This is a genomic window from Arthrobacter pascens, assembly GCF_030816475.1.
Lineage (GTDB): Bacteria > Actinomycetota > Actinomycetes > Actinomycetales > Micrococcaceae > Arthrobacter > Arthrobacter pascens_B.
On the sequence record NZ_JAUSXF010000001.1, the window covers coordinates 2,577,367 to 2,635,037 of the forward strand.

The following is a 57,671-nucleotide window of genomic DNA, read 5'->3' on the forward strand; positions in this document are numbered from 1 at the left end:
GAGCCGCCTGACGGTGGCGTCGAGTTCTTCAAGCTGGTGTTCCCACTGTTCGGACTGGCATCCGTAACGGTGGCCGGCCTTATCCAGTTCGTTGACGTAGAAGTACATCAGTGACGGCGAATTGGCTGCCATGGCTTCGGCTGCAGCGGCGGTGCGTGCATGGGCTGTCGTGGCGGAGATGAAGCGCCCGCCGCGCAGCGCCGCCCGGGTCATGGGCGAGTTGCCGAATTGCGGGAGGCTGACAGTGGTCACATCAACCCATGCGGCGGCCCGTTCGAGCACCGTGGGAAATGGCTGCCAGGCCAGGGGATCCACTCCGGCATCCCAGTTGCCCAGCATGTTGACCACCTTGTCCTGGTCCGGGTCCAGGACGTCGAAACCCACCAGGCCGTGCTGGCCGGGCACCAGTCCCGTGCCGAAACTTGCGAGCGCCGCCGCAGTTGTGGAGGGAAACGTGGAGTCGAGCCATACAGGGACCTCACCCTGCCCTGCCTGCATGACGGAGCGCAGGAACGGTGTATGGGCCGACTTCTGCTTCAGCAGGCTCCGGCCCAGCCCGTCTGCCACGACAACGCAGACACGAGAAGCCCTGGGAAGCCCAAGGGTGTTGACGAAGCCCTCCACTCCCAGGCTCGCCGCCGCGCTGGTCAGCACCTCGGCGATGGACCGCTGGCCGAAGGCAGGGGCCGGCGGCAGGTTCACCGTCAGCGGGTTTCTGTCAGGCGGCACTGCAGTGATGGTTTTTCCTTGCTCCGGCATTTAGCGCTGCTGGTGTCCGCGGCTCAGGCGGTTTCCGAACACGCCGGCGCGGGGGCGGGGCTGGAGCGTCTGCCCCGCATGCAGCACGGGAGCGGTCGATCCGGTGTTCACTGCGCGGAGGGCGCGGGCGAAGAGTTTGGCGTCCTGGACTGCCTGGAGGCCGTCCGCCTCGGCGCTGATGCGCAGGACGATGTCCTCCTGGGCAATGGTGCCGCTGTAGCCGTGGTCCGCCTCGCACTGAGGATCGCCGCAGCTGGCCGGTCCCATGTCCAGCCTTTGGCCGCCGGACCACGCGATGGCCAGGGTGAGCTCCCGGACGGGGTCGGAGGGTTTGTAATTCTGCGGCTGGGCGTACATGTAGCTGAGTACAACCGAGCGGATCTGGGCGACGGGCACCGACTCGGTGGAGATTTGGGCGACGATCTGTTCGCCCGCTTCGTCGAGCTGCTGGTCGTCCACGTGGGTGATCACCAGCATGTCCGACGTCAGGACCAGAACCGTAATGTGGCGACGCACTTCGGCCCGGTCAAAGTGTGTCTCCAGGTGCACCAGATGGGCGACGCAGTCGCGGCCATCCAGGGCATCGTCAACCACGTCGGCCACAAGCCGGGGGTAGAAGCCTGCCTGCTGCAGCGCGCCGTCCAGGCTCTGGCCCTGCGCGCTGTGGCTGTGTGAGCTGTGGAGGCGGACTGCCTGGCTGTCATTGCCGGGCGTTGGGGGCACCGGCGTGGGAGGCTGTGAGCTCATTCCCCCATTTTCACAGATCGGCCGGGGACATGCTAACTGCCGCTAGCCCAGCATGGCGCGCCTGGCACTGTCCGTGCGGTGTGCCGGGTTCCCGATCCGGACGTCCGCCGCGAGGATGGCCACGCCCCGGGTTCCGCACAGCACGGGGTTGAATTCCACCAGCGCTATCTCCGGATGGTTGTCCTTCATCCATGCCATCCTGCCGGCGAGCTCCTCCAGGGCGGCAACGTCCACGGCAGGCAGGCCCTGGTAGCCAAAGAGCTTCCGTGCGGCCCGCGGAGCGCGGATGAAGTCCTTGACGTCGGCCGCTGAGAGCGGCGGCACCCGGTGCGCCCAGTCGTCCAGCAGGTTGACGGCATCACCGGCCAGCCCGAATGAGACCACCGGCCCAAGAAGCGGATCCTCAATGGCCCGGAAGGTGCAGGCCTGCCCGACGGGCGCCATGGACTGCACTTCCAGGGACGGCGAACCGTATGGCGACAGCGCCCGCCGCATCTGGACGATGTTCCGGCGCAGGGAGTCAGGGTCCTCGATGTCCAGGCGCACGCCGCCAAGGTCGAGCCGGTGGCGGAGGGACGGTTCGGTGGTTTTCAACGCCACAGGCCAGCCCAGCCTGTCCGCGGCGTCAACTGCCTGCTCCGCAGTGTCGAAGCCCACGGATGGCAGCACGTTGATGCCATAGTGCCCCAGGAGCGACGCCGCGGCATCCGTATCCAGCTGCATGAGCTGCTCCCCGTGGACGTCGCGGAGCAGCCCGTCAAGCTGGACCCGCGCACGTTCGGGGTGGCAGCCGGCCGGTTCCGCAAAATGGCCCTGGTCACGCGCGAGCCACTCCGCATACCTGACGACCGCCGCGAGCGCGGCCACGGCCGCTCCGGCGTTGGAGAAACACGGGACCGGCTGGTCCTCGCCGACCATGCCCTCGACATAAACCGACGGGTCCAGGATGCCCGTGAAGGCTGCCACCACCGGTTTACCGGCTTCAGCGGAGCATTCCGCCAGGACTTCGGCGATCTTCTCCACTGTCAGGCCCCTGGCCGGAAGCAGCGCCGCCACCATGGCGTGGACGGTGTCCGACGCGAGCACTGCCCGGAGACTGGCGCGCAGGGCCGGCAGCGCGAGGGACATGCCGGCGTCGAGATCCACATCGGTGACCACCCGCTCAACCCCCAGGCCGTGCGCGGAGGCGCTGTCCGCCACCACCTTGCCGAGCGCCAGGGAATTACTGAAGACGGCCAGGTCCGGGCCCGCAGGCAGGGGCTGGCCTGACACGATCTGGGCCACGTCCGCCAGCTGTTCGACGGTCTCCACCCGGATCACGCCGGCCTGGCGCATCATGGCATCCAGGGCGCCGGCAGGCGCCTGCGTGGTCCGGACAGCGTGGCCCGGCGGCAGCCGCAGCCCCATCGACTCCGACTTGGCAACGATCACCGGTTTGGTGCGGGCAAGCCGCCGCGCGAGACGGGAAAACTTGCGGGGGTTCCCGATCGACTCCAGGTAGAGCCCCACCGCGGTGGTGTCGGCGTCGTCCTCCCAGAACTGCATCATGTCATTGCCCGATACATCTGCCCTGTTTCCGGCGGAGAGGAAGGTGGATAACCCCAGCCTGCGCCGGCTGGATGCGGCGTAGAGGGAAACGCCGATCGCCGCGGACTGGCTGAAAAGCCCCAGGCCCCCGCGCGGCGGCAACGTGGGCGCCATTGACGCGTTCAATGACACCTCGGGATGGGCGTTGAGGATGCCAAGTGAGGCCGGCCCGATGACCCGCATGCCGTTGGCACGCGCCTTCCGGACCAGGTCCCGCTGGCGCGCGAGGCCGCGTTCGCCGTCGTCCGCGAACCCTGCCGAGACGATCACCATTCCCTTTACTCCCGCCGCGGCGCAGTCGTCCGCCACGGTGGAAACTTCCTCGTACGGGACTGCAATGACGGCCAGCTGGACCGGCTCGGGAACGTCGGAGAGCCGGGCAAAGGACAGCATCCCCGCGAGCTCCAGGGCCTCCGGGTTGATGGCATAGACGGGACCCGGGAAGCCTCCTTCAACGATGTGCTCCAGCAGCTGGTAGCCGACGGTCCCCCAGCTGCGGCTGGCACCGATGACAGCCACGGACGACGGCGCCAGCAGGTCACGCACGCTCCTCGCCTCTGCGCGGTGCTCGCGCGATTCCATGACGGCGCGGGATTTCTCCGTGGGATCGATGTCGAACTCCAGGCTGACCACGCCGTCGTCGAAGTGGCGTTTGACGTCATACCCGGCGTCGGAGAACACCATGAGCATTTTCCGGTTCTCGGGCAGCACCTCGGCGCTGAACCGGCGGATCCCGTTTTCATGGGCGGCGGCGGCCAGGTGTTCCAGGAGGATCGAACCGAGGCCACGGCCCTGGTGGGCATCTGCGATGTTGAAGGCGACCTCCGCCTCTTCGGGATCATCAAGCCTGTCGTAACGGCCGATACCAATGATTTCACCGCCGATGGTGATCACGAAGGCCACCCGGTCCTTGTGGTCCACTTCGGTGAAGCGCTTGAGTTCCTTGCTGGACAGCCTGGCCTTGAACGCAAAGAAGCGCATGTAGATTGAATTCTGCGACTGTCCTGTGTGGAAGGCCTGGACGGCGTCAGCATCCGCGGGCCGGATCGGCCTCAGGTGGGCGGTTCCGCCGTCCCTGAGGACGACATCGGCCTCCCAATGTTCCGGATATAAGCTGTCCCCGGGCCGATCCACCATAGGCTTAGCCTAGTCAAAAACTCCCGCAGCACACCCCCAGCGCTGACACCAGTACCCCCAGAAGGATTTACCAGCCCCATGGCCCGCCGCCAAAGTCCAGCCCCCGCAGTGGATTCCAGCCAGGATTACACCGAGAACATCGTGGACATCGACGTCACGTCCGAGATGGAAGGCTCCTTCCTGGAGTATGCCTACTCGGTGATCTACTCCCGGGCGCTGCCAGATGCCCGGGACGGCCTCAAGCCGGTCCAGCGCCGCATTCTCTACATGATGAGCGAGATGGGCTTGCGCCCGGACCGCGGCCACGTCAAGAGTGCCCGGGTGGTGGGCGAGGTGATGGGCAAGCTCCACCCCCACGGAGACACGGCGATCTACGATGCCCTGGTCCGCATGGCCCAGGACTTTTCGCTGCGGCTGCCGCTCATTGACGGGCACGGCAACTTCGGATCGCTCGACGACGGCCCGGCGGCTCCCCGCTACACCGAGGCCCGCCTGGCGGCTGCCGCGCTGACGCTCACCGACCACCTTGACGAAGACGTGGTGGACTTTGTCCCGAACTACGACAACCAGCTGACCCAGCCCGATGTGCTCCCGGCAGCCTTCCCCAACCTGCTGGTCAACGGGGCCACGGGCATCGCCGTCGGAATGGCCACCAATATGGCCCCCCACAATCTGGTCGAGGTCATCTCCGCCGCCCGGCACCTGATTGCCCATCCGGACGCGACGCTCGATGACCTCATGCGGTTCGTTCCGGGACCCGACCTGCCCACAGGCGGACGCATTGTGGGGCTGGACGGGATCCGCGATGCCTATGCCACCGGACGCGGCTCGTTCAAGACCCGGGCGAAGGTGGAGGTCGAGCAGCTTTCGGCCCGCCGCACAGGCCTCGTGGTCACGGAACTGCCGTACATGGTGGGGCCGGAAAAGGTCATCGAGAAAATCAAGGACGCCGTCAACGGCAAAAAGCTGACAGGCATCAGCGACATCGTTGACCTGACCGACCGCAAGCACGGCCTGCGTCTGGTCATCGAACTCAAGAACGGGTTCAACCCTAATGCCGTGCTCCAGCAGCTCTACCGCTACTCCCCCATGGAAGACTCCTTCGGTATCAACAATGTGACGCTGGTGGACGGGCAGCCGCAGACCCTGGGGCTGGTGGAGCTGCTCTCCGTCTACGTGGGCCACAGGATCGACGTCGTGCGGCGCCGGACCGCCTTCCGGCTGGGCAGGAAGAAGGACCGCCTTCACCTCGTGGAGGGCCTCCTCATTGCCATCGTGGACATTGACGAGGTCATCCAGATCATCCGTTCCTCCGACGAAGCTGCCGCCGCCCGGGTTCGGCTGATGTCCATTTACGACCTCTCGGAGATCCAGGCGAACTACATCCTGGAACTCCGGCTCCGCCAGCTGACCAAGTACTCGCGGATCGAGCTGGAGAAGGAACAGGATGAGCTGCGCCGCGAGATCGCGGAGCTTGAGGCGATCCTTGGATCGGAGCAGCGGCTGCGCGAGCTCGTATCCGATGAGCTGGGCGAGATTGCCGAAAAGTACGGCACCCCGCGCCGTACCGTGCTGCTGGAATCGGAAGCTGTCTCTCCCACCGTGGCAGCTGCGCTGGCGGCGTCCAACGGCAAGGGCAAGGCCGCCCCGCTGGCGCTGGAGATCGCCGACGATCCCTGCTGGGCGATCCTGACGGCATCCGGCCAGGTGGCGCGCACCTCCAACCAGGAGGCCCTTGCCGAGTCCGGCCCCCGGTCAAAGCACGACGTCTTCCTGTCAGTGGTGAGGACCTCCGCGCGCGGGGAAATCGCCGGCGTCACGTCCCAGGGGCGCATGTTGCGCCTGCAGGTGATGGACATGCCGGTGCTGCCCCCGATGTCAGGTCTGCCCAACCTTGCCGGCGGCGTCCCGGCGAAGGATTTCATCACACTGCTGAAAGGCGAATCGCTCGTCGCGTTTGCCCCGCTTGATGAGGTCCTGGCCATCGGAACCGCGCAGGGTGTGGTCAAGCGCGTGCAACCCGACTATCCGCTGAACCGCGAGGACTGGGAAATCATCGCCCTCAAAGACAAGGACTCGGTGGTGGGCGTGGCCCCGGCCGGTTCCGAGGACACTGATCTGGTGTTTCTGACCCGGCAGGCGCAGCTGCTCAGGTTCGGCGCTGCCCAGGTCCGGCCGCAAGGCCGGACTGCCGGCGGCATGGCAGGCATCAAGCTGTCCGATGACGACCAGGTGCTCTTCTTCAGCGCCGTGAAGCCAGAGGACGACGCCGCCGTGGTGGTCACCATCGCAGGCACCACCGGCGCCCTGCCCGGGACAGCCCCGGGAACCGCGAAAGTGACGGCGTTCTCCGAATACCCTGCCAAAGGCCGTGCCACGGCAGGCGTCCGCGCGCACAGGTTCCTCAAGGGCGAGGACACGCTGTTGCTGGCCTGGGCCGGACACGGTCCGGCGAAGGCGTCATCGCTCGCCGGCGTCGCCCGGTCCCTGCCGCAGGAGCACGGAAGGCGCGACGGCTCCGGCATTCCGCTGTCCCAGCCCGTGGAGGTGGTGGGACCTGCCATGGCGTGGCTGGATCAGGCCCCGCCGGATCCGGCCTAGACTGCTGCCATGCCAATCGTTCCTGATGAAAAAGACTGGACGTGGGTGCTTTCCCGGCAGTGCCCCCAGTGCTCGTTTGACTCCTCCACCGCTACCCCTGCGACGGTGGCGAGGACTGTGCAGAACCTGCTCCCGCGCTGGCGGGCAGTCCTCCGGCGGCCTGACGTTGCCGAGCGTCCGGACGAGGACACCTGGTCAGCTTTGGAGTACGCCTGCCACGTCCGCGATGTCTTCAGTGTCTTTGACCAGCGACTGAACCTCATGCTGGACAGTGACGGGGCCCGGTTTGAGAACTGGGACCAGGACCTGACAGCTACCGAAAAGGGCTATGCCAACGCCGATCCGGCCGTGGTCAGCGCCGAGCTGACCGCCGAAGGCATGCAGGTCGCGGAGTCGTTTGCCGGTACCCGCGAGGCGGAGTGGGGACGGAAGGGACTGCGGAGCAACGGCTCCGAATTCACAGTCCTGACGCTGGCACAGTATTTCCTGCACGACGTCGTCCACCACCTCCACGACGTGGATGGCTAGACTGTGGACGGCTAGTTGCCTGATGGCTAGTTGCCGGATCGCCAGTCGCGGGACGGCCACTCTAGGAACGCGCAGGAGATGAGCCGGCCGGGGAGCATCATCCCGCTGCCAGGGCAGCTTCCCGACGCTCCGAGGCTCCCGGGAGTTCCAGCCGGGCGTCGTCCGGGTCGATGTCATCCGGATTGTGCGTCACCAGCACCACCGTGCGGTCTTTCAGCCCGGCCCGGAGGTCCGCAAGCATGGCGCGGCCTGCCTCGGCGTCCAGATGGGCTGTTGGTTCATCGAGCAGGATCACTTCCGCTCCGGTCATCAGGGTCCGGGCGACTGCCAGGCGTTGGCGTTCGCCTCCGCTGAGGAAGGATCCCCCCGGTCCGATCCGGGTGTCCAGCCCTGCAGGCAGCCGCGACACCAGTCCGCTGAGTCCGACGGCGGCCACCGCCGCTTCCAGCTGCCGGTCAGGGGACTCGGCCGTCGCTGGTCCGGGGCGTCCGAGAAGAAGGTTGCCCCGGAGCGTGGAGTCGAAGAGATGGGCCTCCTGCGGACACCAGGCAGCGGTACCCGTGACCCGTACACTGCCGCCGGACGCGGGAAGGAAACCAAGCAGGACAGAAAGCAACGTGGATTTCCCGCCACCGGACGGACCCGTGACAGCCAGCCAGCGACCGGGGGCGGCTTCCGCGGACACGTCAGAAAACACCGCTGTGCCGCCAGGCCATGCCGCCCCGGCATTCGTCAGCTCGACGCCCGGGGCCCCGCCCGCGCGGGCCGGGACATCCTGTAACCCGTCCCCCTGCGGATCAGCAGAACGGCTCCTGCCGGACGTTCCGTCTCCCAGCACTCCCGATTCCGTAATCCGGCGCAGCACTGTCCGGAGAGCCGGAAACTGGCGCACCGCCGTCGTCATGGCCGCATAGGGTTCAACGAGCGCCAGCTGGAGCAGGACAATAACGGCGGCGGTGGCGGGCGGAAGGGCACCGCCGATCACCTGCGGCGCCGCCAGCACAGCGCTGGCCAGGGCGGCCGTTCCGCAGGCCGCGGTGGTGATGGCCTGGCCGAGGCCCTCCGCCCAGGCGGAGCGTTGCGCAGCCCCGGTGGCGGCACGGTCCTGCCTTTGCAGCCCGGTGAGGACGGCGCGGGCGACGCCGTTCGCGTGAAGCTCCGCCCGCGCGTCGAGTGCCGCAGATGCGCTGCGGAGGACCCGGGACCGCAGGTTCTGTTCAGCGGCGGCGGACATCCTGTCGCCCCACAGGGCGGCGGCCGGGGCCACGAGCACGCTCACAGCCGCGGCAGCAGCGATGGCCGGAAAGGCCGCCGGAACCAGCACAGCTGTGCCCGCCAGTGCCCCTACGGCAACGGCCACGGCTGTCAGCGGCGGCAGGACCACGCGCGGGAGCAGGTCACGGACTGTGTCGACGTCGTCAATCACCGTGCCCAGGACGTTGCCGCCCTGCAGCAGCCGCCGGAGCGACAGCGCGCGCCGGCTCAATGCTTCCCAGAGCGTGCCCCGCAGCCTGGTCAGGGCAGCGAAAACGGAGTCATGCAGCAGGAGCCGTTCCCAGTAGCGGAGGACTGCACGCCCGATCCCGAAGAAGCGGACCCCGACGATCGCGGTGAGCAGGTAGAGGATCGGGGGCTGCTCGGCAGCCCTGATGATGAGCCAACCGGACAGTCCGGACAGGGCGACGGCGAATATGGCCGCCAGGATCCCCACCACGGCGGCTCCGGAGAAACGTCCGGCAACCGGTGCGAGCAGCCGGGCCAGGAGACGGAAAGTCGGGGCGTGCCGCTGCTCCTCTTCGACGGACCCGTTCGACGCCGGCTCGATCCGAGGCGGCGAAGCCTCCTCCGTCATGGCGTGGCTAGCAACGTATGCCTCAGGCTGGGGCTCTGGCCGCGTAAGGCCCCGGGGAGAGACGGGAACCAAGTGGTCGGCCAGCGCACGGGTCTGGGCGTCGTGTGCCACCAGGATGACCGTGACGCGTCCGCGGAGGGCAAGGATTGCCTGCTGCACCTTCGCCGCCGATGCTCCATCCAGGTGCGCGGTGGGTTCATCGAGAAGGAGCACCGTTGCCCCTGCCCTGATTCGTGCAAGGCCCCGCGCCAGGGCCACGCGGCGCAGCTCGCCCGGACTCAGTTCGGCCGGGTGCTTTCCCGCAAGATGCCCGGCAGCGGCTTCGGACAGGCACAGCCGGGCATCGGCCTCGGCAGTTTTGGCAGAGGCCTCTGTCGTCTCTGTTCCGGCAGTCTCTGTTCCGGCCGTCAGATAAAGCAGGACCTCATCCAGGACGGTATCCGCGACCATGACCGGATGCTGCGGCACCCAGGCGACAGCGCCGCGGTTGAGGCCCGAGATCCGGCCCGTGACGGACGTTCCGGCACCGTTCCCCACGGTTCCGGCCAGGACGCCCAGGACGGTGCTCTTGCCGGCCCCGCTGGGACCGTCCAGGGCAGTGATTTCGCCATGCGGCGCTGTGAAAGCAATGGGCCCGACGGCGGGAACAGACCGCCCGGGAAAGGTGACGGTCAGCTCCGTGACAGTCACTCCGGCGGAGGTCGCGGAAAGCCGGGGGCCGCCGTCGTCCGCTACCGCATTGTCCGGCGTTCCGTCGCCGCCGGACAGCGCCTGCGGTTCCGGCGCGTTCGTGACTGCCCTGGTCTCGGCGAGCGCAGCCCTGCCGTCATCGCTCGCGTGGTGCGCGGTCCCGAGTTCACGGAGGGGCAGGTAGCAGTCCGGAGCCAGGATCAAAGCCAGGAGACCGGCCTCCAGCGCCATCTCGCCGTGCACCAGGCGTACGCCGATGAAGACCGCCACCACGGCCACGGAAATCGTCGCGATCAGCTCAAGCGCCAGCGCTGACAGGAAGGCGGTGCGCAGGGTGGCCATGGTTTTGGACCGGTACTGCTGCGAGATTTCCTCCAGTGCCTTGCGCTGCGCCGTGGCACGCCCGAGGCCGACCAGGACGGGCAGACCCTTGGCCAGCTCCAGCATGTGGGCGGACAACCGGCCAAGGGTGGCCTGCGCCTCCTGGACGTTCTCCTGTGTGTAGCGGCCGATCAGAACCATGAACAGCGGAACAAGCGGAACCGTGAGGACGATGACGAGGGCGCTGACCCAGTCGGCGAACAGGATCCGCGCCCCAAGCAGCAGCGGAATGGCCGCGCAGTTCACCAGCGCGGGAAGGAACTGGGTGTAGTAACTGTCCAGCGCGTCCAGGCCGCGGGTGGCCAGCACTGCGAGCCCGCCATCCGCCGGACCCGTGCCCCGTGCACCGTTCCGGAGTGCGTAGTCCAGCAGGCCGGAGCGGAGTTCCTCTTTGATTCCCAATGCAGCCCGCCGTGCAGCGATTCCCTGGGCCCAGACGGTGGCCGACCTGAGGGCAACGCCTGCCAGTCCCCAGCCAAGCTGGTCGGGCCAGGCGGGGTCAGCCGTGGCCAACCCTGCCAGCATGGACGCGACAGCCTGGCCCATCAGGACGAGGGACAGGGCCTTCAGGGCCGCCAGGAGGCCAAGCCAATAGACGGCTGAGCGGGTGGCGGGTCCGGCCGGGACCTGCGGGCGCACGGCGGTCAGCCCTTCGTGGTGAAGGCCTTGGCGGCAACGGCCGGCAGGAAGCTGTGCGCCTCCGGGATGTGGCTGGCACTGACGCGGCGCCGGAACACCCAGTACGTCCAGGCCTGGTAGGCGATGACCAGCGGCAGGCCTACCGCGGCCACGATGCTCATCAGGCCCAGGGTGTAGTCGGACGAGGAGGCGTTGGAGATGGTGAGGTCGAACGCGGGATTGAGCGTGGAGGGCAGCACCACCGGGAATACGGCCCCGAAGATGGAGGCACTGCCGAGCAGCAGGAATCCTCCCAGCGCCATGAAAGCCCTCCCCTCGGCGCCTTGGCGGGCCAGCATCCAGGCCGCCGAGGCGGCCAGGACGGCAAGTGCTGCGAGTGCCCAGGTCCAGGGCTTGCCATCCAGGAGCTGGATGCTGAGGGCCCAGCCTGCCATGGGGAGCAGCAGCAGCGGAAGCAGCCGGACGAACCAGCGGCGGGCCCGGTGGCGGATGTCGCCGTCGGTCTTCAATGCCAGGAACGCCAGCGCGTGAAGGAGCGAGAACCCGGCCACGGCCAGTCCACCGACCACTGCATAGCCGCTGAACCACGAGAACGGGCCGCCTTCGCGGTCGCCGTTGGCATTCAGCGGCAGTCCAGTGGTGGTCAGTGCGAGGGCGGCGCCCACGCCGAAGGCGGCAACGAGGGAGCCCAGGGCAATGGCCCAGTCCCAGCGGGCGCGCCAGCTCTCGGTGTCCACCTTGCCGCGGTATTCGAAGGCCACCGCACGGAAGATGAGGGCCACGAGCACCAGCAGCAGCGGCAGGTACAGGCCGGAGAACAACGAGGCGTACCAGAGCGGGAAAGCCGCGAACGTTGCCCCCGCGGCGGTCAGGAGCCACACCTCGTTGCCGTCCCAGACGGGACCGATGGTGTTCAGCAGCACCCGGCGTTCGGTGTTGTTCCGGGCGAAGAGCTTCATCAGCATCCCCACACCGAGGTCGAAGCCCTCAAGGAAGAGATAGCCGGTCCACAGCACAGCGATGGCAATGAACCAGATGGTGGGCAGCAGTTCCATGTCCAATATCCTCTGCTCTTCTTAGTAGGCGAATGCCAGGACGTCGTCGGCGGGCTTTCCGGTGCCCGGTCCCCCGGGGCCCGGCGTCGCGTCCTCGTTTTCGTCAACGGAGGCGTGGACCAGTTCCGGCATCGCGGATATGACTCCGCCGCGGATGTACTTGACCAGGAGCTTGACCTCCACCACCAGGAGCACAGCGTAGACGGACGTCAGTACCAGCAGCGAGGTGAGGATTTCGCCGGCCGAGACCCCCGGCGAGACAGCGGCAGCGGTGAACATGAACACCTGGTCGATGCCGTTCATGTCCGGGTTGGGCGCGACGACAAAGGGCTGGCGGCCCATTTCCGTGAAAATCCAGCCGGCGGCGTTTGCACCGAAAGGTGCCAGGATGCCAAAGACGGCAAGCCGCATCAGCCAGCGTGATTCAGGTACCGTCCCCTTCCTGGTCATCCAGAGGGCGATGAGGGCGGCCAGCGCGGCGAGGCCGCCGAAACCGATCATCATGCGGAATCCCCAGTAGGTGACTTCCATGACCGGAACGTACTGGATCTCCTGGCCTGCGCGGTCGCCGTATATCGGGTTGTCCGGGAGCTTTGTTCCGTAGTCCGCCTTGTACTGGGCCTGGAGGCTGTTCACGCCCTTGACCTCGGTGTTGAAATCGCCCTTGGCCAGGAAGGACAGTATCCCCGGAACCTCAATCACCGCGACGACGTCATCGCAGTTCTGTGAGCCGACATTGCCCACGCTCAGGACGGAGAAGCCCGTGCCGTCGTGGCACGCTGCCTCCGCGGCGGCCATCTTCATGGGCTGCTGCTGGAACATCAGCTTTCCCTGCGCGTCGCCGGTGATGGCGGTTCCGGCGAAGGAGATCATCGCGACGACGGCGCCGATCCGGAGGGAGCGGATCCAGACTTGGTGGTCGGTCCGGTCGCGGCCGGGAATGTCCGCCTCTCCGGCGATGACCTTGCCGTCGGCATCCACGGTGTCGACGCCGTCGCGCCGCCTGCGCCATAGGTGGTACCAGGCGATGCCCAGCAGGAAGCCGCCGGCCACTGCCAGCGCTCCGAACAGGGTGTGGGGAACGGCGACCAGGGCTGTGTTGTTGGTGAAGACCGCCCAGGCATCCGTCATCACCGGCCTGCCGTTGACCATTTGCACCCCCACGGGATGCTGCATCCAGCTGTTGGCCACGATGATGAAGTAGGCGGAGAACAAGGATCCCACCACGGCGATCCACAGGCAGGCCAGGTGCACGGCCGGCTTGAGCTGCTTCCAGCCGAAGATCCACAGGCCAAGGAACGTTGACTCGACGAAGAAGGCCAGCAGTGCTTCAAGCGCCAGTGGCGCCCCGAAAACATCGCCCACGAACCGGCTGTACTCGCTCCAGGCCATGCCGAACTGGAACTCCTGGACGATGCCGGTGGCGACGCCCATGATGAAGTTGATCAGGAACAGCTTGCCCCAGAACTTCGTCATGCGAAGGTACTCGGGGTTCCCGGTCCGGTGCCACGCGGTCTGGATGACGGCCACTACCAGGCCCAGTCCAATGGTCAGCGGAACCATCATGAAGTGGTAGACGGTGGTGATGCCGAATTGCCAGCGTGCGATTTCCAAGGCGTCCAAGGCAGTCCCTACTGTTGGCGGGTTCAACATTTCTACGTACCGTAGAACTTTGACTTCTACCGAGTGTAGAACAATGCGGCGGGCACTGTAAACCAACAGTTCCACCCAAAAGTCGTCCTTACAAGGCTGCGGCGCGCCGATTGTTCTACCTCACGTAGAAACTGCCGCGGAAACGGGGTAAATTGGTTCTGTAGTTGTAGCGTTCGTGTTGTGGTCACCGCGGCTGTGAGGCCTGCCGGTGCGGGGAATCTAAGGAAGTATGTCAATGGCTAGTCTCGGTGAACTGGAACGGGCAGTAATGGACCTGCTCTGGGCGGGCCAGGAAGCGGCCACCGCGAACACCCTCCGCGACCAGCTGGCACGGAGCACCGAGGCCCACGGGGGCACAGCAGGACACGAAGGCAAGGAACTGGCGGTCACCACCGTGCTCACCGTGCTCTCACGCCTCGAAAAGAAGGGCCTCGTGGAGCGCGAACGCGGCACCCGGCCGCACCGCTACCAGGCAGTCTCCAGCCGGGAAGACCATACGGCAGAGCTCATGCATGAGGTGCTGGGATCAGCTCCGGACCGCGAAGCCGTGCTGGCCCGGTTCATCGGGTCCGTGACGGAAAGTGAAGCCGAAACGCTGCGCAAACTGCTTGGCCACATCTAGCCCACCATGTTCTGGACCTCGTATCTGCTGGCGGTCCTTGCGATAGTCCTGGCGTGGCCGGTTCCCGTCTTCCTCTCACGCGCCCAGTGGCCGGCGCGGTCCCCCTTCATGGCAATGCTCCTGTGGCAGGCCATTGCGCTTGCCGGCGGGCTGTCCATGATCGGCGCCATGCTGGTGTACGGGCTGGAGCCGGTCGGGGACAACCTGATCGCCGGCCTCCGTGCGCTGGCGGAGATGGTTCTGTTCAATGCCCCCACCACCGAGCTGGGCTTTTGGCACCTCTTTGCCCTCTCAGCCGCGGCGCTGCTGACAGCGCACCTTGTCTTCACGCTGCTGCTCACCTACTACAGGATCGAGAGGCAGCGGCGGCGGCACCGCGAACTCCTGGCGTTGCTTGCCTCGCCGTCCAACGAAGGAGCCGGAACCGTGGTCATCAGCCACGACTCACCGGTGGCGTACTGCCTTCCGGGCGGAGCCCGCTCAGTCACCGTCCTCTCCGACGGACTCATGGCCGCCCTCGAGCCCGCTGAACTCCGGGCGGTCCTGATCCACGAGAATGCCCATCTCAGCCAGCGCCATCATCTGCTGCTGTGGGCCTTCGCCGCCTGGCGCCAGGCACTCCCCTGGCTTCCCACGACGCGCCTCGCCCAGGAAGCGGTGAACTCGCTCATCGAGATGCTGGCCGATGATGTCGCCCTCAGGACCGCGAGCAAGGCGACGCTCATCAAGGCCATTGCGATTGTGGCCAGCGGCTCGGCAGGAGGCGGGGCTCCCGTCGACGCTGAAGCCCTGCCGGGTGGCCGGACCGGGCTTCCACTCTCTGGACTCGAGGCGGCGGCCGGAGTGGCCGGCGCTGATTCCGCGCGCACCACCGTTTCCCGGGTCAGCCGGCTGCTGTCACCCCGGCCGCAGCTGTCCGCTGCCGCCCGCGGTGCAGTGCTGGCCGGCTGTGTCCTGCTCCTGGCCCTTCCCACTGCGCTGTTGATCGTCCCGGGCCTGCTGGACTGATTTTCCCGGCCGGGCTGACTTCCCGGTTGTACTGACTTCCCGGCCGCACGGCAGGGTCAGTCCCCCCGCACTTGGTCAGGCGTCGATGCGCTCTCTGTCAAGGCTCGATGCCCCGGCGATGATGAAATCCTTGCGCGGAGCCACATCCGATCCCATCAGCAGGTCAAAGGTATCCTCGGCCTGCTTGGCGTTCTCGATCCCCACTTTGCGAAGCGTCCGGTGCCGCGGATCCATGGTGGTTTCCGCCAGCTGCTCCGCGTCCATCTCGCCGAGGCCCTTATAGCGCTGGATGGGTTCCTTGTAGCGTTTGCCCTCCTTGGCCAGCCTGGACAGGAGCACGTGCAGTTCCGCCTCCGAGTAGGTGTAGATCATCTCGTTGGCTTTCTGCCCGGCGTTGACCACTTCAACCCGGTGCAGCGGCGGGACAGCGGCGAAGACCCGGCCTTCATCGATCATTGGCCGCATGTACCGGAAGAACAGGGTGAGCAGCAGGGTGCGGATGTGGGCGCCGTCGACGTCGGCGTCGGTCATGAGGATGACTTTGCCGTACCTCGCGGCAGCAAGGTCGAAGCTGCGGCCGGAACCTGCGCCCACCACCTGGATCAGCGCCGCGCATTCGGCGTTGGAGAGCATGTCGCCCACGGAGGCCTTCTGCACGTTGAGTATCTTGCCGCGGATGGGAAGCAGGGCCTGGAAGTCTGAGGAGCGCGCCAGTTTCGCCGTTCCGAGCGCCGAGTCACCTTCCACAATAAACAGTTCAGAACGTTCGACGTCGTCCGTGCGGCAGTCTGCGAGCTTGGTGGGCATGGATGAGGTTTCCAGGGCGTTCTTGCGGCGCTGTGTTTCCTTGTGGACACGGGCCGAGATCCGGGATTTCATCTCGCTGACGATTTTTTCGAGCAGCAGGGCCGACTGTGCCTTGTCGTTTCGGTTGGCGGAGTTGAGCTTCGCGTTGATCTCGTGCTCCACCACCTTGGCCACGATGGCCCGGACGGCGGAGGTGCCCAGGATTTCCTTCGTCTGGCCTTCGAACTGCGGCTCGGCCAGCCGCACTGTCAGGACGGCGGTGAGGCCTGCGAAGATGTCATCCTTCTCGATTTTGTCGTTTCCGGCTTTGAGCTTGCGGGCGTTGTTCTCCACCGCCTTCCGGAACGTCTTGACGAGCGCCTGCTCGAAACCTGACTGGTGGGTTCCGCCCTTGGGCGTGGAAATGATGTTGACGAAGCTGCGGACAGTGCTGTCGTAGCCGATGCCCCAGCGCAGGGCCACGTCCACCTCGCAGTCGCGCTCCACCTCGGCGAGCTGGCTGTGGCCGCGTTCGTCGAGCACGGGAACTGTTTCCTTGAACTTTCCCGATCCGTGCAGGCGCCAGGTGTCGGTAACGGCGGGATCGGCGGCGAGGAAATCGACGAACTCCGAGATGCCGCCGTCATGATGGAACACTTCTTCATGCGTGCCTGCTTCCCCGGGCGTCCCGGCGAGCCGGCGCTCATCACGGACCGTGAGTTTGAGCCCCGGCACCAGGAACGAGGTCTGCCGTGCCCGTGCTGCCAGCTCGTCGTAGGAGAATTTGGCGTCGGGGGTGAAAATCTGGCGGTCCGCCCAGTAGCGGATCCGGGTGCCGGTGACGCCTCGCTTGGCTTTGCCCACGACGTCGAGCACTGAACCGTCCACGAACGGCGCAAAGGTTGCCGCGGGGTCCACCCTGCTGCCCTGGTCCAGGAACCGGCCCGGCTCACCCCGGCGGAACGACATCTTGTAGGTCTTGCTGCCGCGGTCAACCTCCACGTCCAGCCGCGAGGACAGGGCGTTGACGACGGAGGCTCCCACTCCGTGCAGACCACCGGAGGCCGTGTACGATCCCCCGCCGAACTTTCCGCCGGCGTGGAGTTTGGTGAACACCACCTCCACACCGGTGAGGCCCGTCTTCGGTTCCATGTCCACGGGGATGCCGCGGCCGTCGTCGTGGATCTCCACCGAGTTGTCCGCGTGCAGGATGATCCTGATGTCATGGCCGAAACCTGCCAGGGCCTCGTCCACCGAGTTGTCGATGATTTCCCAGAGGCAGTGCATGAGACCGCGGGAGTCGGTGGAACCGATGTACATGCCCGGACGCTTGCGGACGGCTTCAAGGCCTTCCAGGACCGACAGGTGCCGGGCGGTGTAATCAGAACTTGGTGCCACGGGTGGTGAACTCCTTCAGTGACGGACAACGAACGGCAGGGACGCTCTTCCTAGCCTAGTCGGCCGTGGATGAGGCGCCGCTCTGCCACACTTTGGACCGGGCAGGCCAGCCGGGACGTTATGATTCCGTGATGCGACGAGCAGGCCTTGATGCATTCTTGCGGATACGCGGACAGCGAACTTGCCCTATCCTTGCGCGGGATTTGTTACTAATGCTGGTTATATAGAGGTACAGATCTACTAAGGAGGCCGAAATGACAACAGCAGTAGCGGACCGCACGCTTAACGCACTGGACCGGTGCGATCGTTGCGGAGCCCAGGCATATGTCCGTGTTGTTCTCGAGTCCTCCGGCGGTGAGCTGCTCTTCTGCGGCCACCATGCCCGTGCGGTCGAGGCAACACTCAAGCCCTTGAGCTCCGACTGGCACGACGAGACGGGCCGGCTTCACGAGAAGGCGACCGTAGAAATCGACTAGCCACCGCGTCCAAGTCCCACCAGGCGTAATAGTTCAGCAAGCAAAGATCAGGACCCCTCCTTTCGGAGGGGTCCTGACCTGTTTAACCGGCTGCCAACAACAACGGGCTACACCCCAGCGGGGTCACGCCCGCGCCCGTCATCCAAGGATCATGGGCGGAGGCGTGGCCCCGTACCGGGTGCTGCCGTCCCTAGTCCAGATAGTCCCTGAGCACCTGCGACCGCGACGGGTGGCGGAGCTTGGACATCGTCTTGGATTCGATCTGGCGGATGCGTTCCCGGGTAACACCGTAGACCTTGCCGATTTCGTCTAAAGTCTTCGGCTGCCCGTCGGTGAGGCCGAACCGCATGGCCACCACGCCTGCTTCACGCTCGGAGAGTGTGTCAAGGACAGAGTGCAGCTGCTCCTGGAGCAGGGTGAAGCTCACGGCGTCGGCCGGGACGACGGCCTCGGAATCCTCGATCAGGTCGCCGAACTCAGAGTCGCCGTCCTCACCGAGCGGGGTGTGCAGCGAAATAGGCTCGCGGCCGTACTTCTGGACTTCCACCACCTTCTCCGGGGTCATGTCCAGTTCAAGTGCCAGCTCCTCGGGCGTGGGCTCCCGGCCGAGGTCCTGGAGCATCTGCCGCTGGACGCGTGCCAGCTTGTTGATGACCTCAACCATGTGAACCGGGATACGGATGGTGCGAGCCTGGTCCGCCATGGCGCGGGTGATGGCCTGGCGGATCCACCAGGTGGCGTACGTGGAGAACTTGAAGCCCTTGGTGTAATCGAATTTCTCCACAGCACGGATCAGGCCCAGGTTGCCTTCCTGGATAAGGTCCAGGAAGAGCATGCCGCGACCGGTGTAGCGCTTGGCCAGGGAGACCACCAAGCGCAGGTTGGCCTCCAGCAGGTGGTTCTTGGCGCGCTTGCCGTCGTGGATGACGAATTCGAGCTCGCGCTTGAACTTCGGATCCATGGAGCCGTCGTCCGCGTTGATCTTCTCCTCGGCGAAGAGGCCGGCTTCAATCCGGAGCGCAAGGTCCACTTCCTGCTCCGCATTGAGCAGCGCCACCTTGCCGATCTGCTTCAGGTAGTCCTTGACGGGGTCGGCAGTGGCCCCGGCGGACATGACCTGCTGAACGGGGGCGTCGTCGTCGTCGGCGTCCGAGTAGACAAAACCCTTGCCCGTGGCTGCCGATTCCGCCTTGGCGGCGTCGCCGTCGTCGCCGACGTCCGCACCATCGAGGATGATGTCGTCAAGATCTTCTTCGATGTCATCCTCGTCGTCGGAGTCGGCGCCCCCGGCTGCGGACTTATCGGCGGCTTCGGCGGCGGCCTTGGCGCCAGGCTTGGGCCCGCGCTTCTTGGGTTCAGGCTTGCCGTCCACGTCGGTAGCACCGGCGGTGGCATCCTTGACGGCTTTGTTGGCTGCCCGCGTGGCTGCTCGCTTGGCGTTCGTTGCAGCCTGCTTCTCCTCGGGGGACGAGTCGTCCAGGGCGGCGGGTTCCTTCTTCATGGAAGACGGGGTCACAGAAAACCTTTCTAGCGGCGGTCTGTGGAATCACCATACGGGCAACACCACTATGACCCTGTCAAGTCCGTGATGAACATCAGGTGCAACCACGGCCGGCAGAGTCTACAAAATAGAACTGCCGGGGCGGCTGTAATGTTCCCGCAAAAGGAGCCATTACATGCACTTGATACACGGACCCAACCGGGTCTCGGCATCTATTGTCTCACGGTTTTCCCAAACAGGACCTCATCGGGGTCTGCCCGCAGTGGGATCGGAGGCAGCCGCGGGAAAGCGGTACGGGCCCTCAGCCCCAGGCGGCGTCCGAGTCGAACTTCCGCCAGGCGGCATCCTTCCGCGCCGCCCACCCGCAGAGTGTCCCGCGCCTGAGCAATTCGAGCATGAGCTCGGCCAGCCGGTAGCCCTCTTCCTCCTCCAGCGCCTTGCCAAGGAAAGCGGCGGCATAGGATCCGCGTCCCCGGCACCAGCTGATCCATCCCCGCCCGGTTAGGGCGGCTGCGGCCGCTTGGCCGCCCCACAGCGACAACTGTTCCAGGACACGGTCGAGGCGGTGCAGCCGGCTCCAGTCCGGCATGTCCGGCTCCAGTCCCAGCAGGACCTCGCCGTAGCCGGGCACGCCAGATGCGCCATCAGGAACGGAATCAGGCAGCGAAACCGGCGGCACAATAAGGCCGGTACCTGGCAGGCCGGCAGCTGGCAGGGCGGCAGCTGGCTGGGCGATGGCTGGCGGGACGACCGGAGCAAGTACGCATCCGGCATCGAAAATCCCGAACTGTTCCGCGCCTGCCAGGGCGGCCGGAAAGCCCGCGGCGGCCATGACGAGGACGGCGTCCCGCCATGCCGGCACCTGGAGGGAGGCGCGTAGGAAGGCCTGGGAAGGTGCCGGGAGTGCAAGATCCGGCGGCAGTTGACTCGGGAACGCATCACCGGACAGGCTGCCGCCGGCCGGCGCATCGTCCGGCAGCGGATCACAGGAGAGGGCGTTACCCTGCGGGGCTGCGATCAGCCCTTCCCAGAACGCCAGCAGCGCGTTGAACTGTGCCCTGCTCCGCCGCCGCGGTTCCAGGTCGGTGGACCAGGCCGCCTCCGCTGCCAGCATCGCTGCCGTGTCTTCGGCGGAAACGGATCGGGCCGGCTGTGTTTGATCATCCGGCGCCGGACCCACGCTGCTGCCGCGGAACACCATCTCGGCGTTAAGCATGCTGTCGCGGATGTCATCGATGGGCCGGCCGGGCAGCGGACAGCAGGAGGGATCGGTACAGTAGGCGTCGCGCCAGTAGGAATCCCCCACGTACCACGCCTCGCGGACCGGCATCCCCGCGGTGCCCAGGACAGCCTGCAGCGCGGCCAGCAGCCCGGTGTAGGTCCGGGGCAGGTCCGTCCAGCCGTCGTTGGTGAAGAACACCAGCAGGGCGGCGTCGGAGCCCTGGTCAGCCAGCAGGTAATCGCGGACGCTGCGGGCGTAGTGGCGAGGATCCGCGAGCTTTTCCGGTCCGGGCAGGTCAAGCCGGAGGGTTGCTCCCAGCCGTTTGCCGTGCAGGGTCATGGCCACCAGGCTGTCGGCCGGCCAGTACCCCAGGGAATGCGGGATGAACCCGAGGATGTCTTCGGGGCCACGGACTGTCAGGTGTTGTGGAAGTGTCATGCCTCCAGCTTTGGGGCCAGCCGGACCCGGAGCCATGGAAACTTCCGCCATGTCAATTGTGGAGGAACAGTGTCAGTCATCCCCGGCCGGGGAACCCTGCCGGCGCTCGGCCAGGTTCGCACGCCGCTGGCGGGAAAGGGCAGTCAGCAGCGGCGGGACGACAACGCCCTGCGCCGCCATTTGACGGCGGACCTTGCGGCGGCAGACCAGTATGGCGCCGACCCCGAACCCCAGGAGCAGGAACTGGACGCTCAGGGCGATCCGGAACGGTTCCAGACCGTAGAGCACTCCGTTCGAGAAGCCTGTTGCCTTCAGGATGTCCAGCACCAGCCCGATCAGGAAAATCGCTATCAGGGCGGCAATGAATCCGCCCACGTTGACTATGCCGGTTGCGGTACCGATTCTGTGTGCGGGATTGAACGTCCGGGCAAAGTCGAAGCCGATCATGGAGCCGGGACCGCCGATGGCCAGGACCATCACGAGCCCTGCCAGGAGCCAGAGCGGGGAACGGCCCGGTATCAGCAGCACCGCCGCCCAGGCAGCAGCTGTGGCTGCGGCGATGAGCAGGACCATGGTGGAGCGGCGCAGCGGGTGCCGGGAGACAAACCGGCCGATGAACGGGCCAACGGCCATGGCAGAAGCAACGTACAGCGCCATCAGGGCCGCGACCGTCGTCGCGTCCAGGCCCTGCGCGGAGATCAGGAAGGGGTAGCCCCATGTCATGGCAAAAACTGTCCCGCTGAACTGGATGGTGAAGTGGCTCCACAGTCCCAGCCTGGTCCCCGGCTGGCGCCATGCCCGGGCGAGGGAAGCACCGGTGGCCCGCAGGCCCTGCTGCGCCTGGGGCCTGGGCACCGCCGGAGGGTGATCCTGCAGAAGCACCAGGACGAGCACGACGGCGAGTCCGGACATGCCGGCGAGCATCAGGAATCCCGGCGTCCAGCCGTAGGAATGGAGGACAAAGGCAAAGGGCACCACGCTGAAAAGCTGCCCCAGCTGCCCGGACATGCCAGTCAGCTGGGTGACCAGCGGTACGCGAACGGGCGCAAACCACAGCGGGATAAGCCGGATCACGGAAATGAAGGTCATGGCATCCCCGGCCCCTACGAGCACCCGTCCGGCAATCCCGCCGGGGATGGCGTCCGCGAACGCCAGCTGGAGCTGGCCGAGGCCCATCAGGACCGCGCCGCCGGCGATCATCGCCCGCGAGCCGAACCTGTCCACCAGGAGGCCTACCGGGATCTGCAGCCCGGCGTAAACCAGGAGCTGCAGCACCGTGAAGAAAGAGATCGCGGACGCACCGGCGTGGAACCTCTCGGTCGCCTCAAGTCCCACGACGCCAAAGGATGTGCGCTGCGAGACCGCCACAAGGTACGCGAAGATTCCGATGGTCCAGATCAGCCAGGCACGGGGTGCAGTCACTCCCTTATTATGCCGGGACCGCGCGTCAGTGGCTGCCGGGAGCGAGTCAGCCGGGCTGCCGGACGGACAGCATCCGGACAGCCCAAAGGCCTGCTACTGCGCGCGGTTCTCCCGGGCCAGGTAGGCCTCCACGGCCGCACCCAGCGCGTCCCCGTTGGGCAGCTGGTCGTTTTCATCTGCCAGGAGTGAGCGGCGGACGGTCCCTTCAGCCTTTTCGTCATACCGCGATTCGAGCCGCGACACGACCTGCTGCACGTCTTCGGAAGCCTCGATCTGCTCGGCGATCTGGCGGCCCACTTCCCGGCCGGCTTCCCGGAGCCTGTCCGTGGGCAGCATCAGCGACGTGGCGGCGCCCAGGTACTCAAGTCCTGCCACTGCCGCTGTGGGGTATTCTGCTTCGGCCAGGTAGTGCGGCACGTGGATCACATACCCCGCCACGTTACGCCCGGCTTCTACCAGCCGCAGTTCAAGGATGTGGCCAACGGCGGCGGGAACCTCCACGGTGGGCTTCCACACCGAGATCCCCTCGATCAGTTCGGGCCTGTTGCCGTGGACGGTAACGCCCACGGGCCGGGTATGGGGAACCGGCATGGGGATCGAATGGATCCAGGTCACGAGGTTCACGTCCAGCTTTTCGACGATGCCGACGACGGCGCGGGCGAACCTCTCCCATTGCAGGTCAGGTTCAAAGCCGGCCAGCAGGAGGAACGGACTGCCCAGTCCGTCCGTCAGCCGGTACAGCGCCAGCCGGGGCTCCTGGTAGTCCTGGAGGTGGTCCTCCACGAAAGAGACGTGGGGCCTCCGGGACCTGTAGTCAATCAGCTGGTCGGCGTCGAAGACCGCCACCGGCTCCGGGTCAAGGGTGTCCAGCAGCTCAGCATTAATTTGCTTCACAACGTGCCCGGCATCAGCAAATCCGGTAAAACCCATCACCAGGTTCAGCCCGCGGAGCGCCGGGCTGTTGAACAGCGCCGGGTTGCTCGCATACAGCGCGTCCGGGTCCAGCAGGGAGCCGGAAATCCGCTCAAGCACGGCAAGTTCCTTTCGTGGTTTCAGATGGATACCTTGTACAACACCGCCGGGCGCCCGGGCATTCCGGCAGCCGACGTGGCGCGGCTCTCAGAGGATTCCGCTGCCACCGCCCCTACGGGCTACGATCGGAACTGGCCTGAACTGCCCGGCATAATTCAGGCTTCGCAGACATCCGGCGACGTCCCAAGCCGACGGCACCCGGCTTCCATGGCAGAGCGCGGAACATGCATTCCTGCCCGAACGAACTTTCGAGAATTGAGGACTGACCCCGTGGTCAAGAATACTGAAATCAACCTTAGTACCCTCGCCCGTGACCTGAAGAAGGCCGCCAGTGACGCCGTAGTCATCGGTGTGGGACAGGGACCTGACGGTCCCGTCCTTCTCGAGAACCCGCTCACGGCGAAGTCCGCCGAGGCATTGGCCGGCTCCCTGAAGGTCCTCGGCGTCACCGGAGCCGCTGACCAGATCGTCCGGCTCCCCGGCCTTCCCGAGACCGGCGCGGGCGTGCTTGTCCTGGCGGGCGTCGGCAAGGTTGCACCGGGCAGTCCGCTTGACCGGGAGGCCCTCCGCCGGGCCGCGGGTTCGGCCGTCCGGCAGCTTGCAGGCCTCCCCACAGTGGTCATTGCACTTCCGACGGCGGGGATCGCCGACGTCGCTGCGGTCGCCGAAGGAGCCGCCCTGGGCTCCTATGCCTTCACCGAGTACCGGACGTCGAAGGACGGACTGAAGGACCCGGTGCGCCATGCCGTGATCCTCACCGAGGTCGCGGGAGACAAGGAACTCCGTTCCGCCCTGACGCGTGCGGGCCTGATCGGCAAGGCCGTCAACGCCACTCGGTCGCTGGTGAACCAGCCACCGAGCCACCTCTACCCCGAGTCTTTCGCCGACGCAGCCAAGGAACTGTCCAAAGGGCTGCCGGTCAAGGTCACAGTCTGGGATGAAAAGCGCCTGGAAAAGGAGGGCTTCGGCGGCATCATGGGCGTGGGCAAGGGATCCACCCGCCAGCCCCGCCTCGTCAAGGTGGAGTACTCCCCCGCCAAGGCGACGGCAAAGATCGCACTGGTGGGCAAGGGCATCACCTTCGACACCGGCGGCATCTCCATCAAGCCGGCCCTCGGCATGGGTGACATGAAAAGCGACATGGCGGGCGCCGCCGTCGTGCTTAACACCGTCCTGGCGCTCGCCGGCCTCGGCCTGCCCGTCAAGGCCACCGCCTGGCTCTGCATCGCCGAAAACATGCCATCCGGTGCGGCATCCCGGCCCGCGGATGTCCTCACCATGTTCGGCGGCAAGACCGTTGAGGTCCTGAACACCGATGCCGAAGGCCGCCTGGTCATGGCCGACGGCATCGTCGCGGCCAGCCAGGAATACCCCGACGCCATCATCGACGTTGCCACCCTTACCGGTGCGCAGCTTATTGCCCTCGGCAACCGCACCGCCGGCGTCATGGGCTCGGACAGCGTCACGGGACCCCTCAAGGCGGCCGCTGACCGTGCGGGTGAGCTGGTGTGGCCCATGCCGTTGCCCGAAGAGCTGCGGCCCAGCCTCGATTCCCAGGTGGCGGATCTGGCAAACATCGGCGAACGCCACGGCGGCATGATGACCGCGGCGGTGTTCCTGCGCGAGTTCGTCGGGAAGGACAAGGACGGCGAACAGATTCCGTGGGCCCACATCGACATCGCAGGTCCGTCCTTCAATAACGGCAACCCGTACGGCTACACCCATAAACAGGGCACGGGCTGCACGGTCCGGACTCTGGTGGCCTACGCCGAAGACCTCATCGCTGCTGCCGTCTGAACCGGTGCTGAGGCGTTCCGCGGCATTGTGACAGCAAAGGTGATCCCTTTGACACATACCCGCGTGACACTGGACACAAGCGCTCCACAAAACATGGTTGCAAGGTGGAGCATGGATAAGTGGTTCGCTAAGGTGAACCCGGTAGTCACAAATGAAAGAGAACCTGCCTGCTGGCATAATCTCGGCAGTACAAGTTCGAAGACCAGATGATGCGTACACGCTCGTGTCATCGTTCACGCGAGGGAGCGTTTAAGTGGCCGATCAGGCAACTGCGCAAGAATTCGACATCCTGGTACTCGGTGGCGGCAGCGGCGGATACGCCACCGCCCTGCGGGCCGTTCAGCTTGGCTTCACCGTGGGCCTCGTGGAGAAGGGCAAGCTCGGTGGCACGTGCCTCCACAACGGCTGTATCCCCACCAAGGCCCTGCTGCACTCGGCCGAACTGGCCGACCACGCCCGTGACTCCGCCAAATATGGCGTGAACGTCACCCTCGACGGCATCGACATCAACGCCGTCAATGCCTACAAAGACGGAATTGTCGCCGGCAAGTTCAAGGGCCTCCAGGGACTCATCAAGTCCAAGGGCATCACCGTCATCGAAGGTGAAGGCAAGCTCCAGGGCACCGACACCGTTGTGGTGAACGGCACCGCCTACAAGGGCAAGAACATCGTCCTCGCCACCGGGTCCTACTCCCGCTCGCTTCCGGGCCTGGAAATCGGCGGCCGCGTCATCACCTCTGACGAAGCCCTCACCATGGACTACATCCCCAAGAGCGCCATTGTGCTCGGCGGCGGCGTCATCGGCGTTGAATTCGCTTCGGTCTGGAAGTCCTTCGGCGTGGACGTCACCATCGTCGAGGGCCTGCCCTCCCTCGTGCCCAACGAGGACACCGCCATCGTCAAGAACCTCGAACGCGCCTTCAAGAAGCGCGGCATCAAGTTCTCCACCGGCATTTTCTTCCAGGGTGTCGAGCAGAACGACTCCGGAGTCAAGGTCACCCTGGTGGACGGCCAGACGTTCGACGCCGAGCTCCTCCTGGTCGCTGTGGGCCGCGGTCCCGTGACTGCCAACCTCGGCTACGAAGAGGCCGGCGTGACCATCGACCGCGGCTTCGTGATTACCAACGAGCGCCTGCACACCGGCGTGGGCAACATCTACGCCGTGGGCGACATCGTTCCCGGCGTGCAGCTGGCCCACCGCGGCTACCAGCAGGGCATTTTCGTGGCCGAGGAGATCGCGGGCCTCAAGCCCGTCATCGTTGAGGACGTCAACATCCCCAAGGTCACCTACTGCGAGCCCGAAATCGCGACCGTGGGCTACACGGAGAAAGCTGCCAAGGAGAAGTTCGGCGACGACCAGATCCAGATCCAGGAATACAACCTCGCCGGCAACGGCAAGAGCTCCATCCTGGGCACCGGCGGCCTGGTCAAGCTGGTCCGCCAGAAGGACGGCCCCGTCGTGGGCGTCCACATGATCGGATCCCGCATGGGCGAGCAGATTGGTGAAGCCCAGCTCATCGTGAACTGGGAAGCCTACCCGGAGGACGTGGCCCAGCTGGTCCACGCGCACCCCACGCAGAACGAGGCCCTGGGCGAAGCCCACCTGGCACTCGCCGGCAAAGCCCTCCACGGCTAATTTTCCGGCCCAGCATTACCGCAAGACATCAGAGTTTGGTGCACCCGGCACGATCTGCCGGGTGCACTAAGCTCAACAAGGCAGCAATCATCCGCACTAAAGATCAATAAGGAGAACGGGGACGACATGTCTGAATCCGTTAACTTGCCCGCCCTCGGTGAGAGCGTCACCGAAGGAACCGTCACCCGCTGGCTCAAGCAGGTAGGTGACCGGGTAGAAGTGGACGAGCCGCTGCTCGAGGTTTCCACCGACAAAGTAGACACTGAAATCCCCTCTCCGATAGCCGGCGTGATCGAAGAAATCCTCGTCGCCGAGGACGAGACCGCCGAAGTGGGCGCTCCCCTGGTCCGCATTGGTGACGGTTCCGGTGGCGGTTCAGCACCTGAGGCCGCCCCCGAGGCAGCGGCCCCGGCCGAAGAAGCCCCCTCGGCTCCGGCTGAAGAGGCCCCTGCCGCACCCGCTGAAGCAGCCCCTGCAGCCGAGCCGGCACCTGCCGCGCAGGCACCTGCAGCGTCCGACGGCGAAAGCCACGAGGTCACCCTGCCGGCACTTGGCGAAAGCGTCACGGAAGGCACCGTCACCCGCTGGCTCAAGGCCGTGGGTGACAGCGTAGACGTGGACGAGCCGCTGCTGGAGGTATCAACCGACAAGGTCGACACCGAGATCCCGTCCCCGGTAGCCGGAACGCTGCAGGAGATCCGGGTCAACGAAGACGAAACCGCCGAAGTCGGCTCTGTCCTCGCCGTCATCGGTTCCGGGGCAGCCGCCCCCGCCGCAGCAGCTGCACCCGCGCAGCCCGCTCCGGCAGCCGAACAGAAGACTGAAGCCCCGGCTCCTGCCGAGGCACCGAAAGCAGCCGAAGCTCCAAAGGCCGAAGCTCCGGCACCTGCTGCTGCGCCTGCTCCGGCCGCAGCACCCGCCCCTGTAGCTTCTCAGCCCGCAGTTTCGCAGCCTTCACAGCCTGCGGCAGCTTCCAACGGGTCCGCAGAATCCGGCTATGTCACTCCGCTGGTCCGCAAGCTCGCCAACCAGCAGGGCGTGGACATCTCCGCCTTGACCGGCACCGGCGTGGGCGGCCGTATCCGCAAGCAGGACGTCCTCGCGGCAGCCGAGGCGAACGCCGCTCCGGCCGCAGCCCCAGCAGCCCCGGCAGCCACTGCCGCCGCACCGGCAAAGCCGGCAGCAGCGGGCCCGGCCGCTTCCTCCCTGCGCGGCACCGTTCAGAAGGCCCCGCGGATCCGCCAGGTCATCGCCCGGCGCATGCGCGAGTCCCTCGAGATCTCCACCCAGCTCACGCAGGTGCACGAAGTGGATATGACCAAGGTCGCCAAGCTGCGGCTGAAGGCCAAGAACTCGTTCCAGGCCCAGAACGGTGTCAAGCTCACGTTCCTTCCGTTCATTGCCAAGGCCGTGGCCGAGGCACTGAAGCAGCACCCCAAGCTCAACGCTGCCTATGACGAAGACAAGCAGGAGATCACGTACCACAACGCCGAGCACCTGGCGATCGCCGTGGACACGGACAAGGGTCTCCTGGTTCCGGTCATCAACGATGCCGGCAACCTGAACCTGGCCGGCCTGGCCGGCAAGATCGCCGACGTCGCCGGCCGCACCCGCGACGGCAAGATCGGCCCTGACGAGCTGTCCGGCGGAACCTTCAGCATCACCAACATCGGATCGGTCGGCGCCCTGTTCGACACCCCGATCATCAACCAGCCGCAGGTGGGCATCCTGGGCACCGGTTCGATCGTCAAGCGCCCGGTGGTAGTAGCGGACGAGAACGGTGACGACTCGATCGCCATCCGCTCCATGATGTATCTGTCCCTCACGTACGACCACCGCCTGGTGGATGGCGCCGATGCCGGCCGCTTCCTGCAGACGCTGAAGGCCCGCCTTGAAGAGGGCGCCTTCGAGGCCGACCTGGGGCTCTAGCCAGGAACGTCGGCGGGCTGCCGCCGGTTACGGCAGCAGCCCGGGAACGACGGCGGGGCAGGCTCCGGTGAGAATCCACCGGAACCTGCCCCTTTTTTGGGCTCTTTTTGATCCGTGGTTTTGCTACAGGACGTAGAACGTTCTGGCTAAGCTTGAGGCATGAAAATCCTTTTTGACATCCTGCTGTTCCTGCACATCGTCGGCGCAGCCATGATCGTGGGCATCTGGATCGGCAACATGAAGAAACCCACCGTCCACCCGCGCCAGCGCGACGGTGCCTTCCTCCAGCTGATCACCGGCATCGCCATGATGGGCCTGCTGCCCCTGATGCCGAACAGCGATCCCAACTACGCCAAGCTGGGCATCAAGTTCGCCGTCGGCGCCGCAGTCGCCGTCCTGGCCGTGATCGGATCGCGCAAATACAAGAAGGGCGAGGACATCAGCACCGGCCTCGCCCACAGCGTCGGCGGCCTCGCGCTCCTTAACGTGGCGATCGCGACGCTCTGGAACTGATTCGAGCTGGCAGGGACCGGTGCCCGGCACGGTCACAATCCACTCTCAGCGGACACCCCGTGCATGCGTGCAGCGGAATCCCTAGGATGGGAACCGGCGGGGACGAGGCAGCGGCCTGCCCCGGTTCGAATCGACATTGAGGAGTGGACATGGCAGCAACACGTTCAGCAAACGCAGTATGGAACGGCAACCTCACGGAGGGTTCAGGAACCACCAGCCTGGCCAGCTCAGGCCTCGGCACTTTCGAGGTCACGTGGAAGGCACGTACTGAAGCGGCCAACGGCAAAACCAGCCCGGAGGAGCTCATCGCAGCAGCCCACTCCGCGTGTTTCTCCATGGCCTTCAGCAACGAGCTGGCGAAGGCAGGTCACACCCCGGAGGAAGTCCGCACCAAGGCCGACGTGACGTTCGTGCCGGGCACGGGAATCACGGGAAGCCACCTGACCGTGACCGCCCGGATACCGGGTATTTCCGAAGAGGAATTCCAGAAGATCGCAGGCGAGGCCAAGGTTGGCTGCCCTGTCTCCGGTGCCCTGGCCAGCATCGACATCACCCTGGAAGCCACGCTGGAATCCTGACGCCGGCAGCAGCACGCGGGTCCGGCTGGCCCCGTAGAAGCAATGCTGTAGAAACTATGCGGTAGAAACAACGCAGGCCCCGTCCCTCCCGAGATACCGGGAGGGACGGGGCCTGTTCTGATGCTCCCCCGTGCTGTCCTTAGCCGTCGTTCCGGCGGGCAGGGAGCGGAGCAGGGCGAAGGCGGCGGTAGCCCTCACGGACAGGCGGTCTGTCCGTGGGCAGTTCCTGGACCATTTCCTTGAGCGCCCCGATCCCGTATTCCAGCTGCGGGTCCCGCCCTGCAGCATAGGCGTGAGGCGGGTAGGTGACCTCGATGTCCGGGTCAACGCCGTGGTTCTCAACGCTCCACCCCACGCCCCCGCCGAACCACGTGGCGTACCTGGGCTGTGTCACACCCGTACCGTCGGCGAGCGAGAACCGGTTATCGATGCCCACCACGCCGCCCCAGGTGCGCGTGCCGATGACCGGGCCGATCCCGCGCAGCTTCGATACCTGGGTAATGATGTCGCCGTCGGATCCGGCAAATTCATCGGCGAGGATGATCACTGGGCCCCTCGGGGCGTGATGGGGGTAGGTCCGCGGGCGTTCCCCGCGCGGCATGCTCCAGCCGGTGACCTTGCGGCCGATCAGTTCCGCCACGAGCTGGGACGTGTGTCCGCCACGGTTTCGCCGGACGTCAACGATCAGACCGTCAAGGGCGGTCTCGGTGTCCAGGTCCCGGTGCAGCTGCGCCCAGCCGTTGGCCATCATGTCCGGGATGTGCAGGTATCCGAAGCTTCCTCCCGACGCTTCACGGACAATCCGCCGGTTTGAGGCAACCCACTCCTGATAGCGCAGGCGTTCCTCGTCCTTGGCCGGGATGACCGCGATGCGGCGCTGAATCCCGGCGGCACTGCCGTGGCCCGGCCCGTTGCTGAGCGTGAGTTCGACGGCCCGGCCGGCAGCGCCCACCAGCTGCATGGCAGGAGTCACGGTTTCGGACAGCTCGACGCCGTCGATGGCCAGCAGGATGTCGCCGGCTTTGGCTGCCGCGCCGGGACGGGTCAGCGGCGACGTTGCCAGGGGATCGGAGGATTCCCCCGCGAGGATGCGCGTGATCTCCCAGCCGCCCGCCGTAAAGACAAGGTCAGCGCCCAGCCTGCCCTGTCCGTTGCTGCCGTTTTCCGTAACCGGTGCGGGCTTGACGTAGGCGTGCGAGGTCCCCAGCTCGCCATGGAGCTCCCACAGCAGGTCCACCAGGTCATCGTGTGACCCCAGGCGGTCCACGAGGGGCCGGTACCTCTTGTGGATGGACTCCCAGTCCTGGCCGGCCATGTCTTCTGCCCAGAAGAAATCACGCTGCAGGCGCCAGGCTTCGTCAAAGGCCTGGCCCCAGACACTGAGCGGGTCCATCATCACCCTGATCCGGCCCAGATCCACCTTGACCAGCTGTCCGGCGTCTTCATCAGCTTTGGCGCCGGAGGGGACCACGCACACCTGCTTGTCGTCGATCAGGACCACCTTTTTGCCGTCGCCGGAGAGCCGGTAGCTGTCCAGTGCCTCCACCAGCGTGGAAGGCTTGCGCCTTGCAAGGTCGAACCGGACAAGACTGGGCCGGGAATCCTTGTCGTCCTGGGTTGCTTTCCCGTCGCCGGTGACGCCGGCCAGTGCCCAGTCCAGCCACAGCAGAGCGCCCTCTGCGGACTTCAGGGAGGTGTAGTTGCCCTGGGGCACGGGGACTCCGATGACGCGGTGCGCCAGCCCGTCCGGGTCAACGCGGACCGGTGAAACATTGTCCTCCAGGCCCTTTTCGTCGGTGATGCTGCCTGTCTCCAGGTCAACCCCGGGGCCAAAGGGCGACGGCGTGTCGGCGGCCAGTGCCACGAGGTAGGGCTTGATGGGGCTGGGGAAAGAGAGGTCGAAGGAGTGCCCGTCGTAGACCGGATCGAAACTTCGGTTGGACAGGAAAGCCAGGAACTTTCCGTCGGGCGTGAAGCTGGGTGACTTGTCGCAGAAGCGGCCGTCGGTGATGTCCACAACACCGCCGTCGGGATCCGTGACGTTGGCCAGGCGCAGCCTGCTGCGTGAGCCAAAGGACGTCACAGGCTCGGACCAGGCCAGCCACCGGGAGTCCGCCGACCACGCCAGCTCCGCGATGGTGCCCTCGCCGATGCTGGCAATCACGGATAGCTTGCCAGTGGCTGTGTCGGCGAAATAGACGTCGCCGAAGGACGTTCCGAGGGCAAGCCACCGGCCGTCCGGGCTCGCTTCCATGGCACTGGCGCGTGCGGGCTTCGGAAAGTCGATACGGGTGGCGCCAGGAGTTCCCGTCATCTCCGCCGGGGAGGAGGCCGTGCCGGGGGCAACATCGGCCTGCGGGTCATCAGCGACGGCGATCACGACGCCGGCTGCCTGGACGGCAGATCCGGTGGCCGGAACCGGGCGGGGCAGTTGTACTCCGGCTTCTTCAGATGCCGCTGATTCATGCGGTCCGGGCTGGAGGGTCGCACGGGATGCCGTGGCAGCAGCAGCTGCAGCGCCGGAGACCGATGCCGCAATCTCCTTGATGTAAAGCGCTTCCACGCCGTCGTGGTCGGCGATGTAGGCGATCCGTCCGCCGTCGAGCGGTCGCGGAAGCCGGGCGCGGACTCCCGGCGTGGCCTCTACGATGCGGGACGGGCCATCCTTGTGCCTGATCCAGTGGATCGTTCCGTGGGCCTCGACCGTGCTGGCGGACCCGCTGGCGTCCGGCACCACTGCGCCGAGATGCTGTGACACCTTCAGCAGCCCGGGACGCCGTGACTGGGAGGCCGAGCCCAGTGAGATCTCCAGCCGTACGGCCTCGGAGGCAAGGTCATGGAGGACCCAGAGCTCGCCTGCGGATTCGAAGATGACCCGCTGGCCGTCGGTGGCCGCGTGCCGGACGTAGAAGTCCTCGTGGTCGGTGTGCCGGCGGAGGTCGCCGCCGCCGGGCAGCACTGAATAGACGTTGCCGTACCCTTCGTGGTCAGACAGGAAGGCGATCCGTCCGTCCACCCACATGGGATCGGCAAGGTTTCCGTCCAGCTCCGGAACCAGGCGCTCAAATTCGCCGTTGCCGTCGGAGTCAATCCAAAGCTTGCCGGCGGTGCCGCCGCGGTAACGCTTCCACCAGGCGGGTTCGCGCGAAAGCACGCTGCCAACCACCACCGGGCGCTCGTCGCCGATTTCGGGGCCGAACGCCAGGGATTCCACCGGTCCGAAAGGCAGCTCCTCAGCCCAGCCGCCGTCGACCGGCACGCTGTAGGCGTAGGTGTGGCGGCTTTCAGCCTGGCGGAACGCGCTCGTGACCACCACGGCTCCGCCGGCGGTGAAGCCCTTGACCCGGGTACTGCTGTGGCCGAAGTACGTCAGTTGCCGGTACCCGCCGCCGTCCACTTCCGCCGTCACCACTTCCGGCGCCGTCCCCTGGACAACCGTCCAGACGAGCCGCTTGCCGTCAGGAGTGAAGCGCGGGTTGCGGGCGGGGAGCTGGAGGGAGGAAATACGCCAGGCGCGGCCGCCGCTGAGGGGAGCGATCCAGACGTCGTCCTCGGCCACGAAGGTGACCAGATCGCCGTGGACATGCGGGAATCGGAAGTAGCTCGAAGAGGTCATCGTTCGATCATAAGTCAACTCCGGTAAGCCCTGAGGGAGGCTCCGGCTGGTGCCGGGTGTGGTGAGATGGATCATGCGAATAGTCATTGCCGGCGCCTCAGGGCTGATCGGGACCGACGTGTCTGCGGCCTTGCGCCATGCCGGGCATGACGTGGTGGCGCTGGTCCGCCGCGCGCCGAGGGCGGCATCCGAAGTCCGCTGGGATCCCGCAGCCGGCAGCCTGGACCCGCACGTCCTTGCAGCTGCCGACGCCGTGATCAACCTTTCCGGGGCCGGCATCGGGGACCGCCCCTGGACCCGACGCCGTATCGACGAACTCTTCACTACCCGGCTGGCCGCCACCCGCACCCTGACCAGCGCCATGGGCAAACTCGATAATCCCCCATCAATGTTCCTCAGCCAGTCCGCCTCCGGATATTACGGCGACGCGGGTACTGCGCGGCTTCGGGAAGATTCCTCCTCGGGGTCGGGCGTTCTTTCCCGCCTCTGTGTGGAGTGGGAGGCCGCGGCGCATGAGGCACCGTCCGGTGTCCGTGTGGTGACCCCGCGTACGGGGGTAGTCCTCAGCCGGTCCGGCGGCGCGATGGGCCGGCTTCTCCCGCTGCTCCGGCTCGGGCTGGGCGGCCCGCTGGGCCACGGCACGCAGTATTGGCCCTGGATCACCCTTCCGGACGTCACGGCTGCGTTTACGTTTCTGCTGACCTCCGGCCTGCAGGGACCCGTCAACGTCTGCGCCCCTGAGGAAGCGGACGTTAATTCGCTGATGGCGGCGCTGGCAGCCGCCCTGCACCGGCCAGGCGTTCTTCGCGTCCCTGCCTTTGCCCTGCGCCTCGTGATGGGGAAGCTCGCCGACGAACTGTTGTTGCCCAGCCAGCGGATGGAGCCTGGGCTCCTGTCGGAAGCGGGATTCAGGTGGCGGCACCCGTCGCTCTCCCAGGCGGCAGCCTGGGTGGCCGCAAAGGACTGACCCGGAGCCCGGCTGGCTCACCGGCCCGCGAGAATCTCCGTGATGCGCCATCGACCGTCGTGCCGGACCAGCACCAGCCGGAGCTCCTGCCCTTCTCCTGGCGGACCCGAAGCGACAACGTTCCCCGCCTGATCCAGTTCCTGATAGGACGATGTTGCCGAGGTGACGGCCACAACGGCCCCGCCGGGCGGGCTTTCCGGCCTGACCACCACGTTGGAAAGCGTACTGGTGAATCCGGCCAGGACATGGCCGGATTCCCGGAGCCGGGCGGCGATCCGTTCATCGGCGGCGGCAGCCGGGGAACCGGGGGCATTTACCTGGTCCAGGAGCGCGGTCCGGCCCGAGCTGAAGGCATACGAGCGGATCCAAGCCAGGCCCTGCACCGCTTCGGCGGGATCCCCTGACGCAATCCGGGCATTCACCTGGTCCGGGATTCCGGGATCCGGCCCTGAGTCCGTCCCGGCGTCCGCCGCAGCACGCGCCTGTTCCTGTCCGCCTCTGCCTTCCCAGGAGGTGGCGGGCCATGGTCCGGCGGGGCCAAAGGCACCGGCGGCCCAGGTGGAAACGGCAATGACAGTAACGGCTCCTGCCGCCAGCCCGGCGGTTCCCCGTCCACGGCCCCCGCCCCTGCGCGGTTCGGTCGCACGAGGCGCCCTTCCGGCATGCTTTCCCTGAACGCGGGGAGCTCCCGTCCTTTCACCAGGTTCCGGCAGGGCCTGCGTCTTGCGATCGACGGGGTAGGGATCGAGGGGAAAGCCATCGACGGGGAAGGGGGCGAGGGGAAAGGGCATGACCTGGGGTGCACGAAGAAGGCCTGACCATCGTGACGTTGAAATCCGACGCCTCCACGCTCCCAGGCTCCCCCGGACAGCGCCGCCGGAACGTTCCGGAGGCCGCCGCCGGGTCAGCAGTTCGGGAATGACAGTCGGGTGGACAGATCCCGCCAGGTCAACGGGGAGCGGTGGGGCGCTGCGGTAGACCGCCGCCGCCAGTTCGACGGCGGTGGGCCGGAGCCTCCGGTCCTCGTTGAGGCCGGCCTCCAGTGCTGCGGCGAGGTCACCCGGGACCTCCGGCCGGAGGAGGGGCAGCGGCGGCCTGTCCAGCGTCCGCCCGGGTGGTTCCCCCGTCAGGCAGTACCAGCCCAGTGCCGCCACCGCATACACGTCGCGCTCGGGCTGCAGCCCGGCCCGCACCGTGTCCACGGGCGAGGGATCCACGAACCCGGCCGTGCCGTCGTCGGGGACTGCCAGCGCGTCCCCTACCAACCTTGAAATGCCGACGTCGGCCAGCACGGGCTTGCCGTGGCCGGTGAAAAGCACGTTGCCCGGCGAGACATCGGAGTGTGTGACACCCTGGCCGTGCAGATAACCGAGCACCTGGGCGATGGGGGTCAGCACCGTGACTGTCTCCCCGATGCTCAGCCTGCCGCGGCTGGCCACCAACTGGCCCAGGGAGCCCCCGGACGCATACTCCACCAACAGGCCCAGCCCCTCAGCCGTAACGGCTGAACTTGTAGTGCCTGCACCGTCCGGGCTGTCCGGCGCACCTGCGCCGCCGGCCACGCGTACGGCGTCGTGTGCCCTGATGAGGTGCGGGTGATCGAGGGCAGACAGAATCCTGATTTCCCTCCGGAGCGCCTCCGCTCCGGAGCCATCCCCAGGGCCGCCCTCCTTCCCGGGCCGCGTCCGGAGGCATTTCAGGGCAAATTTGCGTCCGGTCCTCTCTTCCGTGACAAGCCAGACAGTGGAACTCCCGCCGCGGCCCAGGCAGCGGACAACCGTGTAGCCGGACAACTGAGGGATCGTCAAATCATCCATGGGACATGTCTAGCGGAATCCTGACGGCGCTGCAGAAGTTATCCACAGGCAGCTCCGCATCCCGGTCACCGGGGAAAGGAAGCGGGTGAGAGGTTAGACACTTAATCGGAACCAACGGCGGCCGGGGTCTAAGCTGGATCGCATGACTCTTGAGTTTTCCACGCTGGGTCTTGCCCCGGATTTCGTTGATTACATGAAGGGCTGGGACACCCAGCGCGAACTCCATGGCAAAGTCGTCGCAGCCGAGGCGCCCAGCACAGTCCTGATCCTTGAACACGCTGCTGTCTTTACGGCCGGCAAGCTCACAGAAGAGCACGAGCGACCCCTGGACGGCACACCCGTCGTGCCAGTGGACCGCGGCGGCAAGCTGACGTGGCACGGTCCCGGCCAGCTGATCGCCTATCCGATCCTCAAGCTGAAAAACCGGTCGGGCATCCGCGACTACGTCGAACGGCTCGAAGCCATCATGATCGCCGTGATGGCCGATTACGGCATCCCCGCGGAGCGCGTCAAAGGACGCGCCGGAGTGTGGATCAAGGCGGACAGCAAAGGCCCTGACCGGAAGATCGGTGCGATCGGCATCCGTGTCCTGGACGGGGTCACAATGCACGGGATCGCGATCAACTGCAACAATGATCTGGCGCCCTACGCCCAAATCATCGCCTGTGGCATCACCGACGCCGGTATCACCACGATGTCGATCGAAGCGGGACGAAACATCGCCCCGGGCGATATCGCCGACCGGGTCATAGAAGAATTCCGCAAGCACGAAGAAGCACTGGTTTCAAGCCCCGAAGGAGCTCTACTGTGACACTGGCACCAGAAGGCCGGAAGATGCTGCGCATCGAACAGCGCAATGCGGCCACACCGGTGGAGCGTAAACCGGACTGGATCAAGGCCAAGGTCCAGATGGGTCCCGAATTCGTCCAGCTCAAGAACCTGGTCAAGAAGGAAGGCCTCCACACCGTGTGTGAGGAGGCAGGCTGCCCCAACATCTTCGAATGCTGGGAGGACAAGGAAGCGACCTTCCTGATCGGCGGCTCCGAATGCACCAGGCGTTGCGACTTCTGCCAGATCGATACCGGGAAACCCTCACCGGTGGACATGTTCGAACCGACCAAGGTTGCCCGCTCCGTCCAGGCCATGCAGCTGCGCTACGCCACCGTGACCGGCGTCGCCCGTGACGACCTGGCCGATGAGGGCGTCTGGCTCTACGCCGAAACGGTCCGCAAGATCCATGAACTGAACCCGGGTACCGGCGTCGAACTCCTGATTCCGGACTTCTCCGGGAAACCGGAACACATCGAGGCGATCTGCGACTCCAAGCCGGAGGTGTTCGCCCACAACGTGGAGACCGTGCCAAGGATTTTCAAGCGCATCCGTCCGGCCTTCCGCTACGACCGCTCGCTCGATGTCATCACCCAGGGACGGAACCTGGGCATGGTCACCAAGTCCAACCTGATCCTGGGCATGGGTGAAACCCGCGAGGAAATCTCCGAAGCGCTGCGTGACCTGCACGAGGCCGGCTGCGACCTGATCACCATCACCCAGTACCTCCGCCCCTCAGAACGGCACCTGCCGGTGGACCGCTGGGTCAAGCCGCAGGAGTTCGTGGACCTGCAGCAGGAAGCGGACGATATCGGCTTCCTGGGCGTCATGAGCGGGCCGCTGGTTCGTTCCTCATACCGCGCGGGCCGCCTCTGGGCCACCGCAATGCGGAAAAAGGGCTGGGAAATTCCCGCCGAGCTTGCCCACATCGAGAGTTCGGGCAGCACCCGCCAGGAAGCCAGTTCGCTGCTCGCTGCGCATTCCTGACCAGGCAATTATTGTGCCCGGGGGCCGGCGGAGGACCACCGCCGGCGTCCGGCCCGCAGGCATTAGTCACGTAGAATTAAGGCACTATGGCGAAATCCCCTGATTCCAGCAACAATGCTTCCGCGCCCACTGACGCCCCGAAGCGTGGCCTCTTCTCGCGGAAGCCGAAAGAAGCAAAGGCCAAAAAGCCCAGCAGGCTGAAGCAGATCGGCGAGGTCTTCAACATGACCCGCCGGCACGATCCCATGGTTCCGTGGCTGATGCTGCTGGTGTTCCTGGGCGTGGTGGCTGTCAGCTTCCTGGTGGGGTTCTGGCTCGAAAACTGGGTCACCGGCCTGATCATCGGCATCCCGCTGGGCCTGCTCGGCGCCACCCTGATCCTTTCCCGGCGGGCTGAACGCGCCGCCTTCGCCCAGATCGAGAACCAGCCAGGCGCCTCGGGAGCTGCCCTGGGCACACTTAAGCGCGGATGGATCACCGAGGATCAGCCCGTGGCGGTAAATCCCCGCACCCAGGACGCTGTATTCCGAGCCATTGGCCGCCCGGGCGTCGTGCTGGTCAGCGAAGGTCCCAGCCACCGGGTCAGGCCCCTGGTTGATGCCGAACGCAAGCGGCTCGCCCGGATCCTCCCCAACGTCACTATTCATGTGATCGAAAGCGGCCGTGGCGAGGGCCAGGTCCCCATCAGCCAGGTGGCGAAGAAGATGGGCAAGCTGAAGAATGAACTCACCAAAATGGAAGTGAGCGCTGTATCCAAGCGGATCTCCTCACTCGGCACCCGCCTCCCCATCCCCAAGGGCATCGACCCCTACAAAGCACGTCCAAACCGCGGACGCTAGAAACATTGGAACCGCCCCGGTTCCGGCCACGGCCGGCCACCGGGGCGTTTTCGTTTGGGCACAATCCGCCCTGCCAGCAGGTTTCAGATCGGAGAGCATAACGTGAAGATCCCTCTTAAGACAGCCGTGATCCGTGCGTTCCGCATGCTCGCCATTGCCGAGGCCTTCAGCTGGGCCGCGCTGCTGACCGGCATGTACTTCAAGTGGATCGCAGGAACGGGCGAGCTCGGGGTGCAGATCGCCGGGCCCATCCATGGGGCACTGTTCATCGGCTACGGGATCGCTGCTATGGCTTTGTGGAGGCTTCAGCGCTGGCCCTTGGCCGTGGCGCTGTTTGCGGGCCTGTCGGCGGTGTTCCCGTTCGCGACGCTGGCATTTGAACGCTGGGCCGGCAAGCGCGGACACCTCCAGGAAGCAGGACAAAGCCCGGCCCGGGCCCGCGAGGCCGCCGGAGTGTAGGACTCCGCCACCGGGGAGCCTTCGGACAGCGTGGAGCGTTCCGACGACGGCGGGAGCCACTGGAGCCGTCATGGGCGGGTACGGCTACATCCTGACGAGGACGGTATTCATCGCCTTGTCATGCAGGCCGCGGTGGTCCGGATCGAAGATCACCGCGGGAACCACGAGGCACAGCAGCAGTGCCCTCACCAGGCCGGCCAGCGGACCCGGAGCGCCGCCGCCCAGCCGGACAACGTGGATGCCCGCTACCCTGTGACCGATGCTGTAGCCAAGGGTTCCCACCAGCAGGATCTGTTCCGCCGCGAAGATGCCCAACGTGGCCCAGGAGTCACCGGCGAACGCGAAGTTGCTGATCAGCAGGGCAATGCCCCAGTCGATAATGATCGCGATGAGGCGGCGTCCCGCCCTGGCGATCGAGCCCGGGCCGGACTCGGGCAGCCCCAACCGCTCTCCCGGGTATTTGGAAATGCCTGAAGTATCAGGTCCGGTGAGCCAGGAGCCAATGTCTTTACGGTCTACCACCGTCCAAGCTTAGCGACTCACGGAGGTTCACACTGTGGAACCCGTTAGACCACCATCTGGACTTTCGATAGCGTTGCATATCAGGGCTTTCTGTAACCTCCCCGAAACAATGTGGACACGGACGGGAAATGCCGGATCCATAGGGTGGTAGCAGTTTCAAGCAATCCTTCAAAGCAGGGAAACGCTGCGTTTCCCTGCTTTTCCGATTGCGCTGGATCAGATGGCTTCCAGCCAGATATTTACATATGCGTAAGGAGCATAGATGTTCACGACTGCGGACGAAGTCCTCAAGTTCATCAAGGACGAAGATATTAAATTCGTCGATATCCGCTTCACCGACCTTCCGGGCGTCCAGCAGCACTTCAACGTGCCCGCCAAGAGCGTTGACGCGGACTTCTTCGTCAACGGCCAGCTTTTCGACGGGTCCTCCATCCGCGGCTTCCAGGGCATCGCCGAATCTGACATGCAGCTAATCCCGGACGTCACCACCGCATTCCTGGACACCTTCCGCATGGAGAAGACCCTTGCGCTGAACTTCTCCATCGTGAATCCCCGCACCGGGGACCCCTACCACCGCGACCCGCGCGGCGTTGCCGAAAAGGCTGAGGCCTACCTGGCTTCGACCGGCATCGCAGACACCGCGTTCTTCGCTCCTGAAGCAGAATTCTTCGTCTTCGACAACGTCCAGTACCAGTCCTCCCCGCAGGGCAGCTTCTACAAGATCGACTCCGAAGAAGCGCACTGGAACACCGGCCGTGAAGAAGAAGGCGGAAACCTCGGCTACAAGACCCCCGTCAAGGGCGGTTACTTCCCGGTTTCCCCCACTGACAAGCAGGCCGACCTGCGTGACGCCATGTGTGTCGCCCTGGACTTGGCCGGCTTGGAGGTCGAGCGCAGCCACCACGAGGTAGGCTCCGCCGGTCAGGCTGAAATCAACTACAAGTTCACCACGCTGACCCACGCGGCCGACGACCTGCAGAAGTTCAAGTACGTCGTCAAGAACACGGCCGATGCCTGGGGCAAGTCCGTGACCTTCATGCCGAAGCCCATCTTCGCTGACAACGGCTCCGGCATGCACTGCCACCAGTCGCTGTGGAACGGCGGCGAGCCCCTGTTCTACGACGAAAAGGGTTATGCCGGCCTGTCCGACACCGCCCGCTGGTACATCGGCGGGCTGCTGAAGCACGCCTCCGCAGTGCTGGCCTTCACCAACCCGACGGTGAACTCCTACCGCCGCCTGGTCAAGGGCTTCGAAGCTCCGGTCAACATGGTCTACTCGCAGGGCAACCGCTCCGCCGGTATCCGCATCCCCATCACGGGCACCAACCCGAAGGCCAAGCGCATCGAGTTCCGCGCTCCGGACCCCTCCTCCAACCCGTACCTGGCGTTCGCTGCCCAGCTGATGGCCGGCATCGACGGCATCCGCAACCGCATCGAACCCCCGGCTCCGATCGACAAGGACCTCTACGAGCTCCCCGCCGAGGAAGCCAAGGACATCCCCAAGGCTCCGGGCAGCCTCGAGGAAGCGCTGACCGCACTGGAAGAGGACAACGAGTTCCTGCAGGCCGGCGGCGTCTTCACGCAGGACCTGATCGACACCTGGATCGAGTACAAGTACGAGAACGAGATCCGTCCGCTGTCGCTGCGCCCGAACCCTTACGAGTTCGAGCTCTACTACGGCGTCTAGCGCCATCCCCGGGCTGAACTGGTTTTAGCCCGACAAAGAGTCCGGAGAGGCTGCCATCATGGCGGTCCCTCCGGACTCTTTTTTGTCTCGGCTGGCTTTGGGGCGCAGGTGGAGGCTGACTCCAGACGTGCTGAGACCGGGAGCCAGCCCCCTGACAGGTGCTCCCCGAGACGAAGACTGTTTCAAGCCTTCCCCCCAACAAGGTTTGAAGAACACTGCCAATCCACATGATCGAACAATGTGGAGCGCTAGGCAATGCCCTTGCGGGAATTCACGGGCAAAAAACGGCGGAACATGGTCCGCTGCGGGCCCGAACTGCCGCCGAGGTATGCCCCGTAATCGACAAACCCGGCACGGTGGTAGGCGGCGAGGCCGGCGGGGTTACGCTCGTTCACGGAAAGAACGACGCCGGCCTCGGGGGTTCCGCGGCGGACGCTCAGCTTTGCGGCGGCCTCCACGGCAGCTGCCGCGGCCAGGGAGCCCAGCCCCTTGCCCTGCTGCCGCCGGTCGATCAGGAAGCCTCGCAGCAGCCACGCCGAGTCGTCGTCAGTCCACCCTGCCAGGCGCGCTGCACCGGATTGGAGCGTGAGCACGCCCACCGCTTGCCCGCCGGCCTCGATGACATACGGGCGCCGCGCCTGCTCCGCCAGGCCGGCCAGCGCCATGCGCAACGGATCGCCCACAAAGTCGTCCTGGCCCGGGGCGAGTTCCAGGCAGGCAACAGCGCCGAGCTGGATGGCACAGGCATCAGGTTCAAGGTCGTCCAGCGGAATCAGCCAGACGGACGTGTCCACCCGGTTCAGCTGGCGGATGGTTCGGAGCCGGCCGGAGCTGCTCCGTCAGCCGGCGGCCCTGCGGGATCCATCCACATGACCTCCCACAGATGGCCATCAGGGTCCTGGAAGCTGTGGTTGTACATGAAGCCGTAGTCCTGGACTTCCTGGGAGGGCGTTCCGCCGGCGGCCAGGGCCTTCCGGACCGTCTCATCCACGGCTTCCCGGCTGTCAACCGAGAAAGCCATGATGGCCTCGGTCGAGCCGGTGGCATCTGCCACGTCCTTGGATGTGAAGGTCTTGAAGAAGCCCTCGACGAGGAGCATGACGAAGGCGTTGTCGTTAATGATCATGCAGGTGGCGTTCTCGTCAGTGAAATCCGGATTGAAGGAGAATCCGAGCGCGGTGAAAAAGTCCACGGACCGCTTGAGGTCCTTAACGGGCAGGTTCAGGTAGATTTGCGTAGCCATGGGCCCAACGTAGCACCGGCCCGCGGCAGCTGTCAGCCGCCCCCGCGCATTCCCAGCCGGGAGCTAGTGACCGTAGAACCTCTTCTCAAAGACGGCCCGGGCACGCCTGCTGAGACGGAGGTAATCCTCTTCCAGAGCGGCCGCACCGCCAGGTTCGTAGCCGCACCAGCGGGCAACGGCCTCCAGGTCCCGCCTGGAGGAGGGCAACAGGTCCGAAGCCCTGCCGCTCCAAATGACATTGGCTGACCTGATCCTGCTGGCAAGCCGCCACGCTTCCGCCAGGAGCCGGGCGTCGTCGCCGGCGAGAAGGTTCAGCGAGGCTGCCGCCTCAAGCGCCTCCACCGTGGAGGTGGTCCTCAATTCGGCGTGTTTGCCTGCGTGTTGGAGCTGGAGGAGCTGTACCAGCCATTCGACGTCGCTCAGTCCCCCGCGTCCCAGCTTCAGGTGCCGGGCGGGATCTGCGCCGCGGGGCAGCCGTTCCGCTTCAACCCTTGCCTTGACCCTCCGGATTTCACGCACGTCCTGGTCCGAAATGGATTCCGGGTACCTGATGGGGTTGATGAGCTCGAGGAAGTCATGGGCAAGCCGGTCGTCTCCGGCCATCGGACGTGCCCGCAACAGTGCCTGCGCTTCCCAGATGAGGGACCATCGGCGGTAGTACTCCGCGAAGGAATCGAGTGAGCGGACCATGGCTCCGCTTTTGCCTTCCGGGCGCAGGTCGGCATCCATCTGGAGGACCCGCTCCGCCTGGATCGCCGGCTTGAGCGGCTGGGTGAGCAGGCTGGAGACTTTGGCCACAATCCGGGCAGCCTGTTCCTTGGCTTCCTCTTCAGTAAAGCCGGGCAGTGCACGATGGACGTACATCACGTCAGCGTCCGAGCCGTAGCCGATCTCCCTGCCGCCCTGGCGCCCCATCGCCACCACCAGCACAGCCGTCTTGAGCGGTCCCCTCGCGGAGACGATGCCCTCGGCCACGCGCAGGGCGCCGAGCACGGCGGCCTGGTCGTTGTCGGCAAGCGCAGCCCCCACCTGGTCCTGCCCCAGCAGTCCTGCCGAATCGGCGATGGCGACCCTGAGGATCTCCCGCCGGCGGATCAGCCGGATCAGCCGCATGGCGCTCTCCGGATCGGCGTGCCGGGACATCTTGGAGGTGATCTCCTGCCACTGTGCCTCGAGGCTCAGCGGCGCGAGATCCCTGTCATGTCCGAGCCACTTCACCGATTCCGGTGAAACCTCCAACAGGTCAGCTATCAGCCGTGAGTTGGAGAGGACATGGCACAGCCGCTCGGCCGCCGCCTTGGAATCCCTGAGCATGCCGAGATACCAGTGCGTGGTGCCCAGGGTCTCGCTGACCCGGCGGAAGGCCAGCAGTCCGGCGTCGGGATCTACGCCTTCGGCGAGCCAGTCCAGCAGGATGGGCAACAGCTGGCGCTGCAGGGCTGCCCGCCGGCTGACACCGGCAGTGAGGGCCTCAATATGGCGCATCGCGCCCTGCGGATCGCGGTAGCCCAGCGCTGCGAGGCGGCCCTGGGCGGCCTCGGGTGTGAGGCGTGCATCCTCGCTGCTGAGCTTGGCCGCAGTGTTGAGCAGGGGACGGTAGAAGATGCGCTCATGCAGCTCGCGGACGGAACGCTTGGTCCTCCGCCAGTCGGCCAGGAGGGCGTCAGCAGGTGGCCGCTCGCTGGAGAACGGTCCGAGGACGGCCTTGGCCAGGGAGCGCAGCGCTGCCTCGCTGACAGGCATCAGGTGCGTCCGTCGAAGCTGGAACAGCTGGATCCGGTGCTCCAGCAGCCTCAGGTAGCGGTAGGCATGGTCGAATCCGGCGGCGTCGGACCGGCCGATGTAGCCACCCGCCGACAAAGCCGCAATGGCTGACGTAGTGTCCCGGCAACGGAGGGCTTCGTCGGATTTCCCGTGGACCAACTGGAGCAGCTGGACGGTGAATTCCACATCGCGGAGGCCGCCGCGGCCGAGTTTGATCTGCCGTTGCTCCTCCGCCGCCGGGATGTGCTCGGTCACCCTCCGCCGCATGGCCTGGACCGACTCAACAAAACCGTCCCTGCCGGCGGAGCTCCAGATCAGCGGTGCCACCGCCTTCTCGTAGCGCTGGCCCAGGGCAAGATCCCCGGCGATGGTTCGTGCCTTCAGGAGTGCCTGGAACTCCCAGCTCTCGGCCCAACGTGCATAGTACATTTCGTGCGAGGGCAGGGTACGCACCAGCGGGCCTGATTTGCCTTCGGGCCGCAGGTTGGCGTCGACTTCCCACAGACCGGGCTCCCTCGCAATGGATGAAATGGCCCGCGAGATCCCCGTGGCCAGCGCCGTCCCAATGGTGCTGGCCCGTGCGTCGTCCAACTCACCGGACTCGATGACGTAAATGACGTCGACGTCGGAAATATAGTTCAGCTCCCGCGCCCCGCATTTTCCCATGCCGATGACGGCAAGTCCCACGTCTGCCACGTCCTCGGCGCCAAAAGTCTCGGCGGCCTCAGCGCGGGACACCGCCAGCGCAGCTTCGATGGCGGCGCCGGCAAGGTCTGCGAGTTCGGCCCCGACTGCGGGCATGAAGTCCAGCGGGTCGGCGGCGCACAGGTCCTTGACGGCGAGATCCACCACTCCCCGCCGGTATGCCGTCCGTAGCCCTGCGTAGGCCTCGGTTCCAGAGATTCCGGCAACAGGCCGGGCAGACCGCGGGTCGGCCCGGACGGACTTCAGGAGGGCGGCGCGGAGCTCTTCCGGATCGGCCTGGAGGGGTTCAGGGCTTGCTGTGACCTCAAAGGCGTCCAGGTGCTCCGGATGCCGGATGAGGAACTCCCCCAAGGCCTCCGACGCTCCCAGCACCCGATAGAGCGGCTCGCTGGTTTCGGGGTCCGCCGCTGCCAGCTTTCGCAGGTCCGGATGTTTTTCAATCAGCCGCACCAGCGACTGGAGGGCAGTGTCGGGGTTGGCGGCCATCTGGAGGCCGGCAAAGAGCCTGTCCTGGTCCAGGCCGTCCAGCTCGGGGGCAGCCAGGAACCGCTCGCCCTTCTCCAGGTCGCTGAAGCCGGCCGAGATGAGGCGGCGGGCAAGGCTCATCGCCGCACCCTAGAGGATGCCCAGGTTGCGCTGCAGCTCGTAGGGCGTCACCTGGAGCCGGTAGTCCTGCCACTCGGCGCGCTTGTTGCGCAGGAAGTGCTCGAAGACCTGCTCGCCAAGGATCTGGGGCAGGAGTTCTGACTCCTCCATGGACCGGATGGCGTCGTGGAGGCTGGCGGGCAGGGGGTCGTGGCCCATGGCGCGGCGCTCGGCCGAACTCAATGACCAGACATCATCCTCTGCGGCGGCGGGCAATTCGTAGCCCTCCTCGATACCCTTCAGCCCCGCGCCCAGCAGGACGGCGTAGGCGAGGTAGGGGTTGGCCGCGGAATCGATGCCCCGGTATTCGATACGCGCCGACTGCCCCTTGCCCGGCTTGTACAACGGCACCCTGACCAGCGCCGAGCGGTTGTTGTGTCCCCAGCTGAGGTAGCTCGGGGCCTCCCCGCCGCCCCAGAGGCGCTTGTAGGAGTTGACGAACTGGTTGGTCACCGCGGTGAACTCAGGCGCATGCTTGAGGACGCCGGCGATGAACTGCCGGGCCGTTTTGGACAGCTGGTACTCAGCGCCTGCCTCATAGAACGCATTCGTGTCGCCCTCGAACAACGAGAAATGCGTGTGCATCCCGGAGCCCGGATGGGCCGTGAAGGGCTTGGGCATGAACGTGGCGTATGTACCCTGCTGCAGGGCGACTTCCTTGATGACCGTGCGGAACGTCATGATGTTGTCCGCTGTCTGCAGGGCGTCCGCGTAGCGGAGGTCGATCTCGTTCTGGCCCGGACCTGCCTCATGGTGGCTGAACTCCACCGAAATCCCCACCGATTCCAGCATGGTCACGGCCGTGCGGCGGAAGTCCTGTGCCACGCCGCCGGGGACGTGGTCAAAATAGCCGCCCTCGTCCACCGGAACAGGCGAACCGTCAGGCCCGGGTTCCTGGGACTTGAGGAGGTAGAACTCGATTTCAGGATGCGTGTAGCAGGTGAAGCCCATGTCCGCGGCCTTCGCCAGCGTGCGCTTGAGGACATTGCGGGGATCAGCCGCTGACGGTTCTCCGTCCGGGGTCAGGATGTCGCAGAACATCCTCGACGTCTGCTCGGTTTCACCGCGCCAGGGCAGGATCTGGAAGGTGGAAGGGTCCGGCTGGGCGAGCATGTCGGATTCGAAGACCCGCGCGAGTCCTTCAATGGCGGAGCCGTCAAAGCCGAGGCCTTCTTCGAACGCACCTTCAACCTCCGCCGGGGCCAGCGCCACCGACTTGAGCGACCCGACGACGTCGGTGAACCACAAACGTACAAACCGCACGTCGCGCTCTTCAATTGTGCGCAGGACAAACTCTTGTTGGCGGTCCATGGTGGCCTCTTCTCCGGGTCAACGTACATGCCCCGGTCCGCAGTGGAGGAAGCCGGCAGCAGTTCACCATCACTTTACTAAGCAATTGCCACCAATGCGGGAGCAGGCACCCCGCGTAACACACCGTTTACACGGTTGCCGGGCTCAAGAACGGCCCGGCACCGGCGGAAGGCCGGCCTGACGGGGCTTGCGGGGCACTGGAATATGACGCGAATCACCGACGTCCGGGCCTGCAGCCGGTAGCTCGCACGCCGGGTACCGCATTACGCTCTAGCCATGGCCTCAAGCAATAGCTCTGACTCACGCGCGTCCGCAGAAGTACCCGCACCCTACGGCAACGGACCTGCGGGGCTGCAGTCGCCGTCGTCGGAAACGGCCGCCAGGCCGGCGCCCAAAGTCCGTATCCACCACCTCCAGCAGGCCAAGACGGACGGCACCCGTTTCGCGATGCTGACCGCCTACGAGCAGTACACCGCGGAGATCTTCGACCAGGCCGGCATCGAGGTGCTGCTGATCGGCGACTCAGCGTCCAACAACGTCTTCGGCAACGACACCAGCCTGCCGGTGACGGTGGATGAGCTCCTTCCGCTCTGCCGGGCTGTCGCCCGGTCCGCCAAGCGGGCCCTGGTCGTGGCAGACCTGCCGTTCGGCAGCTACGAAGTATCGGCCGAGCAGGGTGTTGCAACCGGCGTCCGTTTCCTCAAGGAAGGGCTGGTCCACGGGGTCAAGATCGAGGGTGGCAAGTTCTACGCCGAGACAGTCCGTGCCATGGTCCAGGCCGGCATCCCGGTGATGGCCCATATCGGTTTCACCCCGCAAAGCGAGCACGCGCTGGGCGGCTACCGCGTTCAGGGGCGCGGCGATGACGCGCAGCGCCTGATTGACGACGCCGTCGCACTGGCAAAGGCAGGGGCGTTCTGCGTGCTGATGGAAATGGTTCCGGCAGACACGGCCGCTGCTGTGGACGCGGCCGTCAGCGTTCCAACCATCGGCATCGGGGCCGGCAACGCCACCACCGGACAGGTACTGGTCTGGCAGGACATGGCCGGCCTGCGGGGCGGCCGGATGGCGAAATTCGTCAAGCAGTACGCCGACCTCCGCACCACCCTCAGCGACGCCGCGAAGGCCTACGCCGACGACGTCCGGTCAGGCCAGTTTCCCGGGCCCGAGCACTCCTTCTAGAGCACGACCCAGACCAGAACGACCAGGATCGGCTCGACCTGGAGCAGGACTACCTCTAGTCGTCCTCGCCCTTTTCCCAGGCCTCGTTGCGGGCCCGGACCTTCTCCAGGGCGTGCTCGGCCTCTTCCCGCGTCTTATAGGGACCGATGAGCTGACTCCAGTCCGACATGGCGTCCTCTTCCACCTCGTGGGTGTTCACGTTGTACCAGTACTCAGTCATCGTTGTCCCTCGTTTCTGAAGTGCCTTATATGATCAATCTATGCCTTCCCTCGCCTCGACTGCACCCACCGGCACCCTCACCCCGGGAACCGTCAGCCCGCAGCTCCCAGTTCCGGCATCCATCCCCCGACCCGAGTACGTGGGCAAGCCCGGCCCGGCCAAATTCACCGGCTCCGAGGTCAAATCGGCCGAGACCATCGAGAAGATCCGGATCGCCAGCAGGATTGCCGCACAGGCGATCGTTGAGGTCGGAAAGCACATCCTGCCGGGCGTGACCACGGACCAGCTGGACAGGGTCGGCCACGACTTCCTCCTCGACCACAAGGCCTACCCCTCCACCCTGGGCTACCGCGGGTTCCCCAAATCCCTGTGCTCTTCCCTGAATGAAGTGATCTGCCACGGCATCCCCGACAGCACAGTTGTCCAGGACGGGGACATCATCAATATCGACATCACTGCCTTCATCAACGGAGTGCATGGCGATACCAACTACACCTTCCTGGTGGGCGACGTCGACGAACAATCCCGCCTGCTCGTGGAACGCACCCGGGAATCCCTCAACAGGGCTATCAAGGCGGTGGCGCCCGGCCGGGAAATCAATGTGATCGGCCGCGCCATCGAGTCCTACGCCAAGCGTTTCGGGTACGGTGTGGTGCGGGACTTCACCGGCCATGGGGTGGGCGAAGCTTTCCACACGGGGCTCATCATCCCGCACTACGATGCGGCACCGGCTTACAACACCGTGATCGAAGCAGGCATGGTTTTCACTATCGAGCCCATGCTGACGCTCGGGACGGTGGAGTGGGATATGTGGTCCGACGACTGGACGGTGGTCACCCGTGACCGCAAGCGGACCGCCCAGTTTGAGCACACCCTGCTGGTGACCGACGCCGGCGCCGAAATCCTGACCCTGCCCTGACCATCAGCTGAACCCGGTCAGCCGCCCCCGGCCGACCTGCCCTGCCCGCCCACTGCCACGAACGGAACAACATTGGCCAAGAAGGACGAGAAGTCGCACAAGCACGCACCGCTGATCGGCATTGACATCGGCGGCACGGGAATCAAGGGCGGCATTGTCGACCTGAAAAAGGGCAAGCTCGTGGGCGAACGGTTCCGGGTGCCCACACCGCAGCCCGCCACACCAGTGGCCGTGGCGGAAGTCGTGGCGCAGGTCGTGGCGGAGCTTTCCGCCCGTCCCGAGGCTCCGGCGCCGGATTCGCCCGTCGGTGTGACGTTCCCCGGAATCATCCAGCACGGCGTGGTCCACTCGGCGGCCAATGTGGACAAGGGCTGGATGGAGACTGACATCGATGGCCTGCTCACGGCCCGGCTGGGCCGGCCTGTCGAGGTCATCAACGACGCCGATGCTGCAGGTCTTGCCGAAGCCCGCTACGGTGCCGGTGAGGGCGTTGACGGGACGGTCCTGGTGATCACCCTCGGCACTGGGATCGGTTCCGCCTTCATCTTCGACGGCCGCCTGGTTCCCAACGCCGAGCTGGGCCACCTGGAGATCGACGGCTTTGACGCCGAAAGCAAGGCATCCGCGGTGGCGCGGGAGCGTGACGGCCTGAGCTGGGAGGAGTACAGCGTGCTCCTCCAGCGCTACTTCTCACACGTCGAATTCCTGTTCTCCCCGGAGCTCTTTATCGTGGGTGGCGGCATCTCGAAGCGTGCCGACGAGTACCTGCCCAGGCTCAAGCTCCGCACGCCCATCGTGCCGGCGGAACTGAAGAACGAAGCAGGGATCGTCGGTGCGGCCCTGGAAATCGCCATCAAGCACAAGCTGCATAAATAGAAGTTGACTACTTCCCAAGCGGCCCCATCCGGAGTCATGATCGTCACCGGTGCCAGCCGCGGTATAGGCGCCGCGATTGCCCGCCGCGCCTCACGGGCCGGGTACGCCGTCGTCGTGAACTATTCAGCAGACGCTGACGGTGCCATGTCGGTGGTGCGCGGGATTATTGCCGACGGCGGGACGGCCGCCGCCGTCCAGGCGGACGTCAGCGATCCCGCAGCAGTCAAGGCAATGTTCGACGACGCGGCCCGGCTGGGGCAGCTTTCCGCCGTCGTCAACAACGCCGGCATCACCGGGAACCTGATCGGCAGGCTGGCTGACGTTCCGGCCGACACTGTGCGGCGGGTCATGGAAGTCAATGTGTCAGGCCTGATCTACGTCTGCCAGGAGGCTGTCCGCAGGCTCGGCGACGACGGGCATGGCAGCGGAGGCTCCATTGTCAACATCTCCTCCACGGCGACCAAGGCGGGTTCACCCGGCACCTGGGCGCATTATGCCGCGTCCAAGGGCGCCGTCGACGTCCTGACCGTCGGGCTGGCCGCCGAAGTTGCAGCCCAGGGCATCCGCGTCAACTGCGTGGCTCCGGGCAGCACCAACACGGGACTGCATGCAGCGGCGGGCATGCCGGACAGGATGGAGCGGCTGAATCCAACCATTCCGATGGGACGCGGGGCAGAGCCGGACGAGGTGGCGGCAGCCGTGATGTGGCTGATATCCGGCGAGGCGGGATATGTTACGGGTGCTGTGCTGCCCGTCTCAGGCGGCCGGTAGGCGGAACCGTACCGCGATGAGCGTTGGTGGTGCCGGTGGTGGCCGCGGCTTCCCCTCCGCTGCCACCACCGGAGTTTACAGGGGAGTCTTTTCGGAGCTCTTTGCGTTCTTTGAGGCTTCGTCGCCCACGCCGATGAGTTCCTTGGCTTCCTCTTCGGACTCGTGCCGGAGGAGCGAAATGGCGGTCTCGAAATCCTCGAGGGATTCGAAGGCCTGGTACACGCTGGCGAAGCGGAGGTACGCTACTTTGTCCAGTTTCTGCAGCGGTCCCAGAATGGCCAGGCCCACTTCGTGGGCGTCGATTTCCGCTGCCCCTGACGCCCGGATCTGTTCTTCGACCTCCTGGGCGAGGAGCGCGAGATCGTCCTCACTGACAGGCCGGCCCTGGCAGGCCTTGCGGACGCCGTTAATGACTTTGCTGCGGCTGAAAGGCTCTCCCACGCCGGAGCGCTTGATCACCGAGAGGCTGGTGGTTTCCACCGTGGTGAAGCGACGGCCGCATTCGGGGCACTGCCTGCGGCGCCTGATGGCTGAGCCATCGTCAGCCATGCGGCTGTCCACCACGCGGGAGTCGGGATTGCGGCAGAACGGACAGTACATGGCATCCCCTCTCTCGGGTCCGGTGGCGCTGCGGCCGGTCCTCGGCTACAAGTCTACGACCAGATGTAGCTGAATAACAATCCTGTAATTACTACATGTAGTGGTTTCAGGCGCACGTTCCTACTGGCTGGCAGGCTCCCCGAAGCGGGCCGTCACTGCCTCGCCGTGGGCGGGAAGGTCCTCCGCCCCGGCCAGGCTCACGATGTGCCTGCTGACTTCCTCGAGGGCTGCCCTGCTGTAATTGACCACCTGGATGGCACGCAGGAAGGTGCTCACATTCAGCCCCGAGGAAAACGCCGCGGTGCCGCTGGTGGGCAGCACGTGGTTGGATCCCGCGCAGTAATCCCCCAGGCTGACTGGGCTGTAGTCACCGACGAAAATGGCCCCGGCGTTGCGGATCCGGGCGGCTACAGCGGCGGCATCCCGGGTCATGATCTCCAGGTGCTCGGCGGCGTAAGCGTCGCAGGCCGCGATTCCCTGCTCCAGGTCCTCCACCAGGACCACGCCGGACTGGGGTCCGGAGAGTGCCTCAAAAACGCGCTGGGAGTGCTTCGTTCCAGCAGCCAGGCGGTCCAGCTCGGTCCTGACAGCAGCGGCAAGCTCCTCGGAGTCGGTGATCAGTACGGAGGCAGCTTTCGGGTCGTGCTCGGCCTGGCTGATCAGGTCAGCAGCCACCAGCGCCGGCTTCGCGGAGGAGTCAGCCAGGATGGCGATTTCCGTGGTGCCCGCCTCGGAATCGATTCCGACGACGCCTTTGACGAGGCGCTTCGCTGTGGCAACGAAGATGTTTCCAGGACCCGTGACAACGTCAACCGGCTCCAGCGCAGGCCCTGCATCAGTGGCCTCCGCCCCGTAGGCGAAGGCGGCGATGGCCTGTGCGCCGCCAATGGCATACACCTCCTCGATACCCAGGAGGGCGGCAGCCGCGAGGATGGTGGGGTGAGGCAGCCCCTCGAAATCCTTCTGCGGCGGCGAAGCAAGGGCGATGGACTGAACGCCTGCTGCGAGAGCCGGAACCACGTTCATGATTACCGACGACGGGTAAACGGCCAGTCCGCCGGGGACGTACAGTCCGACGCGCGCAACAGGCACCCAGTTCTGGCTGACCACTGCGCCGTCACCGAGTTCGACGTCGACGTTCCGGGGGCGCTGCGCGTCAGCGAAACGCCGGGCACGGCTGATGGACTCTTCAAGGGCGCTGCGCACTGCGGGGTCGAGTTCATCCAAAGCCCGGGCCAGGGCATCTGCCGGGACGCGGGGGTGATCCTGGTCCACGCCGTCGAAGCGCATGGCAAGGTCGCTGAGGGCGGCAAAGCCACGCTGGCGGACGTCGGTGATGATGTCCAGGACGCGCTGCTCGGCATCTGCCACGGTCTGGTGCTGCGCCCGGGGAACGGCCGCCCGCAGTCCGGCGAGCGTCAGGCCCTTGCCCCGAAGATCGACGGTGCGGAAACTGACGGCTGCGGCGGCAGGGAACTCAGGAGAAATGGTCACCGGTACATTTTACGCGTCCGGCGCTGCGCTTCCGGTGAAGGGGTCACTGCCGGTGTACCTGTCTGCGCGTTCCGGCCCCTGCTTGGAGAGATTGAGCACGCTGAGGATGAAGATGGCTGTGGCCGTGGCGCCAGGCCAGAGCAGCAGCACGGATGCCGACCGCAGTGAAAAGGCGACGCTGGCGCTGGCCGAGGTATCTGCTTCTGCACCCCACAACCCGGCTGCCAGGACGCCCGTCTGCCACGCCAGCAGGGCCCCCGCGAGGGCGCCGGAAAGACCAAACATCAGCTCCCGTCGCTGAAACCTGCCGGTTTTGTCCGTCAGGAACACCGCCAGCAGGCAGCCGGCCAGAATGAACAGCCCCGCAAGGGTGAGATCACGGGGCAGCCAGACCTGCGGATTCGTCCCGGCCGCCAGCGACGGATCCCGGGTGAGGAGGTTCAGGCCGCCCGGAGCCAGCAGCCACCAAAGCAGTCCGACCGGAATTCCTGCCCCCGCAGCGGCAGCAAACACTGTCCATTGCATCGGAAAGGAACGACGGCGGGTGCGTGGTGTCATGAAACAAACCTTAACAAATGTTCAGGCTCCTCAATCAGAGGACGTGGCGGGTCAACGGATTCCGCTGCACCACAAGGGCGCCATACCCTTGAAGGGGATCCACCATTCGATGACATCAGGGAGTCCGTAGACCGTGACCGCCGACCGCGAGCATTATGAGCTGACGTTCAAGGAGATGTTCCGCCGCCACGCTGCCGGCGTGGCCATCATCACCGTGAACTACCAGGGCGAGCCTTACGGCTTTACCGCCACGTCCGTGGCGTCCCTGTCAGCGCAGCCCCCGCGTTTTACCTTCAACATGGCACGCAGTTCCAGCTCCTGGCCGGCGGTGGCCAACACGACCCATATCGGGGTCCACATGCTGGGCCTGGAAAACCAGGAGCTGGCCGAGCGCTTCGCCCGGACCAAGAACCGGTTCGGCGGGGACCACTGGGAGCTGGGCCCGCATGATGTGCCCATCCTCAAGGATGTGGCGGGCTGGCTGATCGGCAAGATCCAGATGCGCCTGTCTTTCGAGAACAATGCCGTTGTGGTCGTTGAGGTCGTGGACGGGCAGGTGGGCGAGGACGGTTCGCCCCTCCTCTACCATTCCGGCGGCTACGGCCAGCCTGTCCCGCTGGATTACGAAATCTAGCCCGGGAAATCCAGCCCCCGCGAACTCCCTATCCTCAGTGTCCAGGTTGTCCTCAGCTGTCCAGGTTGTCCTCAGTTGTCCAGGCAGGTAGGGCCGAGGAGCACCTTGAGGTCGCCGAAGAGCGAGGGGCTGGGGTTGACCCTGAGGTGGACGGGCAGGCCCATAACCTCCATCCTGGTGTCGCCCTGCAGCTGCAGCCGAACCTCTGAGTTGCCGCGGTGGGTCCGCAGCACGTCGCCCAGCTCGGTCACTACCGCCTCGGTGGCCTTATGCGTCTGCATCGTGATGACCACGGGAGCGTTTAGGCTGTCACTGATGTCCGGGACGGACAGCTCCATGCAGTTCAGGGTGATGGCGCCGTCGTCGCGCTTTTGCAGACGGCCCTTGACCACCACGATCAGGTCCTCTGCCAGCACCGAGGCGATCGGCCCGTAAACCTGGCCGAAGAACATCACCTCCATTGAGCCGCCCAGGTCCTCCACCTCTGCCCGGGCGTAGGCGTTGCCGCTTGCCTTGGCGATCCGGCGGCTCAGTGAGGTGATCATCCCGGCGATGGTGATGATGGCGCCATCGTTGGGTCCGTCCTCGCCGATGACGGAGGTGATGGTCTGATCTGCATGCTGGCTGAGCAGGCCTTCAAGGCCCTGGAGCGGATGGTCCGAGACGTACAGGCCCAGCATGTCCCGCTCAAAGGACAGCTTGTCCTTTTTCTCCCATTCCGGCAGGTCCGGGATCTCGATGCTCAGGGACGCCTCGGACTCGGCCTCCTCGAATCCGGCGAAGAGATCGAACTGGCCGATCGCCTCGTTGCGCTTGAGGGTGATGACCGAATCGATGGCCTCTTCATGGATCATCACCAGGGCGCGGCGGTGGTGGTTGAGGGAGTCGAAGGCCCCTGCCTTGATGAGGGATTCAATGGTCCGTTTGTTGCAGACCACTGCCGGGACTTTCATCAGGAAGTCCTTGAATGACGTGTAGGCTCCCCCGCTATCCCGGGCAGCCACCAATGCCTGGACCACGTTGGAACCGACGTTTCGGATGGCACCCATGCCGAAGCGGATGTCGTTCCCCACCGGCGTAAAGTTCAGCGAGGATTCGTTGACGTCCGGCGGGAGCACCGTAATGCCCATCCGCCGGCACTCGTTGAGGTAAATCGCGGACTTGTCCTTGTCGTCGCCCACCGATGTCAGCAGCGCTGCCATGTACTCCGGGGCGTAGTGGGCCTTCAGGTACGCGGTCCAGTACGAAATGACGCCGTAGGCGGCCGAATGGGCTTTGTTGAACGCGTAGTCGGAGAATGGCAGCAGGATGTCCCAGAGAGTCTTGACGGCCTCCATGGAGTAGCCGTTGTCCTGCATGCCCTGGGAGAAGCCGGCGAACTGCTTGTCCAGCTCTGATTTCTTCTTTTTGCCCATGGCGCGGCGGAGGATGTCTGCCTGGCCGAGGGAATAGCCGGCGAGCTTCTGCGCAACGGCCATGACCTGTTCCTGGTACACGATCAGGCCGTAGGTTCCGCCGAGGATTTCGGCGAGCGGTTCCTTCAGCTCCGGGTGGATCGGGATGACCTCCTGGATCCCGTTCTTGCGCAGCGCGTAGTCGGTGTGGGCGTTGGCGCCCATGGGACCTGGCCGGTAAAGCGCGAGGACGGCGGAGATGTCTTCAAAGTTGTCAGGCTTCATCAGCTTGAGCAGGGACCGCATGGGTCCGCCGTCGAGCTGGAACACGCCGAGTGTATCGCCCCGGGCCAGGAGTTCATAGGAGGCGGCGTCGTCGAGCGGGAGGCTGTCCAAATCCAGTTCGTGGCCGCGGTTGAGCTGGATGTTTTCGAGGGCGTCGGAAATGATCGTCAGGTTCCGCAGGCCCAGGAAGTCCATCTTGATCAGGCCCAGTCCCTCGCAGGTGGGGTAATCAAACTGGGTGATGACCTGCCCGTCCTGGATGCGCCGCATGATGGGGATGACATCGATGATGGGGTCCGATGACATGATCACGCCGGCGGCGTGGACACCCCACTGGCGTTTCAGTCCTTCGATGCCCAGCGCCGTTTCAAAGACCTTGGCAGCCTCGGGATCGGTACTGATCAGCTGGCGGAAGTCACCGGCCTCGCTGTAGCGCTTGGAGTCCTTGTTCTGGATGTCGGCCAGCGGAATGTCCTTGGCCATTACAGCCGGAGGGAGCGCCTTGGTCAGCTGCTCGCCCATGCTGAACGGGTAACCAAGCACACGCGAGGAGTCTTTCAGCGCCTGTTTGGTCTTGATGGTGCCGTAGGTGACGATCATGGCCACGCGCTCGTCGCCGTATTTGCGGGTCACGTAGTCGATCACCTCGGACCTGCGCCGGTCATCGAAGTCGACGTCGAAGTCGGGCATGGAGACGCGGTCCGGGTTGAGGAACCGCTCGAAGATCAGTCCGTGGTGCAGCGGATCAAGGTCCGTAATGCGCATGGCATAGGCCACCATGGAGCCCGCACCGGAGCCGCGTCCGGGTCCGACGCGGATGCCGTTGTTCTTCGCCCAGTTGATGAAGTCGGCCACCACGAGGAAGTACCCGGGGAATCCCATCGAGGTGATGACTTCGAGCTCGTAGTCGGCCTGGGTGCGGACTTTGTCCGGGACACCGCCCGGGTAACGGTACTCCAGCCCCGCGGCCACTTCCTTGACCAGCCAGGAGGTTTCGTCCTCGCCCGGCGGGCAAGGGAAGCGCGGCATGTAGTTGGCCCCGGTGTTGAAGGAAACTTCGCAGCGCTCGGCGATCAGCAGTGTGTTGTCGCAGGCGTCCGGGTGGTCCCGGAACAGCTCCCGCATCTCCTGCGGCGACTTGAGGTAGTAGCCGCTGCCGGAGAACGCGAAACGGGAGCCGCCGTTGTCGTAAGTGGGTTCCAGCAGGGTGGAACCCGACTGGATGGCCAGCAGGGCCTCGTGCGCCTTCGCATCGTGCTCGTGCGTGTAGTGCAGGTCATTGGTTGCCACCAGGGGCAGCTTGAGTTCCTTGGCGAGCCGCAGCAGGTCCCCCGTGACCCGCCGCTCGATGTCCAGGCCGT

General features: G+C 65.6%; 44 protein-coding genes (2 of these 44 only partly in view). 21 read left to right on the forward strand and 23 right to left on the reverse strand.

Annotated elements, in window-relative coordinates; genetic code table 11:
* The 3 genes in view from QFZ40_RS11880 to QFZ40_RS11890 are tightly spaced (at most 42 nt apart) and all read right to left on the reverse strand, a layout consistent with a single transcriptional unit that may run on beyond the window.
* Nucleotides 1-759: the 5' portion of an alkaline phosphatase family protein gene (locus tag QFZ40_RS11880; RefSeq protein WP_306904570.1), read on the reverse strand. Its footprint begins 474 nt before the window's first position; the window shows 759 of its 1,233 coding nt (coding positions 1-759); the start codon lies at nucleotides 757-759; its stop codon lies off the left edge, out of view.
* The gene (locus QFZ40_RS11885; RefSeq protein ID WP_306904571.1) at nucleotides 760-1,506 is read right to left on the reverse strand and encodes a DUF5998 family protein; all 747 of its coding nucleotides are present in this window, start codon (nucleotides 1,504-1,506) and stop codon (nucleotides 760-762) included.
* 42 nt (nucleotides 1,507-1,548) lie between these two features.
* Nucleotides 1,549-4,230, reverse strand: a complete 2,682-nt coding sequence (locus QFZ40_RS11890) for a bifunctional acetate--CoA ligase family protein/GNAT family N-acetyltransferase (RefSeq protein ID WP_306904573.1) — start codon at nucleotides 4,228-4,230, stop codon at nucleotides 1,549-1,551.
* A 78-nt stretch (nucleotides 4,231-4,308) separates the two neighbouring features.
* Here QFZ40_RS11890 and QFZ40_RS11895 point away from each other — a divergent pair, with 78 nt between their 5' ends.
* Nucleotides 4,309-6,831: a DNA gyrase/topoisomerase IV subunit A gene (locus QFZ40_RS11895; protein WP_306904574.1), complete on the forward strand. Its 2,523-nt coding sequence runs from the start codon at nucleotides 4,309-4,311 to the stop codon at nucleotides 6,829-6,831.
* A gap of 9 nt (nucleotides 6,832-6,840) precedes the next feature.
* A complete protein-coding gene (locus QFZ40_RS11900; protein ID WP_306904575.1) occupies nucleotides 6,841-7,359 on the forward strand; it encodes a DinB family protein in 519 nt (172 codons plus the stop codon).
* A gap of 97 nt (nucleotides 7,360-7,456) precedes the next feature.
* On the opposite strand, the gene cydD is transcribed toward QFZ40_RS11900, so the two are convergent.
* Genes cydD through QFZ40_RS11915 form a run of 3 tightly spaced genes read right to left on the reverse strand, consistent with a single transcriptional unit; the run spans nucleotide 7,457 to nucleotide 13,599 of the window.
* Complete coding sequence (gene cydD / locus QFZ40_RS11905; RefSeq protein WP_306904577.1) at nucleotides 7,457-10,921, reverse strand: thiol reductant ABC exporter subunit CydD; 3,465 nt, start codon at nucleotides 10,919-10,921, stop codon at nucleotides 7,457-7,459.
* Between the two features lie 5 nt (nucleotides 10,922-10,926).
* Complete coding sequence (gene cydB / locus QFZ40_RS11910) at nucleotides 10,927-11,976, reverse strand: cytochrome d ubiquinol oxidase subunit II (RefSeq protein ID WP_306904578.1); 1,050 nt, start codon at nucleotides 11,974-11,976, stop codon at nucleotides 10,927-10,929.
* A 21-nt stretch (nucleotides 11,977-11,997) separates the two neighbouring features.
* Nucleotides 11,998-13,599, reverse strand: a complete 1,602-nt coding sequence (locus QFZ40_RS11915; RefSeq protein WP_306906907.1) for a cytochrome ubiquinol oxidase subunit I — start codon at nucleotides 13,597-13,599, stop codon at nucleotides 11,998-12,000.
* Between the two features lie 265 nt (nucleotides 13,600-13,864).
* Here QFZ40_RS11915 and QFZ40_RS11920 point away from each other — a divergent pair, with 265 nt between their 5' ends.
* Nucleotides 13,865-14,251, forward strand: coding sequence for a BlaI/MecI/CopY family transcriptional regulator (locus tag QFZ40_RS11920; RefSeq protein WP_306904579.1), 387 nt, complete (start codon nucleotides 13,865-13,867; stop codon nucleotides 14,249-14,251).
* 6 nt (nucleotides 14,252-14,257) lie between these two features.
* Entirely contained in the window at nucleotides 14,258-15,259 is a 1,002-nt protein-coding gene (locus tag QFZ40_RS11925; RefSeq protein WP_306904580.1) for a M56 family metallopeptidase, read from the forward strand.
* 75 nt (nucleotides 15,260-15,334) lie between these two features.
* Here QFZ40_RS11925 and QFZ40_RS11930 read toward each other — a convergent pair whose 3' ends face one another.
* Nucleotides 15,335-17,443, reverse strand: coding sequence for a DNA gyrase/topoisomerase IV subunit B (locus QFZ40_RS11930; protein WP_306904581.1), 2,109 nt, complete (start codon nucleotides 17,441-17,443; stop codon nucleotides 15,335-15,337).
* Nucleotides 17,444-17,697: 254 nt separating this feature from the next.
* Between QFZ40_RS11930 and QFZ40_RS11935 the strand changes: the two genes are divergently transcribed.
* Nucleotides 17,698-17,919 carry a DUF7455 domain-containing protein gene (locus tag QFZ40_RS11935; protein WP_306904582.1) on the forward strand — a complete coding sequence of 74 codons (222 nt, stop codon included), beginning with the start codon at nucleotides 17,698-17,700 and terminating at the stop codon, nucleotides 17,917-17,919.
* Nucleotides 17,920-18,109: 190 nt separating this feature from the next.
* On the opposite strand, the gene QFZ40_RS11940 is transcribed toward QFZ40_RS11935, so the two are convergent.
* The 4 genes from QFZ40_RS11940 to QFZ40_RS11955 form a co-directional block, all read right to left on the reverse strand.
* The gene (locus QFZ40_RS11940; protein ID WP_306904583.1) at nucleotides 18,110-19,435 is read right to left on the reverse strand and encodes an RNA polymerase sigma factor; all 1,326 of its coding nucleotides are present in this window, start codon (nucleotides 19,433-19,435) and stop codon (nucleotides 18,110-18,112) included.
* 286 nt (nucleotides 19,436-19,721) lie between these two features.
* On the reverse strand, nucleotides 19,722-21,080 hold the full coding sequence (locus QFZ40_RS11945; RefSeq protein WP_306904584.1) for a DUF4192 domain-containing protein: 1,359 nt from the start codon (nucleotides 21,078-21,080) through the stop codon (nucleotides 19,722-19,724).
* Nucleotides 21,081-21,152: 72 nt separating this feature from the next.
* The gene (locus tag QFZ40_RS11950; RefSeq protein ID WP_306904586.1) at nucleotides 21,153-22,502 is read right to left on the reverse strand and encodes an MFS transporter; all 1,350 of its coding nucleotides are present in this window, start codon (nucleotides 22,500-22,502) and stop codon (nucleotides 21,153-21,155) included.
* A 93-nt stretch (nucleotides 22,503-22,595) separates the two neighbouring features.
* On the reverse strand, nucleotides 22,596-23,534 hold the full coding sequence (locus QFZ40_RS11955; RefSeq protein ID WP_306904588.1) for a proteasome assembly chaperone family protein: 939 nt from the start codon (nucleotides 23,532-23,534) through the stop codon (nucleotides 22,596-22,598).
* 270 nt (nucleotides 23,535-23,804) lie between these two features.
* Here QFZ40_RS11955 and QFZ40_RS11960 point away from each other — a divergent pair, with 270 nt between their 5' ends.
* The 5 genes from QFZ40_RS11960 to QFZ40_RS11980 all read left to right on the forward strand — a co-directional run bounded on the left by QFZ40_RS11960 (nucleotide 23,805) and on the right by QFZ40_RS11980 (nucleotide 29,987).
* The gene (locus QFZ40_RS11960; protein ID WP_306904589.1) at nucleotides 23,805-25,331 is read left to right on the forward strand and encodes a leucyl aminopeptidase; all 1,527 of its coding nucleotides are present in this window, start codon (nucleotides 23,805-23,807) and stop codon (nucleotides 25,329-25,331) included.
* 253 nt (nucleotides 25,332-25,584) lie between these two features.
* Entirely contained in the window at nucleotides 25,585-26,967 is a 1,383-nt protein-coding gene (lpdA, locus tag QFZ40_RS11965; RefSeq protein WP_267278627.1) for a dihydrolipoyl dehydrogenase, read from the forward strand.
* 126 nt (nucleotides 26,968-27,093) lie between these two features.
* On the forward strand, nucleotides 27,094-28,896 hold the full coding sequence (gene sucB / locus QFZ40_RS11970) for a 2-oxoglutarate dehydrogenase, E2 component, dihydrolipoamide succinyltransferase (protein WP_306904591.1): 1,803 nt from the start codon (nucleotides 27,094-27,096) through the stop codon (nucleotides 28,894-28,896).
* A 159-nt stretch (nucleotides 28,897-29,055) separates the two neighbouring features.
* Nucleotides 29,056-29,409 carry a hypothetical protein gene (locus QFZ40_RS11975; RefSeq protein WP_306904592.1) on the forward strand — a complete coding sequence of 118 codons (354 nt, stop codon included), beginning with the start codon at nucleotides 29,056-29,058 and terminating at the stop codon, nucleotides 29,407-29,409.
* Nucleotides 29,410-29,558: 149 nt separating this feature from the next.
* A complete protein-coding gene (locus QFZ40_RS11980) occupies nucleotides 29,559-29,987 on the forward strand; it encodes an OsmC family protein (protein ID WP_306904593.1) in 429 nt (142 codons plus the stop codon).
* A 139-nt stretch (nucleotides 29,988-30,126) separates the two neighbouring features.
* Here the strand turns inward: QFZ40_RS11980 and QFZ40_RS11985 are convergent, their stop codons facing one another.
* Entirely contained in the window at nucleotides 30,127-33,603 is a 3,477-nt protein-coding gene (locus tag QFZ40_RS11985; RefSeq protein ID WP_306904594.1) for a S41 family peptidase, read from the reverse strand.
* 73 nt (nucleotides 33,604-33,676) lie between these two features.
* Here QFZ40_RS11985 and QFZ40_RS11990 point away from each other — a divergent pair, with 73 nt between their 5' ends.
* Entirely contained in the window at nucleotides 33,677-34,570 is an 894-nt protein-coding gene (locus QFZ40_RS11990; RefSeq protein ID WP_306904595.1) for a TIGR01777 family oxidoreductase, read from the forward strand.
* A gap of 17 nt (nucleotides 34,571-34,587) precedes the next feature.
* Here QFZ40_RS11990 and QFZ40_RS11995 read toward each other — a convergent pair whose 3' ends face one another.
* A complete protein-coding gene (locus tag QFZ40_RS11995; protein ID WP_306904596.1) occupies nucleotides 34,588-36,387 on the reverse strand; it encodes a serine/threonine protein kinase in 1,800 nt (599 codons plus the stop codon).
* A 142-nt stretch (nucleotides 36,388-36,529) separates the two neighbouring features.
* Here QFZ40_RS11995 and lipB point away from each other — a divergent pair, with 142 nt between their 5' ends.
* The 4 genes from lipB (at nucleotide 36,530) to QFZ40_RS12015 (ending at nucleotide 39,500) form a co-directional block, all read left to right on the forward strand.
* On the forward strand, nucleotides 36,530-37,198 hold the full coding sequence (gene lipB, locus QFZ40_RS12000; RefSeq protein ID WP_306904597.1) for a lipoyl(octanoyl) transferase LipB: 669 nt from the start codon (nucleotides 36,530-36,532) through the stop codon (nucleotides 37,196-37,198).
* Nucleotides 37,195-38,202, forward strand: a complete 1,008-nt coding sequence (gene lipA / locus QFZ40_RS12005; RefSeq protein ID WP_306904598.1) for a lipoyl synthase — start codon at nucleotides 37,195-37,197, stop codon at nucleotides 38,200-38,202. Before lipB ends, lipA begins: the two co-directional genes overlap by 4 nt.
* 86 nt (nucleotides 38,203-38,288) lie before the next feature.
* Nucleotides 38,289-39,041 (forward strand): DUF4191 domain-containing protein, encoded by a 753-nt coding sequence (locus tag QFZ40_RS12010; RefSeq protein WP_306904599.1) that lies wholly within the window; start codon nucleotides 38,289-38,291, stop codon nucleotides 39,039-39,041.
* Nucleotides 39,042-39,149: 108 nt separating this feature from the next.
* On the forward strand, nucleotides 39,150-39,500 hold the full coding sequence (locus QFZ40_RS12015) for a DUF3817 domain-containing protein (RefSeq protein ID WP_306906908.1): 351 nt from the start codon (nucleotides 39,150-39,152) through the stop codon (nucleotides 39,498-39,500).
* A gap of 84 nt (nucleotides 39,501-39,584) precedes the next feature.
* On the opposite strand, the gene QFZ40_RS12020 is transcribed toward QFZ40_RS12015, so the two are convergent.
* Nucleotides 39,585-40,022 carry an RDD family protein gene (locus tag QFZ40_RS12020; protein WP_306904600.1) on the reverse strand — a complete coding sequence of 146 codons (438 nt, stop codon included), beginning with the start codon at nucleotides 40,020-40,022 and terminating at the stop codon, nucleotides 39,585-39,587.
* 262 nt (nucleotides 40,023-40,284) lie between these two features.
* Between QFZ40_RS12020 and glnA (QFZ40_RS12025) the strand changes: the two genes are divergently transcribed.
* Nucleotides 40,285-41,709, forward strand: coding sequence for a type I glutamate--ammonia ligase (gene glnA, locus QFZ40_RS12025; protein ID WP_306904601.1), 1,425 nt, complete (start codon nucleotides 40,285-40,287; stop codon nucleotides 41,707-41,709).
* Nucleotides 41,710-41,957: 248 nt separating this feature from the next.
* Here the strand turns inward: glnA (QFZ40_RS12025) and QFZ40_RS12030 are convergent, their stop codons facing one another.
* From QFZ40_RS12030 to glnA (QFZ40_RS12045), 4 genes are all read right to left on the reverse strand, one after another.
* Nucleotides 41,958-42,503: a GNAT family N-acetyltransferase gene (locus tag QFZ40_RS12030; RefSeq protein WP_306904602.1), complete on the reverse strand. Its 546-nt coding sequence runs from the start codon at nucleotides 42,501-42,503 to the stop codon at nucleotides 41,958-41,960.
* 5 nt (nucleotides 42,504-42,508) lie between these two features.
* The gene (locus QFZ40_RS12035) at nucleotides 42,509-42,952 is read right to left on the reverse strand and encodes a VOC family protein (RefSeq protein ID WP_306904603.1); all 444 of its coding nucleotides are present in this window, start codon (nucleotides 42,950-42,952) and stop codon (nucleotides 42,509-42,511) included.
* 63 nt (nucleotides 42,953-43,015) lie between these two features.
* Nucleotides 43,016-46,027 carry a bifunctional [glutamine synthetase] adenylyltransferase/[glutamine synthetase]-adenylyl-L-tyrosine phosphorylase gene (locus QFZ40_RS12040; RefSeq protein ID WP_306904604.1) on the reverse strand — a complete coding sequence of 1,004 codons (3,012 nt, stop codon included), beginning with the start codon at nucleotides 46,025-46,027 and terminating at the stop codon, nucleotides 43,016-43,018.
* A gap of 9 nt (nucleotides 46,028-46,036) precedes the next feature.
* On the reverse strand, nucleotides 46,037-47,377 hold the full coding sequence (glnA, locus tag QFZ40_RS12045; RefSeq protein ID WP_306904605.1) for a type I glutamate--ammonia ligase: 1,341 nt from the start codon (nucleotides 47,375-47,377) through the stop codon (nucleotides 46,037-46,039).
* Between the two features lie 276 nt (nucleotides 47,378-47,653).
* Here glnA (QFZ40_RS12045) and panB point away from each other — a divergent pair, with 276 nt between their 5' ends.
* The gene (panB, locus tag QFZ40_RS12050; RefSeq protein WP_306904606.1) at nucleotides 47,654-48,559 is read left to right on the forward strand and encodes a 3-methyl-2-oxobutanoate hydroxymethyltransferase; all 906 of its coding nucleotides are present in this window, start codon (nucleotides 47,654-47,656) and stop codon (nucleotides 48,557-48,559) included.
* Between the two features lie 55 nt (nucleotides 48,560-48,614).
* Here panB and QFZ40_RS12055 read toward each other — a convergent pair whose 3' ends face one another.
* Nucleotides 48,615-48,779 (reverse strand): SPOR domain-containing protein, encoded by a 165-nt coding sequence (locus tag QFZ40_RS12055; protein WP_306904607.1) that lies wholly within the window; start codon nucleotides 48,777-48,779, stop codon nucleotides 48,615-48,617.
* A 40-nt stretch (nucleotides 48,780-48,819) separates the two neighbouring features.
* Here QFZ40_RS12055 and map point away from each other — a divergent pair, with 40 nt between their 5' ends.
* From map to QFZ40_RS12070, 3 genes are all read left to right on the forward strand, one after another.
* Nucleotides 48,820-49,698, forward strand: coding sequence for a type I methionyl aminopeptidase (gene map, locus QFZ40_RS12060; RefSeq protein ID WP_306904608.1), 879 nt, complete (start codon nucleotides 48,820-48,822; stop codon nucleotides 49,696-49,698).
* A 72-nt stretch (nucleotides 49,699-49,770) separates the two neighbouring features.
* Nucleotides 49,771-50,574, forward strand: a complete 804-nt coding sequence (gene ppgK, locus QFZ40_RS12065; RefSeq protein WP_306904609.1) for a polyphosphate--glucose phosphotransferase — start codon at nucleotides 49,771-49,773, stop codon at nucleotides 50,572-50,574.
* A 3-nt stretch (nucleotides 50,575-50,577) separates the two neighbouring features.
* Nucleotides 50,578-51,345 (forward strand): SDR family oxidoreductase, encoded by a 768-nt coding sequence (locus QFZ40_RS12070; protein ID WP_306904610.1) that lies wholly within the window; start codon nucleotides 50,578-50,580, stop codon nucleotides 51,343-51,345.
* Between the two features lie 75 nt (nucleotides 51,346-51,420).
* Here the strand turns inward: QFZ40_RS12070 and nrdR are convergent, their stop codons facing one another.
* From nrdR to QFZ40_RS12085, 3 genes are all read right to left on the reverse strand, one after another.
* Complete coding sequence (gene nrdR / locus QFZ40_RS12075; RefSeq protein ID WP_306904611.1) at nucleotides 51,421-51,945, reverse strand: transcriptional regulator NrdR; 525 nt, start codon at nucleotides 51,943-51,945, stop codon at nucleotides 51,421-51,423.
* A 120-nt stretch (nucleotides 51,946-52,065) separates the two neighbouring features.
* The gene (gene hisD, locus QFZ40_RS12080; protein WP_306904612.1) at nucleotides 52,066-53,439 is read right to left on the reverse strand and encodes a histidinol dehydrogenase; all 1,374 of its coding nucleotides are present in this window, start codon (nucleotides 53,437-53,439) and stop codon (nucleotides 52,066-52,068) included.
* Between the two features lie 9 nt (nucleotides 53,440-53,448).
* Entirely contained in the window at nucleotides 53,449-53,997 is a 549-nt protein-coding gene (locus QFZ40_RS12085) for a hypothetical protein (RefSeq protein WP_306904613.1), read from the reverse strand.
* A 175-nt stretch (nucleotides 53,998-54,172) separates the two neighbouring features.
* On the opposite strand from QFZ40_RS12085, the gene QFZ40_RS12090 reads away from it, so the two are divergent.
* A complete protein-coding gene (locus tag QFZ40_RS12090; RefSeq protein WP_306906909.1) occupies nucleotides 54,173-54,631 on the forward strand; it encodes a flavin reductase family protein in 459 nt (152 codons plus the stop codon).
* Nucleotides 54,632-54,702: 71 nt separating this feature from the next.
* On the opposite strand, the gene dnaE is transcribed toward QFZ40_RS12090, so the two are convergent.
* Nucleotides 54,703-57,671, reverse strand: the 3' portion of a protein-coding gene (dnaE, locus tag QFZ40_RS12095; protein ID WP_306904614.1) for a DNA polymerase III subunit alpha. 589 nt of this gene lie beyond the right edge of the window; 2,969 of the gene's 3,558 nt are visible here — the last part of the coding sequence; its start codon lies beyond the right edge, outside the window; it ends in the stop codon at nucleotides 54,703-54,705.

Bases quoted from the DNA above. Each gene is read 5' to 3' on its own strand.
- QFZ40_RS11885 (WP_306904571.1), bottom strand. From the start codon at position 1,506: ATGAGCTCACAGCCTCCCACGCCGGTGCCCCCAACGCCCGGCAATGAC.
- QFZ40_RS11890 (WP_306904573.1), bottom strand. From the start codon at position 4,230: ATGGTGGATCGGCCCGGGGACAGCTTATATCCGGAACATTGGGAGGCC.
- QFZ40_RS11895 (WP_306904574.1), top strand. From the start codon at position 4,309: ATGGCCCGCCGCCAAAGTCCAGCCCCCGCAGTGGATTCCAGCCAGGAT.
- QFZ40_RS11900 (WP_306904575.1), top strand. From the start codon at position 6,841: ATGCCAATCGTTCCTGATGAAAAAGACTGGACGTGGGTGCTTTCCCGG.
- cydB (WP_306904578.1), bottom strand. From the start codon at position 11,976: ATGGAACTGCTGCCCACCATCTGGTTCATTGCCATCGCTGTGCTGTGG.
- QFZ40_RS11920 (WP_306904579.1), top strand. From the start codon at position 13,865: ATGGCTAGTCTCGGTGAACTGGAACGGGCAGTAATGGACCTGCTCTGG.
- QFZ40_RS11925 (WP_306904580.1), top strand. From the start codon at position 14,258: ATGTTCTGGACCTCGTATCTGCTGGCGGTCCTTGCGATAGTCCTGGCG.
- QFZ40_RS11935 (WP_306904582.1), top strand. From the start codon at position 17,698: ATGACAACAGCAGTAGCGGACCGCACGCTTAACGCACTGGACCGGTGC.
- QFZ40_RS11945 (WP_306904584.1), bottom strand. From the start codon at position 21,080: ATGACACTTCCACAACACCTGACAGTCCGTGGCCCCGAAGACATCCTC.
- sucB (WP_306904591.1), top strand. From the start codon at position 27,094: ATGTCTGAATCCGTTAACTTGCCCGCCCTCGGTGAGAGCGTCACCGAA.
- QFZ40_RS11975 (WP_306904592.1), top strand. From the start codon at position 29,056: ATGAAAATCCTTTTTGACATCCTGCTGTTCCTGCACATCGTCGGCGCA.
- QFZ40_RS11980 (WP_306904593.1), top strand. From the start codon at position 29,559: ATGGCAGCAACACGTTCAGCAAACGCAGTATGGAACGGCAACCTCACG.
- QFZ40_RS11985 (WP_306904594.1), bottom strand. From the start codon at position 33,603: ATGACCTCTTCGAGCTACTTCCGATTCCCGCATGTCCACGGCGATCTG.
- QFZ40_RS11990 (WP_306904595.1), top strand. From the start codon at position 33,677: ATGCGAATAGTCATTGCCGGCGCCTCAGGGCTGATCGGGACCGACGTG.
- QFZ40_RS11995 (WP_306904596.1), bottom strand. From the start codon at position 36,387: ATGGATGATTTGACGATCCCTCAGTTGTCCGGCTACACGGTTGTCCGC.
- lipB (WP_306904597.1), top strand. From the start codon at position 36,530: ATGACTCTTGAGTTTTCCACGCTGGGTCTTGCCCCGGATTTCGTTGAT.
- QFZ40_RS12010 (WP_306904599.1), top strand. From the start codon at position 38,289: ATGGCGAAATCCCCTGATTCCAGCAACAATGCTTCCGCGCCCACTGAC.
- glnA (WP_306904601.1), top strand. From the start codon at position 40,285: ATGTTCACGACTGCGGACGAAGTCCTCAAGTTCATCAAGGACGAAGAT.
- QFZ40_RS12035 (WP_306904603.1), bottom strand. From the start codon at position 42,952: ATGGCTACGCAAATCTACCTGAACCTGCCCGTTAAGGACCTCAAGCGG.
- QFZ40_RS12040 (WP_306904604.1), bottom strand. From the start codon at position 46,027: ATGAGCCTTGCCCGCCGCCTCATCTCGGCCGGCTTCAGCGACCTGGAG.
- glnA (WP_306904605.1), bottom strand. From the start codon at position 47,377: ATGGACCGCCAACAAGAGTTTGTCCTGCGCACAATTGAAGAGCGCGAC.
- panB (WP_306904606.1), top strand. From the start codon at position 47,654: ATGGCCTCAAGCAATAGCTCTGACTCACGCGCGTCCGCAGAAGTACCC.
- QFZ40_RS12055 (WP_306904607.1), bottom strand. From the start codon at position 48,779: ATGACTGAGTACTGGTACAACGTGAACACCCACGAGGTGGAAGAGGAC.
- map (WP_306904608.1), top strand. From the start codon at position 48,820: ATGCCTTCCCTCGCCTCGACTGCACCCACCGGCACCCTCACCCCGGGA.
- nrdR (WP_306904611.1), bottom strand. From the start codon at position 51,945: ATGTACTGTCCGTTCTGCCGCAATCCCGACTCCCGCGTGGTGGACAGC.
- QFZ40_RS12085 (WP_306904613.1), bottom strand. From the start codon at position 53,997: ATGACACCACGCACCCGCCGTCGTTCCTTTCCGATGCAATGGACAGTG.
- QFZ40_RS12090 (WP_306906909.1), top strand. From the start codon at position 54,173: ATGTTCCGCCGCCACGCTGCCGGCGTGGCCATCATCACCGTGAACTAC.